Below are 54,631 nucleotides of genomic sequence, written 5' to 3'. Positions count from 1 at the left end.
GGTGCTGGCGCTGGTTCCAGGGGCTGTGTACGCGTGGCGCGGGGCCCGGCGGTAGCAACGCTGGGCAGGCCCCTCGCACGGAAGGCAGTACGCGACCGCAGGAGCCTGCTTCCCGGATGACCAGCGTCCCCAGGACTGCGGCGGCTCAGGGAAGGGTCAGAACGCGTCCGGGGTCCACGTCAGGCGGTGCTCGAATCCCGCGACCGAGACGACCAGCTCCCGGACGGTGGATGGTGGTGCCGGGCGGAAGCGGGCGAGGTACCTCCAGGGCGTGCCCGTCCCGCCTGCCTCTCCACTGTTCAGTTGGTACTGCGTGCCCCGGTCATCGTTGACCGTGAGAGGTACCTGCGCGAGCACCTCCGCCGGCCAGGAAGGCGGCGCCTCGCCCGTCTGCGCGCCGGTCTCCGTCCACGCTCGCCACTCGGCCTCGTACGCGCTGCGACGCTCGGCCGCGAGCGGTCCCACTCCCTCCAGCTCCAGTGTGACGAAGTTGTCGACCGCGACACTGACCAGTCGCAGCTCGAGGCCCTCGAACTCGACGGTCGAACCCTCGACAGGCACGCGAGCTCGTGGCACGGCAACGACGTGAACGAGGAAGACCTGGTCCGGGTCCCCCAGGTCCACGTGCGCCGTGTCCTCACTGAGGAGCGCCCGCCACTGGTCCTCGCCACCGCGGCCGTCAGTTCCGAGCACGATCGCCGACGTGGCGCTCTCGAGGTTCGTCACGACACGCACGCTAGTGAGGCGAAGGTCGAGTTGCCTTCAGCTGGCCTTCAGCCGGGATCGCGAGAACGGCTCGTACGAGCGGACGTACCTCGCCGACGTCCGCGGCCGGCAGCACTCGCACACGCTTGTGGATCTCCAGGCCGAGGGTAGGTGTGGACACCAGAACGTTCTCGCCGAGGAGGTAGCCGTGGGACTCACGGAGCGACTGGGGCGCTGGGACGACAAACGCGTGGTCTACAGGCAGGGCCAGCCCCTGAGGGAAGCGCGGCTGGGGTCCTTGATGATTTGGCGGGCCATCGGAGCGGGCCTCGCTGCCGCCCTGGTGGGACTGCTGACCCTCGTCGTCGGAAGGACAGCCGCGCTCCTGAGCGCCCTCGCCCTCGTGTGCGCCTTCCTCGTGGCGTACGTGGTGTGGCGGCGCCGGCGCAACGGAAGGATGACCGGGTCGTCGACCACCTGGCCCTCCACGTAGCCCAGGCAACAGGGACGTCGGCCTACGGGGCGAAGTGAGGAGCAGCTCAAGCAAGGCGGTGGAGGCCGGCACAGCCTCGGGCCGCGCTTCCCCGAGCCGGAGCGGCCCGTCAGTGGACGTCGGAGAACGCTTCGAGCGCCTCTCCCAGCTGCCGCGGCGTAGGCAGGATCCTGAGCGCTTCGTCGATCTCCTGATCGGCCCAGGCGCGATGCTCGCGGGAAGCATGCGGGTCGAGGGCGATGCGCAACTGCAGCCGGAGGAAGTTGAGCCGAGCCGCAACCAGCATAGAGAAGTCCGAAGCCTCGACGACGCGGCCCGGGCCACCCTCGTCGATGTACGCGGAGTACAGCTCGCGCGCGGCCTGCAGGTCGAAGGCCGGCCCGTCACAGAACCAGTCGAACACCAACTTGGCGAGCTCCCGGCCTGGCTGTGCCGGCCCGACGTCGTCCCAGTCGACCACGACCAGGGCGCCGGATGCCTCCACGAGGACGTTCTCCGGGTGCAGGTCCCGGTGGCAGGACAGGCATCGCTGCGGGTCTGTCGGCGTCACCCGCTCGCACAGGAGGGGAAGCTCGGCGAGGCGGGCGGTGAGGCGGTCGCACCACCACGCGCCCGACGTGCAGAGCGGAGACCATGACGTCAGGTCCGGAGCCCGGTCGTACCACCGGGAGGGAACGCCTCCACCGGGCTCACTCCCGCACGCCGGCGCCGACCGGTGCAGGCGGGCCAGCAGCACGCCGAGGCTCCGCGCCCCGCAGGCCGACGGCTCGATCGGCCGCACGTCGACCCAGTCGTAGAGGCGCAGCCAGCTGCCGTCGTCCCCGGGGATGACGTGACGGCCGGCCCGGTCCGGATGGCTCGCGGCGACGCGTACACCGGCTGCAGCAGCCCGCTGCATCAGATCGACCTGAGCAGCCACGGCCGCCGCGGCGGGAGGAGCTCCTACGACCTCCTTGAGGGCGTACTGGCGACCGCCCGCAGTGACGCGCCAGACACGGCCCTCAGCTCCGCGCCGGCCCGGCTCGACCCGCACGTCGCCGGTCCAGCCGTAGGCGACACGGAGTCGGGCGGCCAGATCGCTGCCGGAGCCCATCGACGGGGTCACGGCACGAGTGTCCGCTTTCGCCGTGCGGGCGTCGATCGCATTTGCCGACGACGGCCGCCCGCCCGCGCATTCACCCCGGAACAGCAAGGCCGGAGTGGTGGCTGGAGGCCGCGCGCCCGACAACCGCCAACGCGCGATCGACGACTACTGCACCCACCCGGCCAACCCGGCAATGGTCAGCCCGAGGCCTACCAGCACGGCGAGCGCGCCGCAGGCAGCCATCACCCCCGGCGTCTGCGGCACCAGGCTCGCCCGCTTCTGCGCCTCGGCGGCCACCTGATGTCGCGTCATGATGAAGAAGACCCCGAACACGACGGCAAGAGGCCCCATCACGACAGCGGCCAACTGCTCTTCTGTCACGTGCTCTCCCGCGGCGGAAGGAAGGGACGCTGCTCGGGACGCGGGTCAGGCGGGCGGTGGCACCCGCTCACGTGCGCGGCTTCTCCTCGTACGTGCCCAGAGCGCCGTTCTTCGCGAAAGCAGACCACAGGTTGAGGCCCACGATTCCTGCGACGACAGCACACCAGAACACGAGGAAGCCGACGGCCGAGCCACCCTCGTCGTGGAAGGTGCTGATACCGAAGACCAGCATCCCGACCCCGACGACAGCGCTGAGGACTGCGGCGGGCTTGCTGGGCCGATAGCGGAACGAGCTCACGCATGCCTCCAAGATCCTTCTCCAGCGGCAGCTACCCACGCCCCGGTTCGGCCTAACACCGCAGAGGCACGCGTCGATGTGCCGATGGCATCGGGGCAGCGCGCGTCGTGCGAGGTCGTTTCCCCGCTTTCTGCTTCGGGGACGAGCCGCAAGCGGAACGACATGCTGCGGTCGCCCGCAGACCCTCAGGGGAGGCTGACGAATGACCGAGGGCCAGGTGGTGTCGCTGCTCTGGGGTCCGTTCGCGGTCCTCTTCGGCATCTACTGGATACGGCATCGGCACAAGATCGCGACGACGATCAGTCCCAGCCTGCTGCCACACGGAAACCCGGCTGTCGCAGGCGCCACCGGCGTCTTCCTGGTGGTCGCGGGCGTGCTGGTCGCGGCACTGGGAGGCACGGGTGTCCTCGACAAGATCTAGTGGGTCACCGGCGCCTCCTGCCAGCAGTCTTGTCGACCGCCAGATCGCACCGACGGCATCGTCGCGAGAACTGCCGGACGTCGCCCGGATTCCCTAGGCATCGTCCGCGCACCGGCCCGGGCGATGCACGCGGACCAGCCACTCACAGCAGCAAGCCGCCCGGGGACACATCTACCGCCACCGCGCAAGCACCCGCGACGCCGCGTGACCCCTCGCTAAGGTCGACGGGTGCCGACGATCAGCGATCGGATAAGAGGCGGCCGCTTCGTCTCGGTGGAGCTGCTGCCACCGCGGACGCCGGCGGGTGAGGAAGCACTGGCCGCCGCGGTGCAGGAGCTCGCCCCGCTGAGCCCGGCGTTCGTGGCGGTGACCTACGGCGCGAACGGCTCCGACCGCGGTCGCACTGAAGCACTCGTCGAGCAGCTCGCCGGGTCCGAGGCCCTTCCGCTGCCACACCTGACCTGCGCAGCTCATCGCCGTGACGAGCTCGTCGCGCTCGTGAAGCGCTACCGCGGCGTCGGCGTGGAGAACCTGCTCGCCCTGCACGGCGATCCCCCGCTGGCCGCCACGGACGAGCTGCCGGAGGGCGAGCTGCGCTACGCGCTCGACCTCGTGCGCCTGGCACGCGAGCACGGCATGTCCTGTGTCGGCGTGGCCGTTCATCCGGAGGGCCACCCCGCGGCCCCATCGCGCGAAGCCGACCTCGCCCATCAGGCCGCCAAGCTGCGCGAGGCCGACTTCGCGCTCACCCAGTTCGTCAACCGTGCCGAGGACTACCACCGCTTTGTCGACGAGATGGCACGACGAGGCGTCACCACCCCCGTCGTGCCCGGCCTGCGCATCATCAGCAACGTGCGCCAGGCCGAGCGGATGGCGGCCATGTCGGGTGCCCCGGTCCCCATCGACCTGCTCGACCGCCTGCAGGCCGTCGATGGCGACACCGAGGCCGGCCGCCGGGTCGGTGTGGAGCACACGGTCGAGGTCTGCCGGGGCCTGCTCGACGGAGGCGCGCCCGGGCTGCACTTCTACACGATGAACCGAGCCAAGAGCACGCTCGAGGTCTGCGCAGCCCTGGGCTGGACGCGCAGGAGCCAACCGGCCTGACTGCTCGCCGTCCGGCGACGCGACGCCAGCAGCTGGCGCACGCGTGACGGCGCGCTTCCCTGCTTGGGCTTAACTCCGCGCCGATGTACAGGCAGACTTGCGGCGTGGAGCGTCAGGAGTTCGGTGCGGCGGTGCGCCAGTTGCGGGAAGCCACAGACCCGGCGACGGTCGGGCTGCCGGTGGGTGGCAGGCGGGTACGCGGGCTGCGGCGCGAGGAGCTCGGAGAGCTCGCCGGGATGTCCGCAGACTACGTCCGCCGACTGGAGCAGGGCCGCAGCCACCCGTCGGCCGGGGTGGTGAACGCCATCGCCCGTGCGTTGCGGGTCGGACGGGCGGACTACGAGCGGCTGTGCGCGTTGGCCGGATACGCCGCCGCGGACGGACAGGTGCCGACCGACCTCGGACCGGGCGCAGAGCGGCTGCTCGAGCGGTTCTCGGACACTCCGATGTTCGTCTCCGACGCGGCGATGAACCTTCTCGCGGTCAACAGCGCCTTCATGGCTCTGGAGCACTGGGACCTCACCGGCGACCGATGGGAGTGGAACATCGCCTGGCGTACGTTCTGTGCGCCTTTCACTGCTTTCAAGCAGTCCGCGGCTGACGCGACCGATCACGAAGCGGTCCTCGTGGCCAGTCTGCGGAGCGCCCTGCTGCGCTACCCGCGGGATGCGTCGCTCGCCGCCCTGGTGGACGAGCTGCGAAGCCGGAGCCGCGTGTTCGACACCTTGTGGCGGGCACCTCGACCAGTGGAGGCCTACGAGAGCAGTGCCACGTTCGTTCGTTCGGACGGTGACTCCGTCACGCTCGTCGGGAACCTGCTCGCCATCCCCGGTGACGACCTGTCGGCCCTGATGCTGACCGCGGCGCCAGGGTCGGCCGACGCGGCTCGGCTGGCGGAAGTGGTCAGCGCAGCCGACGGGCCGGCCGTCATCAAGGTGGGCCAACCCGGCCCAGGTTGATCGCCTCGGAACCTGCGACGTTGGTGACGTCTCCCCCGGGAGCACGACATCGGCACTCACGGAAGCAGGTTCAGCCATGAAGGCAATGCGTTTCTCCGAGTTCGGCGGTCCGGAAGTCCTGCGCTACGAGGACGTCGAGCTGCCCACCCCCGGCCCGGGGCAGGTCCGGATCCGGGTCGCCGCCACCTCGTTCAACGGCGTGGACGCCAACATCCGCGCGGGCTACATGCAGGGCCCGATCCCCGTCCAGCTCCCGCACACCCCCGGCATCGACGTCGCCGGCACGGTCGACGCGCTCGGGGAGGACGTCGAGACCGTCGCGCTCGGCGACCGGGTCGTCGGCTTCCTGCCGATGACCGCGACCGGGGCTGCTGCGGAGTACGTGATCGCACCGGCGGACGTGTTGACGGGAGCTCCGAAGAGCATCCCGTTGGCCGACTCCGCCGCCCTGCCGCTCGTCGGCCTGACGGCCTGGCAGGCGCTGTTCGACCACGGCGGCCTGACCGTCGGCCAGCGGGTCCTCGTCAACGGCGCCGGCGGAGCGGTCGGCGGGTACGCCGTGCAGCTGGCCAAGGAGGCCCGCGCCCACGTGATCGCCACGGCAAGCCCGCGCAGCGCCGTGCGGGTCAAGGCCGCAGGCGCCGACGAGGTGATCGACCACACCGTCACCGACGTGACCACAGCGGTGAGCGAGCCGGTCGACCTCGTCCTCAACCTCGCGCCGGTCGCCCCGGAACAGCTGGCCGCGCTGCTCACGCTGATCCGTGACGGCGGCAAGCTCGTCAACACGACGGTGTGGATGCCCGCGCCCTCCGACGCGGAGCGCGACGTGCAGGGCATCGACCTCTTCGTCCGCAGTGACGCCGACCAGCTCGCCGACCTGGTCGCCCGCGTGAGCACCGGCGAGCTGGTCGTCGACGTCGCCCAGCGGGTGGCGCTGGCCGACCTGCCTGCGCTTCACGCCCAGGCCGGCGCCGGTGAGCTGCCGGGCAAGGTCGTCGTCCTGGCGCCCTCGGCCTGACCCACGACACGGACGCACAAGCCGCGTCCACCAGATCGAGGAAGCCTCGCCCCCGAGGCACTCGTTGAACGAACATCGTTCGGCCTGAATGGAGAAACGCAATGCCGGCAACTCAGCTCATCACTGTCATCGGTGCCACCGGAACCCAGGGCGGCGCGGTCGCGCGCGCCCTGCTGGCCGACGGCACGTTCGCCGTCCGCGCCGTCACCCGCGACGCCACGTCCGCGAAGGCGCAGGCCCTCACCGGCCTCGGCGCCGAGGTCGTCGAAGCGGAGTTGACCGACGAGGACAGCCTGCGCAAGGCCTTCGACGGCGCGTACGGCGCGTACGTGGTCACCCCGTTCTGGGAGCACCGCTCCCCCGAGCGCGAACTGACCGAGGTGCGCACCCTCATCAGCGCTGCACGGGCCACGCAGCTCCAGCACGTGGTCTGGTCCACGCTGGAGGACACCCGGGAGGCAATCCCCGCATCGGACACCCGGATGCCCCTGCTCGGCGACGGCCGGGGCGAGGCGTACCGGGTGCCGCACTTCGACGTCAAGGGCGGTGCAGCCGACGCGCTCTTCGCCGAGTCCGGCCTGCCGGTGACGTACCTGCTGATGTCCTTCTACTGGGACCAGCTGCTCGGCGACCTCAAGCCGCAACGCGATGACGACGGCACGCTGGCCCTGCACCTGCCCGTCGGGACGGCGCCCGTCGCCGGCATCGCCTCCGACGACATCGGCCGGACCGTGCTGGGCATCCTCCAGCAGCCCTCGCAGACGATCGGCGCCAGGATCCCTGCCGTCAGCGACATCCTGACCGGCCAGGAGATGGCCGCGGCCTTCACCACGGTGCTCGGCGAGGACGTCGCCTACCGACCACTGACGGCCGAGCAGTTCCGCGGCTTCGGCTTCCCCGGCGCTGACGAGCTGGGGAACATGTTCCAGTACTACGCGGAGTTCCCCGACTCCTACAACGGCCGCCGCGACCTCGAGACCGCGCACGCCGTCAATCCCCGGTGGCTGCGCCTGACCGACTTCCTGGCCGCCCACCCCGAAGACGTCGCGGCCATCCGCGGCTGAGCTACCGGCTAGCGTCAGCAGCATGCCGCTGCTGGGCCCTGCCGACGCCTTGCCGCCCGGGCCACGGCGAGTGCTCGTCGCCGGGACCTCGGGGGCCGGCAAGACGACGCTGGCCCGTCGGGTCTCGGCTGCGCTGGATGTGCCCCATGTGGAGATCGACGCGTTGTTCCACGGTCCCGACTGGACGCCCCGCGCCACCTTCGAGGAGGACGTGCACCGCTTCAGCGCAGGCCCCGGGTGGGTGACCGAGTGGCAGTACCCGGCGGTGCGCGACCACCTCGCCGGAGCCGCCGACCTCCTCGTCTGGCTGGACCTGCCGAGGAGCCGGGTCATGCGGCAGGTCGTCCGGCGCACCGTCCGACGCCGGCTGCGCCGCGAACGGCTCTGGAACGGCAACGTCGAGCCGCCGCTGCGGACCTTCTTCACCGATCCCGAGCACATCGTGCGCTGGGCGTGGGCCAACCATCCGAGGACGGGGCCACGAGTGCGCGCACTGCTGGAGCAGCGGCCCGATCTCCCCGTGGTCCGGCTGGGCAGCCACGACGAGACGGAGCACTGGCTCCGGCATGTGCTGCCGGACAGCGCGCGGCCTCGTTCCGCGGACTGACGGCTCCCCCGACGGCTGGGCCCTGGAGGCTCAGCCGGTCATCTCCTCCTGCGGGCCGGAAGCACGGCTGTCACACCCGGCGGTACTCCGCCCGCCACCTCGGCCCGTCGGCCTCCTCGATCGCGACGAGCTCCAGCCCGTCCGTCGCGAGGCCGGCCAGGTCTGCCCGGGTCAGCGCGAACGGCGGCCCCTCGTCGGCCGGCTCCCCTGCGCTGCGGCGGAATGCGACCGCCAGCAGCGTGCCGCCGGGCGCGACGAGCCCGGCGACGGCCCGGCCGGCCTGTGCACGCGGCGGGTCCGGCAGCGCCTGGAGCGTGAAGACCTCGACGACGAGGTCGAAGCTGCGCGCCCACTGCGGCGGCAGGTCGAGCAGGTCCGCGACCCGGTAGTCGACGGAGCTGCCGGGGTGGCGCGCGCGAGCCGTCTCGATCGCGGTCGGCGCGAGGTCGAACGCCGTGGTGCGGAAGCCCAGCCGCGCCAGGTGCTCCGCGTCCGCGCCCAGCCCGCAGCCGACGACGACGGCCGAGCGGCCCTCGCCGCGCACACCGTGCTCCAGCGTCCATGCCTGCAGCAGCGGGTGGGGCGCGTCCCGGTCCCATGGCATCGACACGGCGCCGCTCCTGCCTGCGGCGTACAGCTCCTCGAACCACCGGGTCGGCTGGCCGGCGGCGAGCGCACGAGCAGACAGCTCGTCCGCCCACAGGTCCCAGTCGCGCGGCTCGTTCATCCGGGCATCGTGGCACGTGTCGACGTCCGAGGGCTCGCTCTGTCGCGCGCGCACTTCCGTCGGCCAGCTGACCCAGCAACTGTGTCAGGCGTCACGCGACCCGGCGTATCAACGCCGCCCCCCGAGCATCCGGCAGGTGGGCCTGCCCGCCGGCCCTCCCGTCCGTACCCCCGGGGCGGGCGGCGCGACTCGCAACGCCGAGTTGCGAGAGCTCCGAGCACGCGTACCGTGGTCGGGCCGCGTGGGGCGCGGGAGCGGAAGGAGGAGGGCGACTCGCCCTGTCCAGGAGATGAGCACACTCAACCTTTCGCTGGACCTCCCGTTGCGCCACGACGCCTCCGCGCTGGCCCGGCGCTGCCTCGTCGACACCCTGCGGGCGTGGGGCTTCGCCGACGAGGACTGGCTGCACGACGCGGCCCTCCTGGTGACCGAGCTGGTCAGCAACGCCGTACGCCACGGAGGCAGCGAGGTCACTCTCGACGTCCAGGCGAACGGCGGGCACGTCGTCGTCGCCGTCGTGGACGGGTCGGACGTGCTGCCCGTCGCCGGCAGCGGTGACGAGCAGTCCGAGGGCGGGCGAGGCATCCGCATCGTCGAGTCGCTCACCCAGAGCTGGGGGATCGAGCAGAGGCACGGCGGGAAGCGGGTCTGGGCCGTCCTCCAGCCGGCAGCGCCTCTGGCCTGACCGCGCCACCTCGGCTGGCCCGGCCACCGCCGACGCGACGACTGTGCCGGCCGCAAAGCCGCCGCCCTGGGCGGGAATCGGCCGCCCGCACCTCCGGTTCCAGACGACGTGACAGTAGCGACCGAGATCGCCTGCTCCGTCGACATCGAGCACGCCGGCAGCTTCGCGTACGCCCGCTGCGGCTGCGGCTGGCGCGGCCCTGGACGGCGAGCCGTGGACCGTGCCCGGCGCGACGCGGGCGAGCACGGCCAGGCGCTCGCGGCGTAGGCGTACCGGCCCTGCGTCGCCGGCCCGGCCCCGGGCGGCCGCGCCGCCGGGCACCGACTCCAGCAGGGCGCGTCAGTCCGCGATGACCACCTTGCCGACGGTGGTGGAGCTCTCGACCTGGCGGTGGGCCTGCTTCAGGGTCTCCGCTCCGATCGGCGAAAGCCGCGTCGTCATCGTCGTGCGCACGACGCCCTCGTCGACGAGGCGCGCGACCTCGTCCAGCAACTGGTGCTGATATGCGCTGGCCGGCTCGAAGAGCGGACGGGTGAACATCAGCTCCCAGTGCCAGGTCTGGCTCTTGGGCTTCAGCGGCATCAGGTCCAGACCGACCGGGTCGTCGATCGCGACGACCTCGCCGCGCACCTTCAGCACCTCGGCGAACTTCTCGGCGTTGCCCGCGGAGAACGCCGAGAAGACCCAGTCGACACCGCTGGGCGCGAGCGCCTTCACCTCGTCGACGAAGTCGCGGGAGTTGACGACCTCGTCGGCGCCGAGCGCGCGCACCCACTCCACGGACTCCGGACGCGACGCGGCGGCGATCACCCGCACGCCCGGAAGCTCGCGGGCCAGCTGCAGGACCATCGAGCCGACGCCTCCGGCCGCCCCCACGACGAGCAGCGTCCCGGTGCTGCCGCTGTCCAGCCCGAGCCGGTCGAACAGCACCTCCCAGGCCGTGATGCTCGTGAGCGGCAGCGCGGCGGCTTCGGCGAAGTCGAGCGTCCTCGGCTTGTGCCCGACGACCCGCTCGTCCACGAGGTGGAGCCGCGCGTTCGTGCCCGGGCGGGAGATGTCGCCGGCGTAGTAGACCTCGTCTCCGACCGCGTACGCCGACACCTGCGCGCCGACGGCGACGACGACGCCCGCCGCGTCGTACCCGAGCACCTTCGGCGTCCCGGCGGGGTCGGAGGAGGCGCGTACCTTGACGTCGACCGGGTTGACCGAGACGGCGCGCACCTCGACGAGCAGGTCGTGCGGGCCGGGAGGCTGGACCTCGAGCTCGACGTCGATCAGCGCGTCCGGGGCGTCGATAGGGCCGTTGTGCAGGTAGGCGACGGCCTTCGTTGTCGTGGGGGTCTCCATGGCGGCGACGCTATGCGATCGGTACTGGTTACCCGCAAGAGCGCTTGGTTCCCTTCGGGTACTAAGCTCGCCCCATGTCCATGACCACCTCCGCTCATGCACCGACGTGCGGCCCCAAGGACGTGTACGCCGCCAACTGCCCGTGCCGGTCGGTGCTCGACCTGCTCGCCGACAAGTGGAGCGCACTCGCCCTCGGCGCGCTCGAGGACGGCCCGCAGCGCTTCGGCGCCGTGAAGCGGCGCCTCGACGGGGTGAGCCCGAAGGTGCTGACGGCGGTGCTGCGGCGCCTCGAGGACGCGGGACTGGTGGACCGGGTCGTCTATCCCGCCGTGCCGCTGCACGTGGAGTACTCGCTCACGCCCCTCGGAGCCGACGCGTGCAAGCCGCTGGCCGCGCTGCGCTCCTGGGTCGAGGACAACATCGACCGGTTCCCGGAGCGGTAGCGCGCTAGGGCCGCAGCAGCGGCTCAACGATTGTCGTGCTGAACCGTGGCAATTCGGGCGCGCGCCCGACGACGAGTCACCGCGCGTCACGCATTGTTCGCGATTTCGCCGAGTCGTGTCACGCGTCCTCAACGCCGGCGTCGCTCATTCTGATCACGCACTCCTTGTTTCTCACATGCGATTGCGGCCACGTCCGAGCGACTACTTCCTGATGCAGGTGTGCGAGCCGTCGACACCGATTAACCTCCCGAGTGCACGCGGCCCCCGGAGGCCGGGTGTGACAGGAGGAAGCAATGCAGGCACGACGACTGGCAGGGGCCGCTGGTGCGGCCACGCTTGCCGTCGCCATGGCGGCAGGGGCCGGCACCCCGGCCTTCGCCGCCAAGAGCCCGACGACGGACGTGGCCACCAGCTGCGCCGTCGTGGTCAAGGCGAGCGGTGTCACCAAGGACGCCACCAGCGGGACCGTCCGCTTCTACAACACCGGCGACAAGCCGGTGAAGTGGCAGCTCAACTGGGACGTCGCCCAGGGCGAGGCCGTGGGCGACCTGTGGAACGGTCGTGACGAGAAGCAGACGTGGTTCCAGCACGGGAGCACGCTCGTCGTCTTCGGCCAGACCTGGAACCGGACGATCCAGCCGGGCAAGTCCCTGACGCTGGGCTACGTCGTCTCGGGGAAGGCGGCGCCGGCCAACGTGCGGATGAACGGCATCGCCTGCGGGGCACCGTCGGCGGACGTCCTCCGTGCGGCGAAGAAGGCGGACAAGGAGCAGGCTCGCGCCGTCGAGCGTCAGCTCAAGTCCGAGGCGAAGGCCGCGGCCAAGGCCGCCAAGGACGCCGCCAAGGCGGCGGAGAAGGCAGCCAAGGCCGAGAGCAAGGCCTGATCGACGTTCCGCGTCTTGCTCTCGTCAAGGCCCCTGCCGCTCCGGCGACAGGGGCTTTGACGTCTCTGAGGTCGTGCCGGCTCAGGCCGAGCGGCGCTTCGCCACCTCGTACAACGCGATCGAGGCGGCGATGCCGGCGTTGAGCGACTCTGTCGAGGCGGCGATCGGGATGCGTACGACCAGGTCGCACGTCTCGCGGACGAGCCGCGACAGCCCCTTGCCCTCCGAGCCCACGACCAGGCAGATGGGGTCGGTGCCGACCTCGAGCGAGCCGACGTCGACCGGGCCGCTCCCGTCGAGCCCGGCGACGAAGACGCCGTCCTCCTTGAGCGCCACGAGGGCGCGGGTCAGGTTCGTCGCCCGCGCCACCGGGATGCGGGCCGCGGCGCCGGCGGCGGTCTTCCACGCGCTCGCCGTCATGCCGGCGGCCCTGCGCTCAGGGACGATCACGCCGTGCGCGCCGAACGCCCCGGCCGAGCGGATGACCGCGCCGAGGTTGCGCGGGTCGGTGACCCCGTCCAGCGCCAGCAGCAGCGGCACCTCGCCCTTGTTGCGCGCGCGGCGCACGAGGGCGGGCACGTCGGCGTAGTCGTAGGGCGGGACCTGCAGCGCGAGGCCCTGGTGGATCGCCCCGTCGGTCATGCGGTCGAGCTCGGTGCGCGGGGACTCCAGCAGCGGGATGCCGAGCTCGGCGGAGAGCTTGAGCGCCTCCTTGACCCGGTCGTCGGACTCGATGCGCTCGGCGACGTAGAGCGCCGTGGCCGGGATCGACGCCCGCAGCGCCTCGACGACGCTGTTGCGGCCCGCGACGAGCTCCCGCCCTTCCTTGTCCGTGCCCCGCCGAGGAGGAGAAGACCGCTTCGGCGAAACGGTGTTCGCTGAAGCGGCCTTCTTGGCGATGAAGGCGGCCTTGCGGCCCGCCTTGTGCGCCGGGCGGTCGATCGCCTTCGGCGTCGGGCCCTTGCCCTCGAGCGCGCGTCGCCGCTGCCCGCCGGACCCGACGGTGGGGCCCTTCTTCGAGCCCGTCTTGCGGACGGCCCCCTGTCGCCTGCTGTTGCCGGCCACGTCAGCTCCCGTTCTCGCCCGCCGCGGCGAGCGACCAGCGCGCCCCGGTCGGGGTGTCTTCCACCAGGATGCCTGCTGCGGCAAGCCGGTCGCGTACGGCGTCGGCCGAGGCCCAGTCCTTGCGCGCCCGGGCGGCCTGCCGCTGCTCGAGCGCAAGCGCGACGAGCGCGTCGACGGCCGAGACGAGCCGGTCGTCGCTGCCGCCCGACGTCGCCCACTGCGGGTCGAGCGGGTTCAGCCCCAGCACGTCGAGCATCGCCACGACCGCGCCGAGGACGTTGCCCAGCTCGTCGTCGTCGGCGCCGCCCTCGGCCAGCAGCTTGTTGCCCTCGCGGACCGTGTCGTGGAGCACGGCGAGCGCGGCGGGCACGCCGAGGTCGTCGTCCATCGCCGCGGCGAACGCCTCCGGCACCCGGTCGACGAAGGCGTACGAGCCGCCCGGCCGCACACCGAAGCGCTCGCTCGCGCGCAGCACGAACCCCTCGAGCCGCCCGTACGCCGCGGCCGCCTCGCGCAGAGCCTCCTCGGAGTACTCCTGGTGCGAGCGGTAGTGCGCACCGGCGAGGTAGAAGCGCAGCTCGACGGGGCGTACGCGCTTGACGACCTCGGTGACCAGCAGCGAGTTGCCGAGCGACTTGCTCATCTTCTCGCCGGCCGTCGTCACCCAGCCGTTGTGCAGCCAGTAGCGGGCGAACCCGTCGCCGGCGGCCTTGGACTGGGCGATCTCGTTCTCGTGGTGGGGGAAGACGAGGTCCATCCCGCCGCAGTGGATGTCGAACTCGGCCCCGAGGTAGGTGCGGGCCATGGCTGAGCACTCCAGGTGCCAGCCGGGGCGGCCGCGGCCCCACGGTGTCGGCCACGAGGGCTCGCCGGGCTTGGCCGACTTCCACAGCGTGAAGTCGCGCGGGTCGTGCTTGCAGGTCTCGACGTCGGTGTCCGCCGCCGGCTGCACGTCGTCGAGCCGCTGCCCGGACAACGCGCCGTAGTCCGCGTAGGAGCGGACGTCGAAGTAGACGTCCCCACCTGCGGCGTAGGCGGAGCCCCGGTCGATCAGCCGGTCCATGAGCTCGACCATCTCGGTCACGTGCCCGGTGGCGCGCGGCGTGACCGTCGGCGGCAGGCAGCCGAGCAGCTCGTAGGCGTGCTCGAACGCGCGCTCGTTGCGCGCCGCGACGGCCCAGTAGGGCACGCCCTCCTCGGCGCCGCGGCGCAGGATCTTGTCGTCGATGTCCGTCACGTTGCGCACGAACGTGACGTCGTAGCCGGAGCGCGCGAGCCAGCGCCGCAGCACGTCGAACGCGACCTGGCTACGGACGTGCCCGACGTGCGGCGGCGCCTGCACCGTCGCGCCACAGAGGTAGATGCCGGCCCGTCCCGGGACGAGCGGCTCGAAGCTGCGCAGGCTCCGGGTCGCGGTGTCGTGAAGACGTAGGCCGACCATCCCCCCAGCCTAGCGAGGCGTGCCCCCGCATCGACCTGCTGCGGCTCAGACCTCGAGCGGGGAGTCGTCGATCCGCTGGTACGTCGTGTCCTGCGGCCCGAGGCCCTGCACCGTGCCGTCGAAGATGCCGTACGCCGGCGCGACGATGATCGCGTCGTGGATCGGGAAGGCCACCTTCGGCTTCACCGCGCGCACGAAGTCGACGGTCTGGCCGATGTTCGACCACGGGGCGACGATCGGGACCGCGAGCACCTCGACGTCGAAGCCCGGGACGGTGAGCGCGTCGCCGGGGTGGAACAGCCGGCCGCCGATGAGGTAGCCGGTGTTGACGATGTTCGGCGCGTCCGGGTGGAACGGCGCGTGGTCCCGGCCGAAGCCGCGCACCTCGACCCCGGCGATGTCGACGGTCTCGCCGTCCGACAGGGTCCGCGCTGGGGAGATACCCGCGTCGGCGAGCTGCTCGGCCGTGCCGGGGTCGACGACGAGCGTCGCCTCCGGGTTCGCCTGGAGCAGCGGGCGCAGCTTGTCCACGTGGACGTGGTCGAAGTGCTGGTGGGTGACGAGGATGCCGGACAGGCCGGTCAGCCCGTCGAACGCGGAGAACGCGCCGGGGTCGACGAGCATGCGGGCGTCGGACTCTTCGACGAGCAGGCACGAGTGGCCGAGCTTGGTGATCTTCACGTCTGCCCAACGTACCCGTGGGCAGGGCCGGCCACGCCTCCTACGACGCCCTGGCGACCACGAGCGCCACCGCGACCGCGGCCAGCCCCTCCCCGCGACCGGTCAGCCCGAGCCCGTCGGTCGTCGTCCCGGACACCGTGACGGGAGCGCCGGCGGCCGCCGAGAGCACCGCCTCGGCCTCGGCGCGGCGCGTGCCGATCTTCGGCCGGTTGCCGACCACCTGGACCGACACGTTCCCGATCTCGAACCCGGCTCCGCGTACGCGGCGGGCGGTCTCGCCGAGCAGCCGCACCCCCGGCGCCCCCGCCCATTCCGGCTCGGACGTGCCGAACTGCGCGCCGAGGTCCCCCAGGCCGGCGGCCGAGAGCAGCGCGTCGCAGGCCGCGTGCGCGGCCACGTCCGCGTCGGAGTGGCCGGCCAGGCCGCGCTCGCCCGGCCAGTGCAGGCCGGCGACGTGCAGCTCGCGCCCGTCCTCGAAGGGGTGGACGTCGACGCCGGTCCCGACCCTAGGGAGCGGCGTCACGCGGTCACCGCCTCGTCGTCGCCGGCTCGGCCGGAGCTGGCGGGTCGCGCAGCGCGCGCAGCATGGACCGCCTCGGCGAGCACGAGGTCGAGCGGGCGGGTCACCTTGAACGCCTCCTCCGAGCCGGGCACCACCTGGACGGGCAGGCCGAGCCGCTCGACCAGGCCGGCGTCGTCCGTGGCCTCCAGCGCGTCGGCCCCCGGCGCCGCGTGGGCCTGCTCGAGCACGACGCGGCGGAACCCCTGCGGCGTCTGCACCGCGCGCAGAACCGAGCGGTCGACGGTCTCCACGACGACCTCGTCGGCGTCGACCCGCTTGACCGTGTCCGTCACCGGAAGCGCGGGGATCACGGCATGCGCCCCGGCCTCCAGCGCCGCGAGGACCGAGCGAGCCAGCGCTGCGGGCGCCAGCGGGCGGGCGGCGTCGTGCACCAGCACCGACGCGACGTCGGCGGGGAGGGCGGCCAGCGCACGGCGTACCGACTCCTGCCGCGTCGCGCCCCCCGCGACCACGACGAGCTGCGCCGTCCCGACCTCCGGGGCGAGCAACGCCGTCACGTCGTCGACCGCACCCGGGTCCGGCGGAGCCGCCACCACGACGACGTCGACGACCTGGCCGAGGGTCTGCACGGCGTGGACGAGCAGCGGGCGGCCGGCGAGCAGGCGCAGCGCCTTGGGGCCTCCCGGCCCGAGGCGCTCCCCGCGGCCGGCGGCCGGGACGACGGCGGCGGTACGCACGGGCGAAGGCTAGCGGGCGGGCCCGGGCCGAGGTGGTGGGCGTCGGGGGGCGCGGGCGCGGAGGCCTTTTCTGGGCGGCGACGCGGCGGCCGCTGGGCTGCCGGTCGGTGGTGTGGCCGGGGTTGCCCGCTGAGCCGTCGTTGCCGCGGCGGGTCATCGTTGCCGCGGCGGGTCATCGTTGCCGCGGCGTGCCGCGGCGAGTCGTCCTTGCTGCGCCGAGTCGTCGGGCAGTGGCAAGTTCGCGTGCCGGCACGTCGTCGGAGCGCGTCAGGTCGTCAGCGTGGCGGACCGTCATCGTAGACGTCGTCAACCCGCGGGGTCGGAGAAGCTCACCCACTCGCACTTAGGGGGTCGTATGGGCGCCACCGACGGCGCACAACACCTCCGAAGTGCCTATACGACCCCCTAAGTGGAGCCGGAACCTTGATCATCCGGGTCCTAGGTATCCGCGGACGACCCTGGGACCCGGATGCGCTCGATCACCGCGGCAGGTGGGACGCGTACGAACACCACGAACCATGCGCCGCTGAGGCCGACCGACACGCGAGGATGCACGCACCGCCAGTGCGGCGCGACGACACACGCACCGCCGGTGCGGCGCGACGATGCACGCATCGCCAGTTCGGCGCGACGACGCACCGTGCCGACGACCCCACTGCCCCAGACAACGCCGAAGGCCCGGTCCCCATGGGGGAACCGGGCCTTCGGGTCAGTGCGTACGGCAGCTCAGGAAGCGAGCACCTCGTCGAGGACGGCCTCGGCCTTGTCCTCGTTGGTCCGCTCCGCGAGCGCGAGCTCAGAGACCAGGATCTGACGCGCCTTCGCCAGCATGCGCTTCTCGCCCGCGGACAGCCCGCGGTCCTTCTCCCGCCGCCACAGGTCGCGCACGACCTCGGCGACCTTGATCACGTCGCCGCTGGCGAGCTTCTCGAGGTTGGCCTTGTAGCGCCGCGACCAGTTCGTGGGCTCCTCGGTGTGCGGAGCCCGCAGCACCTCGAAGACTCGGTCCAGCCCGTCCTGCCCCACGACGTCGCGCACACCCACGAGGTCGACGTTGTCCGCCGGCACCCGAACGGTGAGGTCGCCCTGGGCGACCTTCAGGACGAGGTAGGTCTTGTCCACGCCCTTGATGCACCGGGTCTCGATGGCTTCAATCAGCGCCGCCCCGTGGTGGGGGTAGACGACAGTCTCGCCGACCTTGAACGTCATTCAGATCCCCTTTCCGCCATCGAGGTTAACACGCGGACGAGCTCAGCGACAGGCCAAGTTTGCGCATCGTCGCAGGTCAGGGGCTTGACAAAGCCATGACAATCGTGCTGTGAGGACGCTGTGAGCGCCCGGGCGGAGCCCCTCGACGGCGCGAAACGGCCACGTCGTGTGACGGGGATGTGACCCTGGCAACAGGGGCCGGAAGGCCTGTGCTCACCCGGCCGGTCAGCCTGGCACGGAGGGGGCAGGAGGGCCGTCCCGCCGCCGGGCCCCGCGCCCCTGGGACCTCAGCCGACCGCCCTGGCTGAGCCCGGACCTGCGCCCGGACCTGCGCCCGGACCTGCGCCCGGACCTGCTCAAGCGCCAGCATCGACGCGGCGAGCCCGATTCCGCGAGAGCGGCCCCACTGGCCAGCACCGAGCACGGCGAGCGCGGGTCCCCGGAACGACTCCACCCCCCAGCATCAACGCGGAGAGCGCGGGTCCCGCAACGGCTCCACCCGCCCGCATCGAAGGCAGCGCTCTAGGCGCCCTCGGCGCTCCCACCCACGACGATGGCGACGAGCCGAACGCCCTCGGACCGCTCCCCACCCGCGCCGCTCGAGAGGCAGGGAGCCAGGCGGCCCTCCGAGCTCCTCCCCGCGCCCGGTTCCGGAGCGGCGCGCCGGGCTCCGCGGTGGCAGACTGGCTCAGGTGGCAGGCGGGCCGGCAGACACCGACGGGACGTGGCCCGAGGGCCCGGGCGGCCGCCGCGACGAGGCCGCGGGGACGACGGGGGCGGGTGGCCCGGCCAACCACGGTGGCGCAGGCGCTACCGGAGGCGCGGCCGACCACGTACCCCCTGATTCTGACGGCTCCGACGGCGGGTGGCCGGGCTGGGACGTCGAGCTGCCGGCCGGGTTCGCGGTCCCGGACGACGCGCGCGAGCTCGACGCGGACCGCCAGGCCTGGCTCCGCGATCAGCGCCGTGCCCGTGCCCGCCGCCGCCTGCTGAGCGGGCCGCCCGGCTCCGCTCGCCCGACGCTCCTGCTCCTCCTGCTCGTGGCTGCGCTCGTCAGCGGTGTGAGCGCCGTGTCGGTCATGCTGGTCCCGCGCCCGCCGCAGCGGCAGCTCCCGCTGGCCGCGACCTACGCCCGCGACGGCGACGTGGGCGGGCTGCTGCCGGACGTACGCCTGCAGACCCCGACCCGGACGGTGCCCGTGCGCGCCATCCGCCCGGCGGTCCTCGTCGTCCTGCCGACGACCGACTGTGCCTGCGCCGAGCTCGTCCGCGAGACGGTCCAGCGGGCCGGCGTCGCGGGGGTCGGGACCTGGCTGGTGCTGCCGGAGCGGGACGCCGCCGGCGAGGAGCTCGCGGCGACCGCCCGCCAGTCCCGCGGGATGGCGGCCGTCGACCCCTCGGGGGCAATCGGGCGCGCGGTGGGTGCGACAGGCCCCGTGCTGGTGCTGGTCGCCGCCGACGGCGTGATCACCGAGGCCGAGCCGGTGGCCTCCGCCGATGAGGAGGCGGTCGGCCGTTGGCTCGACCAGCACGTGGCGCAGCTGCATCGGCCCGGCGCCGTGTCCGGCTCCGCGGCCTCTGCGACCGGGTGACCGACTGTCCAAGTGGCGGGCGACCGACTGACCGGGCGACCGACTGACCGCCGGACCGGGCGACCGACAGACCAGGCGACCGACGCACCAGGCGACCAGGCAACCCCGCTGTGACCGAGTGACCGGGCCACCCGCTGACCACACGCGACGTGTAGCCGGAGGTGCCACGGGCACCTACAGCGAGCGCGTCGGCACCCCAGGGCTAGGCTCTGTCCGACGAACCCCGCACCGCTAGATCCGCACTGCCGAGGAGCGCATCGTCGTGACCCGCCCGCTGTCGCGCGCCGATCGGCGCACGCCCCGTGAGCACGCCGCTGCTGACGGTGCTCCCCGCACCCGCCGTACCCGGAACGCCCGGCTCGCCCTGGCCGCCGCCCTGCTCGCTCCTGCGCTCGCGGCCTGCGGCGCGGGGTTCGACGCGCAGACCAACAACGTGCGGCTGCCGGCCGACGGGCTGCGTGCAGACGTCGGCGACATCCGGGTCCTCAACGCGGTGCTGGTGCAGGAGGGCGACGCCGCCAACGTCACGCTGACGATCGCGAACCGCGGCACCGAGCCGCTGACGCTGATCGGCGTCGCCAGCGGCTCCACCGTCGCCGAGCTGAGCGCTCAGCCCGAGATCGCGCCCGGCGCCACCCTGCAGGTCGGCACGGACGTCACCGCGGTGCTCCGCGGCCTCGACCCGGCGGTCCAGCCCGGCACGTACGCCCCGCTGACCCTCGGCTTCGACCCGCAGCGCGAGGTGCAGATGAACGCGACGGTCTACCCGGCCGACGGCTACTACGCCACCCTCGCGCCGACCGAGCCGGTCGTCCCGACCGTGCAGCCCAGCCCGGCCACGCCGACCGAGCCGGTCGCCCCGCCGGCCACCCCGGCGACCGGCGTCGCTGAGGGCGGGCCGACGCCCGAGCCGACGGGCTGACGCTGCCCGTACCAGAAGCACGAGAAGGCCCGCCGCGACGCTCGCGGCGGGCCTTCTTCCGTCTGCGGTCGCACCGCTCGCCCCGGGCGGCGCGAGCGGCAGGCCGTCCCGGCGCGGGCGCTCGGGTCAGGAGCGCCCGGCCGCCGACATCGAAGTCACGGCTCGAGCTCGTAGCCCGGCCCGGCTGACGACGAGGTCACGGCTCGAGCTCGTAGCCCGGCCCGGCTGACGACGCGGTCACGGCTCGAACTTGTAGCCCAGCCCCCGCACGGTGACGAGGTGGCGCGGCGCGGCGGGGTCCGGCTCGATCTTCGAGCGCAGCCGCTTCACGTGCACGTCGAGCGTCTTCGTGTCGCCGACGTAGTCCGACCCCCACACCCGGTCGATGAGCTGCATGCGGGTGAGCACGCGGCCGGGGTTGCGCAGCAGCAGCTCCAGCAGCTCGAACTCCTTGAGCGGCAGCTGCACACCGGCGCCGTCGACGGTCACCACGTGGCGCTCGACGTCCATGCGCACCGGGCCGGCCTCCAGGGCCGCGGGCAGCAGGTCCTCCGGCTCCCCGCCACGGCGGAGCACCGCGCGGATCCGGGCGACGAGCTCGCGGGAGGAGAACGGCTTGGTGACGTAGTCGTCGGCGCCCAGCTCCAGGCCCACGACCTTGTCGACCTCGCTGTCCTTGGCGGTCAGCATGATCACGGGTACGCCGCTGCGCTGGCGCAGCTGCCGGCAGACCTCGGTCCCCGGGATGCCCGGCAGCATGAGGTCGAGCAGGACCAGGTCGGCGCCGTTGCGGTCGAACGTGTCCAGCGCCTCCGGCCCGGTGGTGGCCACCTCCACCTCGAAGCCCTCGCGGCGCAGCATGTACGACAGGGCTTCGCTGAAGGACTCCTCGTCTTCGACGACAAGGACGCGGGTCACGGGGCCTCCCGAGGAGCAGGTGCGGTGGAAGCGGATGCAGCGGCGGAGGAAGGACCGGGCGCGGCGGAGCCCGCCCGGGCGTCACCGGACGTGCCGATGACGTCACCAGTCTCGTCCATGCCGCACGGCAGCCGGATGGTGAAGGTCGAGCCGGAGCCCTCCTCGCTCCAGACCCTGACGTCGCCGCCGTGGTTGTTGGCGACGTGCTTGACGATGCTCAGCCCCAGGCCGGTCCCGCCGGTGGAGCGCGAGCGTGCCTGGTCGACGCGGTAGAACCGCTCGAAGATGCGCTCGAGGTCGCGCTCGGGGATCCCGATCCCCTGGTCGGTCACGGTCAGCTCGACGAGGGAGTCGCAACGACGCGTGGTCACCGCGACGCGCGTGCCCTCGGGGCTGTAGCTCACGGCGTTGTCGACGAGGTTGCGCACGGCCATAACGAGCTGCGGGGCGTCGCCGAGCACGTGCAGGCCGGCCTCCCCTCCGGTGACCAGCTGGATCTTCTTGGCGTCCGCGGCCGTGTGGCAGAGGTCGACGGCCTCGATCACGACGTCGTCGAGGTCGACGCGGCGGGCCTGGGCCAGCGGGTCGTGGCTCTGCAGCCGGGACAGGTCGAGCAGCTCCTGGACCAGCTGGGAGAGGCGAGTGGCCTCCACCTGCATCCGCGCGGAGAAGCGGCGTACGGCCTCCGGGTCGTCGCTGGCGCCCTGCACCGCCTCGGCGAGCAGGATCAGCGCGCCGACCGGGGTCTTGAGCTCGTGGCTGACGTTCGCGACGAAGTCGCGGCGCACGGCGTCCACCCGGCGAGCCTCGGTGCGGTCCTCGACGAGCAGCAGCACCACCCCGTCCTCGAGCCGGGCGACGCGAGCGGTCACCGCGAGGCGCTCGCGCCCCAGCGGCCCGCGCGGCAGCTCGAGGTCGACCTGGCGGGTCTCCCCGTCGCGGCGTACGTCCCGGGCGAGCTTGAGCAGCTCCGGCGAGGAGAGCGACTCCCCGCGCACCAGGCCGAAGGCGTACGCCGCCGGGCTGGCCCGGACGACGTCGTCGCGCCGGTCGAGCAGGATCGTGGAGGAGCGCAGGACGTCGAGCACCGCGGCGAGGCTGGGCGAGACCAACGGCCGGTCGGCCTGGCCCGGCGGTTGGACGGCTCCGTCCCCGGCGCGGCGGCCGGCGAGCGCAGCTCCCACCAGCGCCGCGACGACGACCGCGACGGCGAGCAGCACTGCGATCGTCGCGTCCACGGCAGGGATGGTAGGCCGCGACAGCGGGTATCCCGGGGTCCGCACGCGGCGCCCGCCGCAGCACAGAGCGGATGTTCACCGTACTGTCGGGGGCCGTTCACCCGGGCAGGCCAGACTGGCCGCCGGCCCCCTGCCTACCGACGAAGAGGAGGCCCGATGCGCGACGCCTTCCACGAGGAGCTCGACGCCCTCAGCGACCAGATGGTCGAGATGACCCGGCTGGTCCACTCCGCCGTCGCCCGGGCGACGACCGCGCTGCTCGACGCCGACCTCGGCCTCGCCGAGAGCGTCATCAGCGCCGACGACCAGATCGACTCGCTCCAGCACGACCTGGAGGAGCGCGCCTACCAGCTGCTGGCCCGTCAGCAGCCGGTGGCGACGGACCTGCGCATCATCGTGGCCGGCCTGCGGATGAGCGCGGACCTCGAGCGCATGGGCGACCTGGCTCGGCACCTGGCCCTGGTGGCCCGGATGCGCTACCCCACCTCGGCGATCCCGGCCGACATCCGCGCCTCGATCGCGCAGATGGGCCAGGTCGCGGGGCGCATCGTGCTCAAGGCCGGCAGCGTGATCGCCAACAAGGACGTCCAGGTCGCCCTCGAGCTCGAGAAGGACGACGACGAGATGGACGCCCTGCACCGCCAGCTGTTCCGGCTGCTGCTGGACGACCACTGGCAGCACGGCATCGAGTCGGCCATCGACATCACCCTCATCGGCCGCTACTACGAGCGCTTCGCCGACCACGCGGTCTCGGTCGCCCGCCGCGTCGTCTACCTCGTCACCGGCGAGCACAACCACAGCCCGAACGGCGCCGAGCAGGCCGTCGTCGGCTAGACCGTCGTACGCAGCGCCAGGGCGTCGCGCGGGCTCCGGCCCGCCGGCGCCCTGCGCTTTCCCCGGTGACCGCCGCGCCGCCGACCGCTCTCCGGCCACCCGGCGCCCGGCCGCCCCGCGCCCGGCCACCCGTTTCCCCGCCGCATGCCAGGCCCGAAGCCGATCAGCGAGAGCGCGCCAAGGCCGGCGAGCACGCCCGCGGCCTTCGCGTGCTCCCCGGTGCCGAGCCAGACCCGCGGCACACCGACGTACGGGATGGCCAGCCGGGCCACCCCGACGACGTCCGCGCGCGGCACCGCCGGCCCGTCGCCGACCGCGTTGGCGTCGCCCTTGGTCTGCACGGACCCGTCGGGAAGGACGGCGACGACCCGGTGGGTGACGGTCTCGTCGGGGCTGCCTGGGCGGCGGAAGACGACGACCTGGCCGGGTGCGAGGGGCCGGTCCGGGGCGGTGGTGACGACGACCGTGCCGGGGGTGACGGCCGGGGCCATCGACCCGGTGACAACCACCCGGACGTCGGCGCCGAGGGCGACGGCGAGCAGGCCCCAGCCGCCCAGGGCGAGGACGAGCAGCACCACGGCCCGGCAGACCGCGGGGAGCACGCGGGCCGCGACCGCCGCGGGAGGCATCGCTGGAAGCGTCGCGCTCACAGCGTCGTCGTCCGCCAGACCAGCCCGGCGCCCGCGACCCCGCCCTGCGTGCTGTCGGGCGCGGTCGAGGAGTAGCGCCAGGACAAGCGGTACTGGCGGGCGCCGTCGGTCGCCCCCGGCTGCCACTCGGCGACGCCGTCGGCGTACGACCCGTGGGTGGACAGGTCGCGCAGCGTGCCGGACCAGACCGGCGTGCCCCCGGCGAACGACGTGCAGTCGGCCGGCGCCCCCGCCGCGCGCTCGGGTGCCGTCTCGACCGTGACGGTGAGGTGGTCGGCGACGCCCTGGGTGTCGGCGAAGGTGTCGGAGTAGAGCCGCACCGGCCCGACGGGCGCCCCGCTGCCGGTGAAACGGACCTGGAAGCAGCGCTCGCCGGACGCGCCGGGCACGACCTGGTCGGGGCTGAAGACGGCGGTGCCGGTGAGGTCGCCGCCGAGGTCGATCTCCGCGGCGGTCCACGAGTTGCCCGGCGCGCTCGTCGTCGCCGTGAACGCGGCCTGGGACGTGTGCGCGATGAGCACCCCGCTGCCCACCACCGCCAGCGTCACGGGGACGACCGCGGGCGCCCACCGGCGTACCCGGCCCTGCTCTCCCCAGGCATGGCGCCGACCCTGCTCGGCCTCGTCCACCGGCCGACGGACCCGACCCTGCTCGACCCTTGCCATAGCCAACCCCCGCAGCCGTGCGACGTCCCTTCCTGGCGAACAGGGTCCGTGGGGGTAGCCGCTTAGTGCGGGGAACAGCCCCAGAACGAGCACAAGGGCTCAACCCGTCCGGATGCCTCCGGGGGTCGAGCCCTTGTGCCGAGCGGGACTAACGGCCCTGGTTCTTGACCGCCTCGATGGCCGACTTCGCGGCCTCCGGGTCGAGGTACTCCCCACCCGGCGTCACCGGCAGCAGGTCCTCATCGAGCCGGTAGACCAGCGGGATGCCGGTCGGGATGTTGAGCCCGGCGATCGTCTCGTCGTCGATCTTGTCCAGGTGCTTGACGAGCGCGCGCAGCGAGTTGCCGTGCGCCGTGACCATGACGGTCTTGTTCGAGCGCAGGTCGGGGACGATCGCGTCGTACCAGTAGGGCAGCATCCGCCCGACGACGTCCTTGAGGCACTCGGTGCGCGGCAGCAGCTCCGGCGGGAGGTCGGCATAGCGCAGGTCGCCGAACTGGGAGAACTCGTCCTCGTCGGCGATCGGCGGCGGCGGCACGTCGTAGGAACGGCGCCACAGCATGAACTGCTCGTCACCGAACTCGCCCCGGATCTGCGCCTTGTCCTTGCCCTGCAGCGCGCCGTAGTGCCGCTCGTTGAGCCGCCACGACCGCTTCACGGGCAGCCAGTGCAGGTCCGCGCGGTGCAGCGCGATCTCCGCGGTCCGGATCGCCCGGCGCAGGACGCTGGTGTGCAGGACGTCGGGCAGCAGTCCCGACTCGGCCAGCATCTGGCCACCGCGCTCGGCCTCCGCGCGGCCCTTCTCCGACAGGTCGACGTCGACCCAGCCGGTGAAGAGGTTCTTCGCGTTCCACTCGCTCTCACCGTGCCGGAGCAGGATCAGCGTGTACGCCGCACCCTCGTTCGCGTCCTCGTTCGCCATGCGCCCGAGCCTAAGGGGGCGGCGCTCCGGCGCGTACGCCGACCTCCAGCCGCGCCCCGCCGCGCCCGCGGTCCCCCGCCCCCGCGCGCCGGCCCGCGTTCTGGCGCAATGCCGCATTCATGCGTACGTCGCCTGGCACGATGCCGCATTCATGCGATAGGTCCGTTGCAATGGCGCATCGTGGCGACCGGACGTGGCGAGAATGCGGCATTGCGACAACCCGCGAGCGGGCGCCTCGATGACGGGCACGCCGCCACGGCAGCGCTGCCTCAGCGCCGCGCAGACCAGCCCCCCGCGCCACCCAGGCCCGCACTCCGGCGCGTACGCCGACCTCCGCCAGCGCCAGCGCGTCAGCTACCGGCGGCGAGCCGCTGCGGCGTCCGCGCGGCCTCGACGGCCTCGGCGTAGACGTCCGCGACGGCGCCGGCGGTGGCGTTCCACCCGAAGCGCAGGGCGTGCGCCCGCGCGGCGACGGCGTACGCGGCGAGCCGCCCCGGCGCCGCGGCGAGCTCGCGCAGCTCCCGCGCCCAGCGCTCGGGGTCGTGGCCCTCGACCAGCACGCCGGAGACGCCGTCCGCGACGGCCGTGGTCAGCCCGCCGACGGCGGCCGCGACGACCGGAGTGCCGCAGGCCTGGGACTCGACGGCGACGAGCCCGAAGGACTCGCTGTGCGAGGGGACGACGGTGAGGTCGGCCGCGGCGTACCACCGGGCCAGCTCCTCGCGGCCGACCGGTGGCTGGAAGCGGACGAGGTCGCCGATGCCGAGCGAGCGGGCCAGCGCGGCGAGCGCCTCGGGCCGCTCGAGCCCGGTGCCGCTGGGGCCGCCGACGACGACCACCTGCAGCCGCGAGCGGAGCGCGGGGTCCTGCGCGACCATGCGGGCGGCGGCCCGGACGAGCACGTCGGGGGCCTTGAGCGGCTGGACGCGGCCGACGAACAGGAGCACGAGGGCGTCGCCGCGCAGCCCGACCGCGCGTCGGGCGGCCCGCCGGTCCATCGGGGCGAACACGTCGAGGTCGACGCCGGGGGCGACGACGGAGACGGCGGCGGGGTCGGCGGCGTAGAGGTCGACGAGCTGGCGGGCCTCGTCGTCGGTGTTCGCCAGCAGCCGGTCCGCGGCCTCGACGACCTGCTGCTCGCCGATCTCGCGGGTGAGTGGCTCGGGGCGGTCGCCGTCGGCCAGCGTGAGGTTCTTGACGCGAGCCATCGTGTGCATCGAGTGCACGAGCGGGACGCCCCAGCGCTCGGCGGCGAGCCAGCCGACCTGGCCGGAGAGCCAGTAGTGGGAGTGGACCAGGTCGTACCACCCGGGCTCGTGCTGGGCCTCGGCCCGCAGCACGCCGGCCGCGACGGCGCAGAGCTGGCCGGGGAGGTCCTCCTTGGAGAGCCCCTCGAGCGGCCCGGCCGCGATGTGGCGCACGAGCACGCCGTCGTCGAGCTCGGTCACCGGCGGGAGGCCGCTGCGCGTCGCGCGGGTGAAGATCTCCACCTCGGTGCCGAGCCGAGCCAGCCGGCGCGACAGCTCGACGACGTAGACGTTGAGGCCGCCTGCGTCACCGGTGCCGGGCTGGTCCAGCGGCGAGGTGTGGATGCTGAGCATCGCCACCCGGCGCAGCCGACGTCCCCGACGGCCGGCGCGCAGGGGACGAGCGATCTCGCTTCGCACCGGCACGACCCCCATCCTCCCCGATCGATCGCGCGGTCACGCATGCCACCCTCGCTGCCGTGCCCGCTCCTCGTTCAACCGGCGACCGGCCGCTGGGCATCCCGACCCGCGGCACGACGGCCCCGAACCGGCTGCGCCGCATAGACCGGTGGGTCACCGGGACGTACGCGCGGCTGCTGCGCGCCGCGGACGACCCGCTCGTGGTGGACCTGGGCTACGGCGCCTCCCCCGTCACCACCGTGGAGCTGGCCGACCGGCTGCGCGCCGTCCGGCCGGACGTCGAGGTGGTGGGGATCGAGATCGACCCGGTACGCGTCGCGGCCGCCCAGCCGCTCGCGCGGGAGGGGCTGTCGTTCCGCCGCGGCGGGTTCGAGCTGGCCCTCGGCGGCCGGCGCCCGGTGCTGGTGCGCGCACTGAACGTGCTGCGGCAGTACGACGAGGCGGCCGCGTGGGGGGCGTGGGCGACGCTGCAGGCCCGGCTCGCGCCCGGCGGGCTGCTCGTCGACGGCACCTGCGACGAGCTCGGCCGCCGCGCGACCTGGGTCGCGGTCACGCCGGAGGGCCCCCGCACGCTGACCCTGGCCGCCCGGCTGGCCGGCCTCGGCCGCCCGTCGGACCTCGCCGAGCGGCTGCCCAAGGCGCTCATCCACCGCAACGTCGAGGGCGAAGCGGTCTTCGCCTTCCTGCGGGCCTTCGACTCCGCCTGGGACTCGGCCGCGCCCTACGCGTCCTTCGGGGCGCGCCAACGCTGGATGGCGGCCTGCCGAACGTTGCGCGACACGGGCTGGCCCGTGGCGGACGGGCCGGCGCGGTGGCGGCTCGGCGAGGTCACCCTCGCCTGGAGTGCTGTAGCGCCGCGCTGAACGCGTCGTACGTCGCCGCGCCGAAGAGCACGAACCGCACTTCCTGAACTTCGGTTGGGGTATCCAGCACGGTCGTGATTGCGACGCGGGCGGCGTCGTCCGTCGGCCAGCCGTACGCCCCCGCGCTGATCGCGGGGAAGGCGACGGTGCGCGCCCCGAGCTCGTCGGCGACGCGGAGCGACTCGCGGTAGGCGCTGCGCAGGACGGGCGTGCGGTCCTCGCGCGTGGAGAAGACGGGACCGACGGTGTGCACCACCCAGCGCGCGGGGAGCCGCCCGGCAGTCGTCGCGACGGCCTTGCCCGCAGGCAGGCCGTCGGGCAGCGCCGTAACGCGCAGCGCCCGGCACTCGGCGAGGATCTCGGGGCCGCCGCGGGCGTGGATCGCCCCGTCGACGCCCCCGCCGCCGAGCAGCGAGGAGTTCGCGGCGTTGACGACGACGTCGACGTCCTGCTCGGTGATGTCGCCCTGGACGAGCACGATCTCCAGTGCGCTCACGTCCGCGGTCCCCCGGCAGCGGCGGTCACCACGGGCCGTACGGGCCCATCCGCCCGCCGCCGCCCCGCCGGCCGCGCATCTGCGAGACCGCGGGCCGGACGTCGGCGAGGTAGACCGCCGACGCGACGACGGCGATGATCACGAGGAAGTTCAGCGGGTCGAGCCGGCCGGCGCCCTGGAACGGGTAGGCGAGCAGGATCAGCAGCAGGGCCACGCCGGTGATGCCGAACCAGAGGCCCTTGGTGCGCTTGCCGGCCGCGACGAAGGCGTCGTTCTTGTGCCGCAGGCAGTCGACGAAGGCGAACACCCCGATCCCCAGCTCGATGAACCAGATCAGGTCGAGGATCCAGCCGGTGACGTCGAGCGGGCTCATACCCGGCAATGCTAGTGGTCGCGCACGTCCGGCGCGTTGCGCGCGTTCTCCTCGAGGAACGAGCCGTAGATGTCGAGGAGGACGGCGCGCTGCGCATCGGTCAGCGCGGGGTCATCCCGGACGGCGTCGCGCACTCCCGTGGGCTCCGGGCGCGGCGCGCCCGCCTCCGCGCTGTCGGCGAGCAGCCCGGCCTGCGCCCCGAGCGCGTCGACACCGTGCCGGAGGCCGCGCGCGACCTGCGAGACGACGTCCGCGGCGGGCCCGCGGGCGGAGCGCTCGACCTGCTCGAGGTACGGCCCGGCCGAGGTCGCGGCCTCGGCGACCTTGCGCAGCGACTGGCCGGCCAGCGCCCGCGGGTCGCGCAGCGACTCCCCCAGCGCCCCCACGTCGAGCTTGCCCATGCCTCCTACGGTGCCACGTCGCGGGCGCCTCGGTGCAGCCGCGGACACCAGCCGGGCCCGAGGCAACCTCCGCGACGGGCCAGCGCCTCCTGTCTGCTGCGACCCACTGGAGGAACCGTGCCCCGCCTACGTCCCGCCGCAGCGCTGCGTCGAGCCGCTCTCCGCGTCACCGTGCCGGCAGCCCTGCGTCGAGCCGCTCTGCCCGTCACCGTGCCGGCGGCCCCGCGCCGAGCCGCGCTGCCCGCCGTCCCCGCGCTCGCGGCGCTCGCCGCCGCGGCCCTCGTGCCCGCCGCTCCCGCGGCCGCGCTCGAGCCCCCGCCCGGCACCGAGACGCGGCTGGAGTCGCTGACCCTGGCCCCGGCGGACACGTCGCTGACGCGCGGGGAGCTGTCGACCGTGAGGGTGCGCGCCCACCTCGTCGACCCCGACCCCGGCGGGGTGCAGGTGAAGGGCGCCGCGGTAGGCCCGGACCAGTGGCTGCCCAGCTGCCCGTGCGTGTCCGTCACGTTCTCCGGCCGCAGCCGCTCCCAGGCCTGGAACGGGCGCGACGTGCCGTTGAAGCTCGCGTCGGGCTCCGCCCAGGACGGCGTCTGGGAGGGCTCCTTCGTGGTCGGCGCCGCCAGCGCGGGACGGTGGACGGCGACCCGGATCGTGGCCGGCGACCTGTGGCGGCCGGAGGACGGGCCGTACGACAACAATCTCGTGAGCCTCGAGCCGCTCGTCCCCGAGCTGCCGTCGTTCCTCGTCACGGGCACCGACTGGCCGCTGCTCACCTTGCAGCTCCCGAAGGCCCCGGTGCGCGCCGGCAGCAGGTTCGTGGTCCGCGGCACGGCGCGCTACGCGACCAGCAGGAAGCCCGCGGCCGGCGTGCGCGTCACCGTCCGCCGCGAGATGTGCTACTCCGTCGACGGCGCCGGCGGGGTCGTGGTGGGGTCGGCCCGGACGAACGCGCAGGGCGAGTGGGCGCTCGCCACCCGGGAGGCCTCCGGCTCCTGGTGCGCCCGCGTCGGCGACGTGGCCGGCGTGCTCGAGCCGGTCAGCCAGGTCGCGGAGACCCGGGCGTTCGTGCGCGCGGTGGTGACGGCGCGGGCGGCGGCCGCGAGCGTGCGGCTCGGGCGGACGGTGAACGTGACCGGCAAGGTCACCCCGGCGCTCGGGCTCCAGCTCGAGCGGCTGTCCGGCCGCACGTGGCGGCGCGTGGCCGCGGCGTACGCGCAGAACGACGGGACCTACAAGGTCGCGCTGAAGCCGACCGCGCGCGGCACGGGGACCTACCGGGTCCGGGCGCTGACCGACCCCTACCGCGCGCTCGGGTCGGCCAGCCCGACGTTCCGCGTGCGCGCGTCCTGAGCGCCAGAGCTTCGAACGAGGATCTATTCATGAAGCGCACTACAGCTCTCGTGCTCGGCCTGTCCGTCGTGGCGGGCGGGGCCGTCGCGGGCCCGTCCGCACGCGCCGCCGGGACGCCCACCGAGGAAGCCGTCTTCTCCCGTGGTGGGCCGGCCGGAAGCACCTCCCAGGTGCTGGGACGGGACTTCTACGCGTCGGCGCCGGACGGCTCGCGGCGTGAGCTGATGGGGGCGGGCATCGGCGCCAACGCCACGGTCTCCCCCGACGGCACGCGCGTCGCGTACGCCCTGACGACGTCGGAGGACCAGCGGCAGCAGACGGTCTACGTCGCCGACCTGTCCGGCCGCAACCGGCGCGTCCTGGCCCGCACTGGCGCCGGGGAGACCGGCGTCAACGCGATCGACTGGTCCCCTGACGGGCAGCGGCTGCTCGTCTCGGTCGACGCCCCGGTCACCTCGGGCTCGCCCGCCCGGCCGGGCGTCTTCGTCGCGTACGCCGACGGCTCGGCCCCCACGCCGGTGCCGCACTCGGAGGGGTTGAGCCAGGCGGCCTTCGTCCCCACGGACCCGGCGCGGATCGTGGCTGGCGGGCTGGGCGGGGTCGTGACCGCGCGCATCGGCGAGGCGCCGGTACTCGTGCCCGGCAGCGTGCTCCCGGTCTACGGAGCCGGCCTCGACGTCTCGCCGGACGGCGCCTGGGTGGCCTACAACAGGACCCGTCAGGTCGGCGCCGCATACGTCGCGGACGTGATCGTGCAGCGCCTCGACGGCGCCGAGCCGCGGAGCCTGCCCGTGGACAACGCCATGATGCCCGCCTGGTCCCTCGACGGGCGCTCGGTCTACGTCCTGCGCAACCCGCGCGGAGACGCCTCCGGCAGCGACGTCTACCGCGTGCCCGTCGACGGCGGCGCGCCGGTCCAGGTCACGGACACGCCCGGCTCCTGGGAGACCGGGCCGCTGTCGGTGGCACAGCGCCCGACCGCCGGCCTCGCCCCCGCCGCTGTCACCGCCACCGTCAACGGCACCAGGCCCACCCTGGCCTGGTCCAACGCCACGAGCCCCGAGTGGGCGCGTACCGAGGTCTACCGCGCGCTCGGCCGCATCCCGACCGCATGGGGCCAGCGGGTCTACTCCGGCACGGGCACGTCGGTCACGGACACCGTCGAGCTCGGGCAGGCCTACACCTACTCGCTCGTCGGGTTCGACGCCTCCGGCGCCCAGCGCGGGGTCGTCCGCGTACGCCTCGACGCCGTGCTGCCGCCCGCGCTGAAGGTCCCGGTGGTGTCCTCCTCGGCGAGCGCGACCCGCGGCGTCCCGATCGAGCTGGCCGCCGGCCAGGACGTCGTCGGCAACTTCGACTACGAAGTGCAATACACGTTCGCGGCTTCGCGCGAGATGCGCGGCGAGTGGCAGCCGTGGCTGTCGTCCTACGGCGGCCTGAGCGCGGTCTTCGGCCCGAAGCAGCCGATCGTCCCCCGGCTCGGCACGTCGTACGTCTTCCGTGCCCGCACCGTGGACCAGTTCGGCAACGTGTCCGCGTGGGTCGAAGGCGGCCCGCTGGCGATGACGTTCGACGAGGCCAGTGCCGACTTCTCCCGCGGCTGGCGCAAGGTGGCCGCGAAGAACCGCTGGCTCGCCACGGCGCACACGACCTCGACGGCGGGCCGCAGCGTGTCCTTCAAGGGCACCGGGGCGGTGCTGCGGGTCGTCGGCGACCGCTGCGCGAAGTGCGGGCGGCTCGCGGTCTACCTCGACGGCCGCCGTGTCGCCACGGTCGACACCCACTCCGCCACGCTGAAGACGCGCCAGGTGCTCTGGAGCTCCCCGCGGCTGGCCTTCAAGGGGCACGACGTCCGCCTGGTCGCGCTCGCGACGCCCGGCCGCCCGCAGACGTGGATCGACGGCTTCGTCGCGGGGATCTGACGCCCCGGGGCGGGGTCAGCCCAGCGGCACGAAGTCGAGTTCCTGGAAGTCCACGACCTCCGACTGCCACCGGTCACGGACGAAGGCCACGTGCACCGGGTGCTCGTTGTAGCCCTGGTAGGCCTGCTCGTCCGCGAACTCCATCGAGAAGGAGAAGGCGAACTCGCTTTTCGGGCTCACCTGCCGGAGCTGCTCGAAGCGCTCGACGCCGGGGATGTCGGCGAGCGCCCGCGCCGTCGCGAGGAACTCCGCCTCCTCGGCCGAGCCGGCTGCGTGCTTCAGCGTGAACACCACGGTGTGTCGGATCACGGCGTCACTCTGGCCGAGCCGCCGCCCGCGCCGCAAGCTCTGCGGCCCGCCGAGCGAGGAACCGCTGCTCCGGCACACTCGCCGCGCGGGCCGCGGCCGCCCGGTACGCCGCGGCGGCCCCGGCCACGTCGCCCTTCCGCTCGAGCAGGTGGCCGCGGACGGCGTCGACCCGGATGCGGGCGGCGGATCCGTCACCCTCCTGCGCCTGCAGCTCGGCCAGCCCGGCCGCCGGGCCGTCGGCCATGCCCACCGCGACCGCGCGGTTGAGGGAGACCGCCGGCCCGGGCGCCAGCTGCTGCAGCACGTCGTAGAGCGCGACGACCTGCTTCCAGTCGGTCTCCTCGGCCGACGGCGCTTCGGCGTGCACGGCGGCGATGGCGGCCTGCACCTGGTACGCCCCCGGCCGGCCCTGCGCGAGCGCCGCGGTGACGAGCGCGAGTCCCTCGGCCACGAGCTCGCGGTCCCACAGCGACCGGTCCTGCTCGGGGAGCGGCACGAGGAACCCGTCGGCGGACGTGCGCGCCGCCCGCCGCGACTCGGTCAGCAACATCAGCGCGAGCAGGCCCTGCAGCTCCGGCCAGCTGGGGAGCTGCGCGTGCAGCCGCCGGGCCAGCCGGATCGCCTCGCCCGTGAGCTCGGCGCGGTGCAGGTCCGGGCCGGAGCTGGCGGCGTACCCCTCGTTGAAGACCAGGTAGAGCACCTGGAGCACGACGGGCATGCGCGCGTCGAGGTCGGCCCGCGACCGCAGCGCGAAGCGGCCGCCCGCCTCCCGCATTCGCGCCTTCGCGCGCGAGATCCGCTGCCCGATCGTCGACTCGGGCACGAGGAAGGCGCGCGCGATCTCGGCTGTCGTCAGGCCGCCCACCGCACGCAGCGTGAGTGCGAGCTGCGAGGGCGGCGGCAGGTCGGGGTGGCAGCAGAGCAGCAGCAGCGTGAGCGTGTCGTCGCGCGCCGCCTCGCGCTCGGCCGCGACGTCGGCCGGCGGGCCGAGCAGGGCGTCCCGCGGGGTCGCCTCCAGGTCCGCGGCCTCCCGGCGCGAGCGGGCGGCGTCGGCGCGTACCTCGTCGACGTAGCGGCGGGCCGCGACCGTCACCAGCCAGCCGCGCGGCCGCTCGGGCACGCCGGACCGCGGCCACTCCTGCGCCGCCGCGAGCAGCGCCTCCTGCACCGCGTCCTCGCAGCGCGCGAAGTCGCCGTAGCGCCGCACGAGCGCGCCGAGGGCCTGCGGCGCGAGCTCGCGCAGCAGCCCCTCGACGCCCCCGTCGGACGCCGGCTCAGTCGGCGGCACCGTGCTCCATGAGCGGCCAGACCTCCACGCCGCCGCCGAGCCCGTTGCCGTAGCGCAGCGCCGGGTAGGACCGCGCGATGTCCAGCGCCCGCTCCTCCGTAGCCACGTCGACCACGAAGTAGGAGCCGACGTACTCCTTGGCCTCGAGGTACGGCCCGTCGGTCACGACCGGCACGCTTCCGTCGGACACCGCGCGGATCGACCGCGGCTGCGGCAGCAGGCCGTCGACCGCCACCATCTCCCCGGAGGCCCGCAGCTCGGAGTTGAACGCGTCCACCTCGGCGACCAGCCGGCTGAACTCCTCCGGCCCGGTGCCGCGCCAGATCTCCTCGTTGCCGTAGATCAGCACCATGTACTTCATCTCGCCATCCCCTCGCCCGGGCGCCGCCCTCCGGCGCCGACACCTCCCGATCGGAGCGGGCCGGGCGGTTTCGACATCCTGCCCCGGTCAGCTCCGCCGGCGGGCGCGGACGACGGTGTCGTGCATCGTCATCGGCTTCCCGTCGCGGTGCCCCTCGCGGGCGCGGTCCTCGGCGACGACCACCTCCCACTGCTCCGGGTCGAGCGTGCGCACGACGTCGTCCGCGGTGAAGAACATCTCCGCCGGGTGGTGGCCGTCCTCCTCGAACATCGAGCGCGCGTGCCCGACGACCAGCAGCGACCCGCCGGGGGCGACGGCGCGGGCGAACCGGGCCTGCGCCGCCTGCAGCTGCTGCGGCGGCAGGTGCATGAACTGCGCCGAGACGAGGTCGTACGCCCCCGCGTCCGGGACCCACTCGGCGAGGTCGGCGTGGAGCCAGCGGCACCGGTCCCCGACGCCCTCGTCGTCGGCGTGCGAGGCAGCCTTCTTCAACGCGCTCGGCGAGATGTCCGCCCCGTCGACCTGCCAGCCCCGCGCCGCGAGCCACACGGCGTCCGCGCCCTCGCCGCACCCGACGTCGAGCGCCCGGCCCGGCGCGAGGCCCTCGGCCTCAGCGACCAGCTGGGGGTTGGGCCGGCCGCTCCAGACCTTCTCCGGCCCGGCGTAGCGCTCCTCCCAGAACCCCTCGTCGAAGAACGCCGCGCCCTGCTCGCTGCGCAGCTGCTCGGCGACGCGCCGCCGCTGGGCCACCGCGTCCGCGGTGTCGGCCATCACGAGGTCGCCGTTGATGGCCGCGCCGGCCCGCATCCCGGCGGCCGCCGCCACGATCACCTGCGCGGTCATGTCGGCCACGTTGCCCGCGACCCAGACCCCGGGCACGGACGTCGCGCCCATCGGGTCGGCGGGCACCGCCGTGCCGATGACGACGCCGTGCATCTCGCGCTCCTCGGCGGCCAGCCCGAGCTGCTCGAGCAGCTCGCCGCGGGCCCGCAGCACGGTGCCGACGGCGAGCGCGTCCCGAGCGACCGTGCGGCCGTCGGCGAGGCGGACGCCCGTGAGCCGGTCGTCGGCCGTCTCCACGGCGGCGACCTCGCCGTCGACGACCGCGATGCCGCGCGCGAGGAGCTTCTCGCGGTCCTCGTCGCTGAACGACAGCGTGTGCGAGAAGAACACGACGTCGGCCGAGAGCTGGCGCCACATCAGCGCCTGGTGGATCGAGAGCGGCCCGGTGGCCAGCACGCCGAGCGCCCGGTCGCGTACCTCGTAGCCGTGGCAGTAGGGGCAGTGCAGCACGTCGCGCCCCCACCGCTCGCGCAGCCCCGTCACGTCCGGCAGCCCGTCGGCCAGGCCCGTCGCGACCAGCAGCCGCCGCGCCTCCACCGCGCGCCCGTCGGCCAGAGAGAGCCGGAACCGCGGGCCGTCCAGCCGCTCCACCGCGGTCACGCGGCCCTCGACGATCTCCGCGCCGTACGCGGCGGCCTCCGCGCGCCCGATCGCCAGCAGCTCGCGCGGCGGCGTCCCTTCCCGGCCGAGGTAGTTGTGCATGTGGCCCGCCGGTGCGTTGCGCGGCTCGCCGGCGTCGACCACGAGCACGGACCGGCGAGACCGGGCGAGGGCCACCGCGCCGCTCAGGCCCGCGGCGCCGCCACCGATCACGACTGCGTCGTACGTCTGCTCCACGTCGTCCTCCTTCGTCGTTGTCCCGACTATCGGCCCGTCCTGCTGGGTTGACAAGTTCTATTGCTGGAATGGCAAAGTGGGGGCATGGACGAGACGCCGCCGGACGACTTCACCGCGGTGCTGGACGGGGTGGGCCCTCGGCTGCGCGACCTGCGCCAGCAGCGCGGCACCACGCTCGCCCAGCTGTCCGAGGACACGGGCATCTCCGTCAGCACGTTGTCGCGGCTGGAGTCGGGGCAGCGCAAGCCCACCCTGGAGCTGCTGCTCCCGCTGGCGCGCGCCCACCAGGTGCCGCTCGACGAGCTGGTGGACGCCCCGGCGACGGGCGACCCGCGCGTACGCCTCCGGCCGATCACGCGCGGCGGGCGGACCTTCCTGCCGCTCACCCGCCGCCCCGGCGGGCTGCAGGCCTACAAGGTCGTCTTCCCGGCCGAGCCGCAGGCGCGCACGCCCGAGCTCAAGACGCACGAGGGCTACGAGTGGGTCTACGTGCTGTCCGGGCGGCTGCGGCTCGTGCTCGGGGACCGGGACTTCACGCTGGAGGCCGGGGAGGTGGCCGAGTTCGACACCCGGCTGCCGCACTGGCTGGGCAGCCCCGGGCCAGGGCCGGCCGAGGTGCTGTCGCTGTTCGGCCCGCAGGGCGAGCGGCTGCACGTGCGTGCCCGGCCGCGGGGGCGGGACGAGGACTGACGGCCCCGCCCGGCTCTCGGCGACGAGAGCGGACGATGGGCGGGGACGTGCGGCGACGAGGACTGACGGCCCCGCCCGGCCGCTCGCGGCGAGGGCAACGACGGGCTCGGAAGTGCGGCGGCGAGGAGCAGCCACGGCTCGATCGCGGCCCGGGCACGGTTGTGCATCGAGTCGCGAAAGGGGGACGCGGCGTCGCCGCCGGCGTCGCGGTCGGCCCCTACACTCGTGGCTCCGGACGGAAGGAGCCCGCCCATGACCGCGTCGAGTTCGGGGCCCGCCACTCCGGGCAACCGCGCGGGGGGCGGCGGCCCGCGCCCGCACCGGCCGACCCTGCAGGAGGTCGCCGACCGTGCCGGCGTGAGCCTCAAGACCGCGTCCCGGGCGCTCAACCGCGAGCCGCACGTGGCCGAGGCCACCGGTGAGCGCGTCCGCCGGGCCGCCGACGAGCTGGGCTTCCGGCTCAACGCGCTCGCCCGCGAGCTGCGCTCCGGCGCCACCTCGACCACCGCCGGCCTCGTGATCGGCGACGTCGGCAACCCGTACTACTCGCGCATAGCCCGCGGGGTCGAGCGTGAGATGGACGCCCGCGGCCTGCAGCTCATCACCTCGAGCACCGACGACGACCCCGAGCGCGAGCGCGTCGCCGTCGCCGGCCTGCTCGAGCGCCGCGTCGCCGCACTGCTCGTCGTCCCGTCGTCCGAGGACCACCGCTACCTGGAGTCCGAGCGCGCGCACGGGCTGCCCGTCGTCTTCCTCGACCGGCCCGCCGGCCACATCGACGCCGACACGTTCGTCCTCGACGACCGGGCCGGCGCGCGGGCCGCGGTCGAGCACCTGCTCAAGGCCGGCCACGAGCGCATCGGGCTGGTCGGGGACTTCTCCCGGCTCTCGACCCATCGCGCCCGGGTCGCCGGCCACGCCGACGCGATGCAGGCCGCCGGGGTGCAGGGCTGGGAGACGTACGTCCGCGCCGACTGCCACGACCTCGACGCCGCCGCGCAGGGAGCGCGCGACCTGCTCGCCCTCCCCGAGCCGCCGACCGCGCTGTTCACCACGAACAACCGCTGCACGACCGGCGCGCTGCGCGCCGTCGCCGGGCTGCCGGCGCGCCCGGAGATCGTCGGCTTCGACGACTTCGACCTCGCCGACGTCCTCGGAGTCACCGTCGTCGCCCACGACCCGGAGGAGATGGGGCGGCTCGCCGCCCGCGCGGCCCTCGCACGGCTCGACGGCGACGACAGCCCGCCGCGGACGGTGGTCCTCCCGACCCGGCTGGTCGTACGCACCGCGCCCGGCACCGAGCCGCCCCCCGTGCGGGACCGTCCGGCCGACCTGCGCAGCAGCGGGCCGCGGTCGTTAGCGGTGGCGCGCCCGCGTGAGGCGACGCTGCTGGACGCCGAGGTGCGCTGAGCTCGGGAGCCGGCCCTCGCCCGCCGCTGGTGCTCGGCCTGCGGGGTCAGTCGTCGCCCCGCCGCATCCGCTTCACGTCCGAGCGCGCCTTCTTCGCCCGCAGCCGGCGCTCCACCGACCCCCGGGTCGGCTTGGTCGCCCGGCGCGTACGCGGCGGCGGGGCGATCGCCTCGAGCAGCAGCACGCGCAGCCGCTCGCGAGCGGCCTCCCGGTTGCGCAGCTGCGAACGCTGCTCGCTCGCCGTGACGACGAGCGAGCCGTTGACCAGGCGGCCCTGGAGGCGCTGCAGAGCGCGCTCCTTCAGCGGCGGTGGCAGCGCGGCACTCGCGGCCAGGTCGTAGGCGAGCTCGACCCGGCTGTCGGTCGTGTTGACCGACTGCCCGCCCGGCCCGGAGGAGCGGGAGAAGCGCCAGCTGAGCTCGGCGGCGGGCACGACGAGGCCCGGCCGCAGGGCCAGGGCGTCGCCCGCCGGCTCGTCGCGCGGCGGCACGAGCGGTCCGTTCGCGCCCGGCTCAGCGCCCGGTCAGCAGGTCCTCGACGGAGGCGGCGCCCTCCTTGTAGCGGCGGCCCACCTCGGCTGTGCAGGCGTCGACGACCTCCTGCACCTGACGCCGGGAGTGAGAGACCTCCTCCTCGAAGCCGGCCAGCCGGCTGATCGCACCGGAGAGCTCGTCGTCGGACAGGCCGCCGAGGTCGGAGAAGCCCACGTCGGCCACGATCTGCTCCACGCGGCGGCGGTGCTCGCCGACCCGCGACGGGTCGACGTGCGGCACGCGGGCGTGGCTCTGGTCGCTGCGCGGGCCGGAGTCCGTCAGCGTGCGCGCGAGCCGTTTGACGAAGTCCTCCTCGGTCTCCTCCTGCCCGCCGCCCGCGCGGCGCGAGACCTCGGCGCGCAGGATGTCCAGCCGGCCCTGCAGCAGGCGGCGGACGTACGACAGGTCCGACTCCTCCTGCTCGGCGTCGCGACGCAGCTCGCGCACCTCGTCGAGCGGCCGCTCGGACAGGCGGTCGAGGTACCCGGGCGCGAGGACCCGGTCGATCCGGCGCCGGCCACCCTCCATCGGCTGCGTCATGGCCACTCCCGTTTGTAGTGCTCGACTACCTGCGCGTGTCACTGCACATCGTGCCACCTCGCGGCGACGGACCGTGGGCAAGGATGTGCCCGTGCGAGCCCTCCTCCAGCGTGCCCTGTCCGGCAGCGTCACCGTCGACGGGGACGTCGTCGGCCAACTGCCCGCCCCGGGGCTCGTCGTCCTGCTCGGGGTCGCGGTCGGCGACGACGAGGCGACCGCGCGCGCCCTGGCGGCCAAGACGTACGAGCTGCGCATCCTGCGCGAGGAGCGCAGCGCCGCCGACCTCGCCGCGCCGCTGCTCGTGATCAGCCAGTTCACGTTGTACGCCGACACCCGCAAGGGGCGCCGGCCGAGCTGGTCGCCGGCCGCCCCCGGCCCGGTGGCCGAGCCGCTGGTGGAGGCGTACGTGGAGGAGCTGCGCGCCCGCGGTGCGCACGTGGAGACGGGGGTCTTCGGCGCCGACATGCAGGTCGCGCTGGTCAACGACGGCCCGGTCACCGTGCTCCTGGAGTTGCCGCCGCCCGGCTGACGCGCCGCCGTTCGTCGCGATGCCGCATCGTCGCCGTCTCGAGTTGGCACGATGCCGCACTGTCACGGTCCCGACTTGGCACGATGCCGCATTCACGCGAACCTATCGGCACGGTGGCGCATCGTGGCCGTCCCGAGCTGGCACGATGCCGCATTCTCGCGACCCTGCCGTTGGAGCGCGCCCGACGCGGGCGGACCGCGTGGCGGCGCGGGCGGACGGCGCGGCGGCGGACGGCCGGCGGCTAGTACGCCCCGGACCCCCTGACGACCGCCGCGAGCGTCTTCCACAGGATGAGCAGGTCGGCGGTCATCGACCAGTTCTCCACGTAGTACAGGTCGAGCCGGACGGTGTCCTCCCAGGACAGGTCCGACCGGCCGCTGACCTGCCACAACCCGGTCATGCCGGGCTTGACGAGAAGCCGGCGGCGTACGTCGAACGCGTAGCGCTCCACCTCCGACGGCAGCGGCGGGCGGGGCCCGACCAGGCTCATCTCGCCACGTAGGACGTTGAACAGCTGCGGCAGCTCGTCGAGGGAGTAGCGCCGGATGAACCGGCCGACCTTGGTGACCCGCGGGTCCTCGCGCATCTTGAACAGGACGCCGTCGTGCTCGTTCTTGGCCGCCAGCGTCGCGAGCATCTGCTCGGCGTCGACGACCATCGAGCGGAACTTGAAGACGGTGAACGTCTTGCCGTCGCGCCCGACGCGCTGCTGGCGGAAGAAGACCGGCCCCTTGCTGGTGAGCTTGACGGCCAGCGCGATCGAGACGAGGACCGGCGAGAGGGCGAGCACGAGGACGCTGCCGACGACCCGGTCGAACACGCCCTTGGCTACGCGCATCGGGCCTTCGTACTGCGGCGGCTCGACGTGCAGGAGCGGCAGCCCGGCCACCGGGCGCACGTGCACGCGCGGGCCGGCGACGTCGGTGAGCGCGGGAGCGACGACGAGGTCGGTCCCCGTGCCCTCGAGCGTCCAGCCGAGCCGGCGCAGCGCGGTCGGGGTGAGCCCGACGGAGGGGACGACCGCGACCGTGTCGGCGCCGGTCGCCCGCACGGCGTCGACGACGGTGTTGAGCGAGCCGACGACCGGCAGCCCGGCCGCCTCGGCGGTGGTCACCGCGACCGGCTCGTCGGCACCACCAGGCAGGCAGACGCCGACGACCTCGAACCCGGCGTACTTCTCCCGGGTCAGCTCCGCGGCGAGGTGCCGCACGTTGTCCGGGCTGCCCACGACGAGCACGCGGTGCGCCCAGCCGCCGCGGCGGCGCCGCGAGTGCAGCCACTTGCGGGCCACCCACCGCTCGACGAGCAGCCCGACCGTCCCCAGCGGGAAGGCGATCGCGACGAGCGCGCGGGCGTACGGGGCGGAGCCGAGGTAGGCGATGATCGCCACGAGCCCGAAGAGGCGGACGCTGGCGGTGACGACGCGCTTGTACTCGTCCGGCCCGGTGCCCACCACGCGCCGGTCGCGCGACAGGTGCAGCGACAGGCTCGACATCCAGGCGATCGCGAGCAGCGCGGCGAGCCAGCGCTGGGAGAGGACGTCCTCCCCGCTCAGCGGCTCGGCGCTGCGGCCCCCGTCGAACCCGACGACGACGGCGACCGTCATCGCGACCACCACGACGACGAGGTCGGCGACGACGAGGGTCAGCCCGAAGGTACGCAGCCAGGCAGGCCGGCGCGAGGCGACGGACGAGGCCTCGTCGGCGGCGGGACCGGTGCCGCTCCGAGGGGCCACGAACGTCTCGGCCTCGAGCAAGTCCTCGAACCTCCGTCAGGGCGGTCGTCGGCGCAGCCGCGCCGGGGCCACGGGCCGGTCAGTCGTGCAGGCTACCGCCCGTGGCGGCCGGACGGGGAATCCCGCCAGGTCAAGCACCCGAACGGAGGGCGGCACGGGCGGCGCGGCCCGCCCCCGGAGGCGCCGGCGCGGCGGCGAGCAGGGCCGGCTCCTCCTGCGCGGCCGCGACGCCGCCGGCGAGCAGCTGCGCGTCCGCCGGGACCGACCGCTTCACCAGCGCGAGCGCGATGGGGCCGAGCTCGTAGTGCTGGACGACCGTCCCGACGACCCCGACGGCCCGACCCTCGGCCTCGACCGTCGCACCCGGGGCAGGCAGCGTCTCCGCGGACCCGTCGAGGTGCAGCAGGACGAGGCGACGGGGAGGCCGCCCGAGGTTGTGCACGCGGGCGACGGTCTCCTGCCCGCGGTAGCAGCCCTTGTCCAGGTGGACGGCGCTCGTGAGCCAGCCGACCTCGTGCGGGATCGTGCGCTCGTCCGTGTCGACCCCGAGCCGGGGCAGGCCAGCGGCGACGCGGAGGGCGTCGTACGCCCAGCGCCCGGCGGGGAAGCCGTCGGCGGCGACGTACGCGGCCAGCTCCGCCCGGGGCACGAGCACCTCACGCCCGGCGAGGCCGAGGCCCTCGGGGGGCAGCCACGTCGTCAGCAGCCGCTGGTGCGGGGCGGCGGCCGGCTCCCAGACGCAGGCCCAGTCGGCGGTCACGTCCTCGACCTCGACCTCGGTCCAGAAGCGCATCTTCACCAGGTAGTCGACCAGGCCGCCGGCGCGCCCCGGCTCGACGGTGAGCCAAGTGCTCGTGCCGTCGTCGCCGACGTTCGCGTGGTGCTCGACGCGACCGTTCGGGTCCAGCACGAGCAGCTCGGTCGGGCGGCCGGGCTCGAGGCCGCGCAGGTGCTGGCTGGTCAGGTCGTGCAGCCACCCGAGCCGGGCGGGGCCGGTGACGCGGACCACGCCGCGGTTCGACAGGTCGACTACGCCGACGCCGGTGTCCAGCCGGCGCTGCTCGCCCAGCGGGTCGCCGTAGTGCCACGCGACGCCCGCGTCGGGGGGCTCGGCAGGGACCGCGCCGGGGGTGCTCAGCACGACGGACATGACAGGGGCAACCTCGCGGGGCGCGCCGCTCATTCCGACCGGGCGCAGTCCCGGCAGCGCCCGAAGATCGCGAAGTGGCTGACGTCGGTCTCGAAGCCCTGCTCCTGGGCGACGCGCCGGACCAGCTCGTCGGCCACGGACGTGTCGGCCTCGGTGACGCGCCCGCAGTCGCGGCAGACCAGGTGCAGGTGGTCGGCCTCGCTGGCCGGGTGGTAGGTCGGGGCGCCGTGGCCGAGGTGCGTGTGGGTCACCAGGCCGAGCTCTTCGAGGAGCTCGAGCGTGCGGTAGACGGTGGAGACGTTGACTCCGCTGGCGGTGCGCTGGACCTCGGTCAGCACGTCCTCGGGTGTCGCGTGCCCGAGCGTGGCGACCGCCTCGAGGACGAGCTGGCGCTGCGGCGTGAGCCGGTAGCCCCGCTCACGAAGCGTCGCCTGCCAGTCGGTCATCCCCCGGCCCTCGGGGCGGGTGCGTGCGCCGACAGGGCGATCGCGTCGGCGGCCGGCACCTTCTTCAGCCGGGCCGACGCGTGCGGGGAGAGCGGCTGGCCCAGCGCCGCCTTGTCGTACGCCCACAGCAGGTCCCCCTCGACCAGCCCGTAGAGCCGGTGGCCGGCGGTGTGCTCCTCGGCCGACACGGTGCGCGCGACGACGTCGGTGCGCATCTCGATGCGAGCCGGGTGGATCTCGCCGACGTAGACCTCGACGACGCCGGTCGGCTGCACGATGAGCGCCTCGATCGTGCTCTCCGGCTGCGGCCGCCAGTAGCCGGTCTCGACCGTGATGACGTCGCCGCGCTCGCCGTCCTCGCGCAGAGTCCAGAGCCGGCTCTCGTAGGTCAGGTAGGCGCCGCCGGCGTGGTCGAAGACGACCTGCTGGCCGAAGCGCGACTCCTGCATCGTGGGGTAGCCGATGACGCCGGCGCCCTGCCACACGCCGAGCAGCCAGGCCACGGGCACCAGCTCCGGGGGCAGGTCAGGGGTCAGCTCCATGCTGCGTCCACAGCCGCGCGAGCCCCGGCTAGGCCTGGGACTTGAACAGCTTGTAGACCGCGTAGAACGCGAACCACGTGATCAGCAGCGCGGCGAAGGCCAGCAGGCCTGTATAGAAAACCTCCAGCACAGCCCGGAGTCTACTGTGCGGGGCATGCCCGAGACGTCCCGCACTCTCGTCGTGAAGGTCACCGCCGGGGCCGACGCCCCCGAGCGCTGCTCTCAGGCGTTCACGGTGGCCGCGACCGCCGCCGCCGCAGGCGTCCCGGTCTCGCTCTGGCTCACCGGCGAGTCGGCGTGGTTCGCGCTGCCGGGGCGTGCCGCAGAGTTCGAGCTCCCTCACGCCGCGGCGCTGCCGGACCTGCTCGAGGCGGTGCTCGCGGCCGGGACCGTCACGCTGTGCACCCAGTGCGCCGCGCGCCGGGAGATCACCGGCGCCGACGTGCTGCCGGGCGTACGCATCGCGGGGGCGGCGGTGTTCGTGGAGGAAGCGCTCGCCGCAGGCGCGCAGGCGGTCGTCTATTGACCACGTCCCTCACCCGCTGGTCATGCAGACGTGGCGAGTTGCCCACAGCCCAGAGGCTGTGGACAACTCGCCAACATCGCATGATCAGCGCGGGGTGGTGCGCCCGCGAACGCGGGGTGGTGCGCCCGCGGACGCGCAAGGCGGTACGCGGCTGCGGATCGCGGGGTGGGGCGCCCGCGGACGCGCGCCGGTTGTGGGCGTCAGCCGACGGTGACGTCGACCCGCGCGATCTCGCCGGTCGTCGCGCGCACCTTCCGGTCGGTCGGCTGCGCGCCGGGGGCGAGGACGCGGACGGTCCACTCCCCCGAGGCGGCGAAGAAGCGGTACTGCCCGGTGGCCGACGTCGGCACCTCGGCGACGAACTCGCCGGAGGAGTCGAGCAGCCGGACGTACGCCCCGGCGAGCGGCGCCTCCTCGCGGGAGATGATCCCGGCGACGATGGCCTGGTTGGAGAGGTCGACCCCGGTGAGGTCGAGGTCCTGAGGGGGTGCTCCGCACATGCCGGTCAGCTACCCGAGCCGGTCTCGACCGGAACGCCCACGAGCGAGCCGTACTCGGTCCACGAGCCGTCGTAGTTCTTCACGTTCGGCTGCCCGAGCAGCTCGTGCAGCACGAACCACGTGTGCGCCGAGCGCTCGCCGATGCGGCAGTACGCGATGGTGTCGCTGGTCGCGAGGTCGACGCCGGCCTGTACGTAGAGCTCCGCGAGCTCGGCCTCGTCCTTGAACGTGCCGTCGTCGTTCGCGGTCTTGGACCACGGGATGTTCTTCGCCGTCGGGACGTGGCCGGCGACCATCGCCGACTCCTGCGGCAGGTGGGCCGGGGCGAAGAGCTTGCCGCTGAACTCGTCAGGGCTGCGCACGTCGACCAGGTTGAGCTTGCCGATCGCGGCCACGACCTCGTCGCGGAAGGCGCGGATCGAGTTGTCGGGCTCCTGCGCCGTGTAGGTCGTGGCGGGGCGCTCGACCGCGTCGGTCGACAGCTCGCGGGCGTCGAGCTCCCACTTCTTGCGCCCACCGTCCATCAGGCGGACGTCGCCGTGGCCGTAGAGCTTGAAGTACCAGTACGCGTAGGCCGCGAACCAGTTGTTGTTGCCGCCGTAGAGGATGACCGTGTCGTCGTTGGAGATGCCCTTCGACGACAGCAGCGCCTCGAAGCCCTCCTTGTTGACGAAGTCGCGGCGGACCGGGTCCTGCAGGTCCTTGCGCCAGTCGAGCTTGATGGCGCCCTTGATGTGGTTCCGGTCGTACGCGGTGGTGTCCTCGTCGACCTCGACCAGCACGACCTTGGGGTCGTCCAGATGGGCCTCGACCCAGTCGGCGTCGACGAGCGCGGTCTCGCGGCTCATGGAGTCCCTCTTCCTGTCCAGTTCTACGGGGATCAGCGTGGCAGACGTACGGCAGCCCGGCCCGGGTCCGAGCCGCGGGCGACGAGCGGGGAGGAGGTGCCGGCGCGCGTGCAGGACGCGGGCGCGGCGGCGGCGCGCGGGCCTCAGCCGACGCGACAGAGGCTCGCCGCGACCCGACAGAGGTCGACGGCGCGCCGGCGGATCAGCAGTCCTGCCATGGTCCGCATCGTAGGGGGCCGTCAAGCCCCGGGTGGCGGCCGTCCGCGCTTCGAGACCTCTGACCTGCGTCTCATGACCCGAACGGGGGGTCATCCACCCGCGAACGGCGGGAGGACCTCGACCACGGCGCCGTCGGCGAGCACCCGCCCGGGCGCCGCCTCCCGCGAGACGCGTACGCCGTCGACCAGGAAGCTCGCCGCCCCCAGCACGGCGCGCAGCCGCTCCCCGTGCGCACGCCCGGCCTGCTCGAGCGCGTCAGCGACGGTGCCGGCGTCGACGACGTCCTCGACACGCCCGGCAGCGGCCTTGGCCGCGGCCCAGTAGCGGACCGTCACCTGTGCCACGGGCCCTCCTCCGGTGCTGGTGTTGCGGACGGTAGCCGGCTGAACCCGGTCAAACCCCGACTGAGCCGATCGAAAGTAAAGGGGCGATGACACGCGGATGACACAAGCACCCCACTATCCTTCCGCTCAGCAACCGGGAGCTCATGCTCCCAGCCCACAGTGCCGTGGGGCCCGGACCGGACACGAGGGGCTCGGGGTGCCACGGCATCCCGCCCGGTGGAGGTGGGACATGGCGAGCGTCCTCCTGCTGACCAACGCACTGCAGCCGTCGGCCGAGGTGCTTCCTGCCCTCGGGCTGCTCCTGCACTCGGTACGCGTGGGCCCGGCCGAGGCGTCTGCCCTGCTCGACGCTCCCCCGTGCGACGTCCTCCTCCTCGACGGCCGCCGCGACCTCCCGCACGCGCGGGCGACCTGCCGGCTGCTGCGTACGACCGGGCTCAACTGCCCGCTCATCCTGGTCGTCACCGAGGGCGGGCTCGCCGCGGTCACCGCCGAGTGGGGCGTCGACGACGTCGTGCTCGACACCGCCGGCCCGGCCGAGGTCGAGGCACGGCTCCGGCTCGCCACCGGCCGGCTGGCGATGGCGGCGGCCAGCGACCCCGACTCCCCGAGCGAGATCCGCAACGGCGACCTCTCGATCGACGAGGCGACCTACGTCGCCAAGGTCCGCGGCCGGGTGCTCGACCTGACGTTCAAGGAGTTCGAGCTGCTCAAGTTCCTCGCCCAGCACCCGGGCCGGGTCTTCACCCGCGCCCAGCTGCTGCAGGAGGTCTGGGGCTACGACTACTTCGGCGGCACCCGCACCGTCGACGTGCACGTGCGGCGCCTGCGCGCCAAGCTCGGTGCCGACCACGAGGCGCTCATCGGCACGGTGCGCAACGTCGGCTACCGGTTCGTCGCTCCGGAGAAGGGCGCCGACGAGCGCATCGCCGCGCCCACCGCCTAGCCGCGCCGACGGCCCAGCCGCGCCGACGGCCTAGCCGCGCCGGAGGTCAGGGCCGGGCGGTGTACGTCAGCAGCCGCGCCGTCGCGCCGTCGTCGGGCACGACGGCCAGCTGCAGGGCCCCGCCGGGCAGCAGCTGCAGGTCGCTGGGGTTGCGCAGGACGCTGCTGCCCGTCGCCGACCAACGGAAGACCGGCACCTCGTGGCCGACCGTCAGCTTCTTGGTGTCGACGACCGCGATGCCCCCGAGCCGGATCGCCCCGGACGGGCCGGCCGTCTCCGCGAGGCCTGTGCAGACGACCGAGCGCCCACTGACGTAGTTGCAGTCCTGGTAGTCCACGAAGTGGCTCTCGTTGGGCTGGGTGCCGGCGACCCGCCCGTTGCGCTTGAGGTCGTAGAACGTCCGCGAGCCCCAGCTGACGCCCACGAACCGGTCTCGCTCGGTGTCGTGGACGATGCCGCCGAGGTGGTCCGCGACCCGGAACTCCTCGTGCACCTCGTGCGTCGCCGGGTCGACCCGGTAGACGATCGACCTGCTGTTCGGGCGGTACTCCGCGACCGGCACCCACAGGCTCTCGCCGTCGTAGTCGATGCCTCCCGGGTGGTAGACGGTGCCCTCGCCGAGCAGGATGTCGGCCTTGAGAACGCCGTCGTCGTCGAACGCGAAGAGGTGGCCCTGGCCCTTGCCGGGCGTGCGGTCGTAGCCGTCGACCGGCGTCGGGTAGCGGACGGTGGGCTCGAGGATCTCGACGCTGCTCATCCACCACAGGCCGCCGATGCGGAGCATGCCCTGCGGGTGGTGGGCGTCGAAGCGGAGCGGGACGTCCCCGGTCTGGGACCACGCGGTGGAGCGGGTGAGCTTCTGGACGGTCTGCACGAGCGCGGGGGTGTCGGCGGAGGCGTGCACGGTCGCGGTGCCCACGGCCGCTACCGCCAGGCCCAGAACGGCGGCGGCGAGCGCGCGGCGCGGCGGGCGTACGCGCAGAATTTCGGTCACGACGGCTCCTCAGGTCTTGGGGATGACCGGGGCAGGCAACTACTCGCGGCTTGAATCCCCGTGAAGCCCCGACGAACGCAGCAAGTCCGTCGGTCGACGCCCGCTCCCCCGGGCCGGGAGACGGCACCGCCCCCTGCCCGGTGCGGGCAGGGGGCGGAGGAGTCCCGGCGGGAGTTACGGGAGTCGCGTGATCCGGTCGAGCGGCGGCACCACGTACGGAGCCGACGCGGACGAGTTGGCCGCAAGGAAGCTGGCGAAGCCGTCGATGTCGACGCCGCCGTAGAGCGGGTCGGTCCCCTCGGCGAAGGTCGTGTAGCCGTCGCCGCCCTCGATGAGGAAGTTGTTGGCGCCGACGCGGTACTTCTTCGCGAGGTCGAGCGGCTGGCCGCCGACGAGCACGTTCGACACCCGGTTCCCGGCCGGGGCCGAGGCGGTGACGGTGTAGGTCAGCCCCGAGACGGGCAACCGGCCCGCCTCGAGGATCCGCTTCACCTGCTCGCCGGTGAAGGTCTTCGAGACGTTGTAGTTGCTGAACGGCTGGACAGCGAACGCCTCTTCGTAAGTCACTGCGCCGTCGCCCCTGGGCAGGTCGGCCCGGATGCCGCCCGGGTTCATGAACGCGATGTCGATTGGCCCGCGCCCGGCGATGGACTGGTCGGCGCGCACCGAGTCGGCGAGCAGGTCTCCGAGGGCCGACTCGCCCGCGGCGTTCGTGCTGCGCGTGATGTCGGAGCCGATGTAGCCGATCGTCTTGTTCGCGATGGGGCCGAGGTACGTCCGATAGCGGTCCATCAGATCGGTGATCTTCGCATCAGGAGTCACAGTGCGGGTGACGATGACGTTGTTCGCCGCCGTAGCCTGCCGGTCGACGTCGCCGGTGCGACGGTCGATCACCAGGTCGATGTCGGTCACGAGGCGCCCGTAGTTGCCGGCCTGCGTCACGAGGCGCGGGTTGCCGGCCGGGTCGGCCGCCTTGCAGTTGAAGGCCGAGTGGCTGTGGCCCGTGACGATGACGTCGACGGCGGGTGTCACGTTCGCGTTGATGCCGCGGGCGGCACCGCCCAGGGTGGAGCAGCCGTTGTAGGCGCTACCGGCGCTGCCGCCCTCGTGCATGAGGACGACGATCGCCTCGATCCCCTTCGCCTGCAGCTGCGCGGCGTACTTGTTGACGACCTCGGCCTCGTCCTTGAACGACAGCCCCTTGATTCCCGACGCGGTGACGATGCTCGGCGTGGACGAGGTCACGATGCCGATGAAGCCGACCTTGGCCCCGTTGTGGAACTTCTCGACGTGCGTGGCGGCCATGAGCGGGGTGCCGTCGGCGGTGAACTCGACGTTCCCGGCGAGGTAGTCGAACTTCGCACCCCGGAAGCGCTTGCCGCCGAGGTCCTTCGCGGCGCAGCTGTTCTGGTTCTGCGCGCCGTCCTTGTCGCGGATGCAGCCGCCCTTCTGCATGCGCAGCAGCTCGGCGTAGCCCTCGTCGAACTCGTGGTTGCCGACGGCGCTGAGGTCCAGCCCCAAGAGGTTCAGGGCCTCGATCGTGGGCTCGTCGTGGAACGCGGCCGAGAGCAGCGGCGAAGCGCCGATCATGTCGCCGGTGCCGATGGTGAAGCTGTCCTTCTTGCCGCTGCGCAGCTGCTTCAAGTGCGTCGAGAGGTACGCCGCCCCGCCCGCGGGCACGGCCGGCCGGCCGCCGCCGGGGCTCACGGTCCCGCCGGAGCCGGTCGGGGGCTCGAGGTTGCCGTGGAAGTCGTTCACCGCGAGCAGCTGGATGTGTCGCAGAGGCTGGGACTTGATCGAGACGGCGTCGGCGGGGACGGCGGTCATGGCCGTCGCGGCGAGGACGGTGCCGGCGGCCGCCGCGAGCAGGGCCGCGCGCGGGCGCAGGCGGCCGAGGATGGGCGTCATTCAGGGTTCTCCTGGGAGCGGACGAGCACGGGCGGGGCAAGCGGCCCCGCCGGAGGCTAGGGCAGCCGTCGCCCCCCGCTGTGAGGCCCAGGCGAACTCCAGGTGAACTCGTCGGCCGGAGCTCTCAGACCCTCCTGCCGCGGGCGTCGTACGCGACGACGCTCGTGCCGCGGGACTGGCGCAGGGCCTCCTCGGCCTGCTGCACCGCCGACCGGGACGACGACGGGTCACCCTGCACCTCGGGCACGGGCACCGCGAGGGCCCACACCCGCCACGACGTCAGCCCGTCGACCCGGAAGATCGCCGCGTCCCGCTTCCTGCCATCGGCCGTGGACACCACGACGCGTGCCGCGCGCGCCGGCACCTGCCCGACGATCACGCGTGGGCCGCCGTCCCTGGTGTAGCCGGAGGGTGGCCGGTGCCCGGGAGCGCCGCACCCGAAGCTCGTGGCCTCGAACTGGATGCAGAGCAGCCCGGCCGTGCTCATGTACGCCACCGTCCCGCCCGCGAGCTGGGTGATCCGTCCGGCGGGGACCCGCATGTCCGCCGGGTCGTAGTTCAGGGGGTCCGGGGTCGTCGGGATGCCGAGCAGGCTCGTCATCGGCGTGGCCACGGAGGACGCGCCCGTCCCCGGCGTCGCCGCCTCCTCGCGGCCGGCGCCCGCCACCGCCACCACGGTCGCCATGCCCAGGACGGCGGCGCTCGCCGTGGCCACCGAGCCGAGGGACCGGCGCCGGGCGCGGGCCCGGATCTGCCCGGCTGCGGCGGCGGGGCGTACGACGCGGGCGGCCTCCGCCTCGAAGGCTCGCTCCAGCAGGTCGTCGAGGTGCTCAGGCCCGGGCATCGGGTGCCTCCTGGTACGAGATGGACAGGGCGGCGCGGACGCGGGCAGCGCCCTTGCTGGCGTAGCCGCGCACGGCGGCCTCGGTGCAGCCGAGCGTGCGCGCGATGTCGGCGTCGTCGTAGCCGGCGTAGTGGCGCAGCACGAGCACGGTGCGCTGGCGCGGCGGCAGGTCGGTGAGGGCGCGGTGCAGGACGTCCCGCTCGCCCACCAGGTCGGCCGGGTCGTCGAGCAGCCCGCCGGTCGGTGTGTCCGGCGGTGCCGCGACCGGCCATTCGGGCAGCCGGAGCCGGCGCCGCCAGGACAGGTGGGTGTTGACGACGATGCGGCGCACGTAGGCGTCCGGGCTGTCGGCGCGGGCCACCTTGCCCCAGTGTCGGAACGCCTTGAGCAGCGCGCTCTGCACCAGGTCCTCGGCCAGGTGCGCGTCGCCGGTCAGGACGTAGGCGAACCGGGTCAGCGCGAGCGAGCGGGCCGCGACGTACTCGTCGAACGTCACGATGCAGCCCTCCAGGTCTTCACTCCCCCAACGACTCCGGCCGTCCCGCCCTTGTTGCCAGCCGCAGCGGGCTCGTTGTCCGGAGGACGCGAAAAGGGGTGGCCCGCCGGTCGGCGGGCCACCCCTGTCGGTTCGCGTCAGGCGACGCGGTGCGTCACGGCAGGCGCGTGATGCGGTTCAGCGCCGGCGGCGCGAGCGGGGCGTTCGCCTCGAGGTACGACGCGAACGCCTCGATGTCGAGGCCGCCGTAGAGCGTGGCGGTGCCCTGCGCGAACGTGGTGAAGTTGTCGCCGCCCTCGAGCAGGAAGTTGTTGCCGGCGACCCGGTAGCCGCGGTTCAGGTCGAGCGGCTGGCCGTTCACCAGCACGTTCGAGACCTTCGACCCCTTGGGGGCCGAGGCGCTCCAGCTGTAGGTGATGCCGGAGACCCCGAGGATGCGGGTCTGCCCGACGCCGGGGTTGTCGAACTGCTGCTCGAGAACGGCCTTGAGGTCCGAGCCCTTGAGCGTCTTCGAGACGACGTAGTTGCTGAACGGCTGAACGGTGAAGGCCTCTTCGTAGGTCACGACGCCGTCGCCGTAGGGGAGGTCGGACCGGATGCCGCCCGGGTTGATGAAGCCCACCTCGATCGGGCCGTTGCCCGTGACGGACGCGTCGGCCTTGGCCGCGTCGGCGAGGATGTCCCCGAGCTGGGACTCGCCGTTCGCGTTCTGGGCCGCGGTCAGGCCGCTCGCGATGGTGCCGAGCTGACGGCCGGCGATCGGGCCGAGGTAGCCCTTGTAGCGGTCGATGAGGCTGGTGATGGCGGGGTCCGCTGCCACGGTGCGCGTCACGATGTGGTTGGTGGCGGTGGTCTGCGCCCGGTTGACGTCCCCGGTGCGGCGGTCGAACGCGAGGTCGACCTCGGAGATGAGGCGGCCGGCCGACGCTCCCTGGATCACGACGCGCGGGTTGCCCGCGGGGTCGTTCAGCTTGCAGTTGTAGCCGGCGTGGGTGTGGGCGTTGAGCAGCACGTCCACGGAGGAGGAGATGCGGTTGTTGAGGCCGAGGACGCTGCCGGCGAGGTTGTTGCAGGCGTTGTAGAGCCCGCTCTGGCTGCCACCCTCGTGGATCACTGCGACGATCGCCTGCACGCCCTGTGCCTGCAGCTGGGCCGCGTATCGGTTGATCGTGTCGGCCTCGTCGGTGAACGTCAGGCCGGCGACACCGCTGGCGGTCACGATCGACGGGGTGGTCTTGGTGACGACGCCGATGAACCCGACCTTGGCGCCCTGGTGGAACTTCTCCACGTGGGTCGCCGAGAAGATCGTCTTGCCGGTCGCGGTGTATTCGACGTTGGCCGCGAGGTAGGGGAAGTCCGCCCCACGGAAGCGCTTGCCGCCGAGGTCCTTCGCCGGGCAGCTGTTCTGGTTGTTCGCGCCCTCGTCGTCCCGGATGCAGCCGCCCTTCTGGATCCGCTGCAGCTCGGCGACGCCCTCGTCGAACTCGTGGTTGCCGACGACGCCGAGGTCGACGTCCATGAGGTTGTGGGCCTCGATGGTCGGCTCGTCGTGGAACGCGGCCGACAGCAGCGGCGAGGCACCGATCAGGTCGCCCGACGAGACCGTGAAGGAGTCGCGCTCCCCCGCGCGCAGCGTCTTGAGGTGCGTGGACAGGTAGGCCGCGCCCCCCGCGTCCACGTTGATCGCGGCGCCGGTCGACGAGGTGCCCGTCTGGATGCGCCCGCCCGAGCCCGACGGCGGCTCGAGGTTGCCGTGGAAGTCGTTGAAGGCCAGCAGCTGGATGCGCTGGATGGGCGCGGACGCGGCGGACGCCGGGGTCGCCGCGGTCGCGGCTGCGGCGAGCGCGCCACCGGCGGCGACGACGGCCAGCAGCCGCATGCGCCGCTCACTGGGCTTGGGGGTCATACGGTTTGTCTCCCGAGAGTCGACGGCTCGGACGGAAGCGTCCGTCGGCAGGCAGGCTAGGCACAAGGGCCGACAGTTGGGGTGAACTTCCGATGACGAAGCGGGCGTCGGGACCTGCCGAGGCTCGCGGCTAGCCTGCAGGGGTGTCGGACCCGCTACGCATCGAGACCGTCGGCCAGCTGAGCAAGCCCGAGGTGGACGCGGTCACCTGGCTCGTCGAGGCCGCGACGGAGGCCGACGGCGTACGCCCGCTGTCCGAGCACGTGGAGCTGCACCTGCGCTACGGCGGGGACCGGCCCGCCCGCAGCCTGCTCGCCTGGGACGGCGAGGAGCTGGCCGCGTACGCGCACCTGGACGTGACCGACGCCGTGGCCGGCCCGAGCGCCGAGCTCGTGGTGCACCCGGCCCGGCGGCGGCGCGGGATCGGGCGCGCGCTGCTCGACGCGGTGGTGGCCAAGGCGCCGGAGGGGCACGTCCGTGTCTGGGCGCACGGCGGCGTACCGGGCTCGGCGGCGCTGGCGGCGGCGGCCGGCCTCACGCAGGCGCGCGAGCTGCTGCAGATGCGGCGGCCGCTCGGCGCTCCCGTGCCGACCCCGACGGTCGCCGAGGGCGTGCGGGTCCGGACGTTCCGCCCCGGCTCGGACGACGCTGCGTGGGTCGCGCTCAACGCGGCGGCGTTCGCGCAGCACCCCGAGCAGGGGGCGTGGACGCTGGACGACCTGCACGTGCGGCTGCACGAGCCGTGGTTCGACGCCGCGGGCTTCTTCCTCGCCGAGCGGGCGGCAGGCCCTGGCGCCGGGGAGCTGCTCGGCTTCGGCTGGTCCAAGGTCCACGGCGGCACCGAGAAGCCGCGGCTGTCCGTCGTGCGCGACGCGGGCGAGCCGGCCCCGCCGCCCAAGCAGCACGGCCACGACCCGATCGGCGAGCTCTACGTGCTCGGGGTGTCCCCGGCGGCGCGCGGCGCCGGGCTGGCGCGCACGCTCGCGCTCTCCGTCCTCGGACACCTGCGCGACCGTGGCCTGAGCGAGGCGATGCTCTACGTCGACGCGGACAACACCGCGGCGCTGCGGCTCTACGAGTCGCTGGGGTTCGCGCGCTTCGACGTGGACGTGATGTACGTCCGCTGACGCCGGGCTTGTGCCGGTGCTCGCCGTTCTCCGCCTCCTCGAGCGCGAGGCCGGGCCGGCGCACCGAG

64 protein-coding genes (1 of these 64 cut by a window edge) are annotated in these 54,631 nt (G+C 73.7%); 24 read left to right on the top strand and 40 right to left on the bottom strand.

Going from position 1 to position 54,631, the window contains the following annotated elements; all coding sequences use genetic code 11:
• Positions 1-55, top strand: partial view of a hypothetical protein gene (locus G9H71_RS14695; protein ID WP_166283121.1) — the final stretch only. 539 nt of this gene lie to the left of the window's left edge; 55 of the gene's 594 nt are visible here — the last part of the coding sequence; its start codon lies off the left edge, out of view; it ends in the stop codon at positions 53-55.
• A gap of 101 nt (positions 56-156) precedes the next feature.
• Here the strand turns inward: G9H71_RS14695 and G9H71_RS14690 are convergent, their stop codons facing one another.
• The gene (locus tag G9H71_RS14690; protein ID WP_166283119.1) at positions 157-726 is read right to left on the bottom strand and encodes a hypothetical protein; all 570 of its coding nucleotides are present in this window, start codon (positions 724-726) and stop codon (positions 157-159) included.
• 187 nt (positions 727-913) lie between these two features.
• On the opposite strand from G9H71_RS14690, the gene G9H71_RS14685 reads away from it, so the two are divergent.
• A complete protein-coding gene (locus G9H71_RS14685; protein WP_166283117.1) occupies positions 914-1,198 on the top strand; it encodes a hypothetical protein in 285 nt (94 codons plus the stop codon).
• Between the two features lie 109 nt (positions 1,199-1,307).
• On the opposite strand, the gene G9H71_RS14680 is transcribed toward G9H71_RS14685, so the two are convergent.
• The 3 genes from G9H71_RS14680 to G9H71_RS14670 form a co-directional block, all read right to left on the bottom strand.
• Entirely contained in the window at positions 1,308-2,303 is a 996-nt protein-coding gene (locus G9H71_RS14680) for a phosphotransferase enzyme family protein (RefSeq protein ID WP_166283113.1), read from the bottom strand.
• Positions 2,304-2,447: 144 nt separating this feature from the next.
• Positions 2,448-2,663: a hypothetical protein gene (locus G9H71_RS14675; protein WP_166283111.1), complete on the bottom strand. Its 216-nt coding sequence runs from the start codon at positions 2,661-2,663 to the stop codon at positions 2,448-2,450.
• A gap of 67 nt (positions 2,664-2,730) precedes the next feature.
• Positions 2,731-2,961: a hypothetical protein gene (locus tag G9H71_RS14670; RefSeq protein ID WP_166283109.1), complete on the bottom strand. Its 231-nt coding sequence runs from the start codon at positions 2,959-2,961 to the stop codon at positions 2,731-2,733.
• Between the two features lie 202 nt (positions 2,962-3,163).
• Here G9H71_RS14670 and G9H71_RS14665 point away from each other — a divergent pair, with 202 nt between their 5' ends.
• The 6 genes from G9H71_RS14665 (at position 3,164) to G9H71_RS14640 (ending at position 8,137) form a co-directional block, all read left to right on the top strand.
• Positions 3,164-3,382 (top strand): hypothetical protein, encoded by a 219-nt coding sequence (locus G9H71_RS14665; RefSeq protein WP_166283107.1) that lies wholly within the window; start codon positions 3,164-3,166, stop codon positions 3,380-3,382.
• 228 nt (positions 3,383-3,610) lie between these two features.
• Positions 3,611-4,486 (top strand): methylenetetrahydrofolate reductase, encoded by an 876-nt coding sequence (locus G9H71_RS14660; protein ID WP_166283105.1) that lies wholly within the window; start codon positions 3,611-3,613, stop codon positions 4,484-4,486.
• Positions 4,487-4,590: 104 nt separating this feature from the next.
• A complete protein-coding gene (locus G9H71_RS14655) occupies positions 4,591-5,445 on the top strand; it encodes a helix-turn-helix domain-containing protein (RefSeq protein WP_166283103.1) in 855 nt (284 codons plus the stop codon).
• Positions 5,446-5,521: 76 nt separating this feature from the next.
• Complete coding sequence (locus tag G9H71_RS14650) at positions 5,522-6,466, top strand: NADP-dependent oxidoreductase (RefSeq protein ID WP_166283101.1); 945 nt, start codon at positions 5,522-5,524, stop codon at positions 6,464-6,466.
• A 101-nt stretch (positions 6,467-6,567) separates the two neighbouring features.
• The gene (locus G9H71_RS14645; protein ID WP_166283099.1) at positions 6,568-7,530 is read left to right on the top strand and encodes an NmrA/HSCARG family protein; all 963 of its coding nucleotides are present in this window, start codon (positions 6,568-6,570) and stop codon (positions 7,528-7,530) included.
• A 22-nt stretch (positions 7,531-7,552) separates the two neighbouring features.
• Positions 7,553-8,137: a P-loop NTPase family protein gene (locus tag G9H71_RS14640; RefSeq protein ID WP_166283097.1), complete on the top strand. Its 585-nt coding sequence runs from the start codon at positions 7,553-7,555 to the stop codon at positions 8,135-8,137.
• A 70-nt stretch (positions 8,138-8,207) separates the two neighbouring features.
• On the opposite strand, the gene G9H71_RS14635 is transcribed toward G9H71_RS14640, so the two are convergent.
• Complete coding sequence (locus G9H71_RS14635) at positions 8,208-8,864, bottom strand: class I SAM-dependent methyltransferase (protein WP_166283095.1); 657 nt, start codon at positions 8,862-8,864, stop codon at positions 8,208-8,210.
• Positions 8,865-9,153: 289 nt separating this feature from the next.
• On the opposite strand from G9H71_RS14635, the gene G9H71_RS14630 reads away from it, so the two are divergent.
• Both G9H71_RS14630 and G9H71_RS14625 read left to right on the top strand, forming a co-directional pair.
• Positions 9,154-9,549: an ATP-binding protein gene (locus G9H71_RS14630; protein WP_166283093.1), complete on the top strand. Its 396-nt coding sequence runs from the start codon at positions 9,154-9,156 to the stop codon at positions 9,547-9,549.
• 108 nt (positions 9,550-9,657) lie between these two features.
• Positions 9,658-9,816: a hypothetical protein gene (locus tag G9H71_RS14625; RefSeq protein ID WP_166283091.1), complete on the top strand. Its 159-nt coding sequence runs from the start codon at positions 9,658-9,660 to the stop codon at positions 9,814-9,816.
• Between the two features lie 72 nt (positions 9,817-9,888).
• On the opposite strand, the gene G9H71_RS14620 is transcribed toward G9H71_RS14625, so the two are convergent.
• On the bottom strand, positions 9,889-10,896 hold the full coding sequence (locus tag G9H71_RS14620) for a zinc-binding alcohol dehydrogenase family protein (protein WP_166283089.1): 1,008 nt from the start codon (positions 10,894-10,896) through the stop codon (positions 9,889-9,891).
• An 80-nt stretch (positions 10,897-10,976) separates the two neighbouring features.
• Between G9H71_RS14620 and G9H71_RS14615 the strand changes: the two genes are divergently transcribed.
• Positions 10,977-11,339, top strand: a complete 363-nt coding sequence (locus G9H71_RS14615) for a winged helix-turn-helix transcriptional regulator (protein WP_166283141.1) — start codon at positions 10,977-10,979, stop codon at positions 11,337-11,339.
• Positions 11,340-11,632: 293 nt separating this feature from the next.
• Positions 11,633-12,223, top strand: coding sequence for a cellulose binding domain-containing protein (locus G9H71_RS14610; protein WP_166283087.1), 591 nt, complete (start codon positions 11,633-11,635; stop codon positions 12,221-12,223).
• Between the two features lie 81 nt (positions 12,224-12,304).
• Here the strand turns inward: G9H71_RS14610 and rlmB are convergent, their stop codons facing one another.
• The 6 genes from rlmB to G9H71_RS14580 all read right to left on the bottom strand — a co-directional run bounded on the left by rlmB (position 12,305) and on the right by G9H71_RS14580 (position 17,879).
• On the bottom strand, positions 12,305-13,288 hold the full coding sequence (gene rlmB / locus G9H71_RS14605; RefSeq protein ID WP_166283085.1) for a 23S rRNA (guanosine(2251)-2'-O)-methyltransferase RlmB: 984 nt from the start codon (positions 13,286-13,288) through the stop codon (positions 12,305-12,307).
• Position 13,289: 1 nt separating this feature from the next.
• Complete coding sequence (cysS, locus tag G9H71_RS14600) at positions 13,290-14,729, bottom strand: cysteine--tRNA ligase (protein ID WP_166283083.1); 1,440 nt, start codon at positions 14,727-14,729, stop codon at positions 13,290-13,292.
• A 45-nt stretch (positions 14,730-14,774) separates the two neighbouring features.
• Positions 14,775-15,410: an MBL fold metallo-hydrolase gene (locus tag G9H71_RS14595; protein ID WP_166283081.1), complete on the bottom strand. Its 636-nt coding sequence runs from the start codon at positions 15,408-15,410 to the stop codon at positions 14,775-14,777.
• Positions 15,411-15,450: 40 nt separating this feature from the next.
• Entirely contained in the window at positions 15,451-15,933 is a 483-nt protein-coding gene (ispF, locus tag G9H71_RS14590) for a 2-C-methyl-D-erythritol 2,4-cyclodiphosphate synthase (protein WP_166283079.1), read from the bottom strand.
• Complete coding sequence (ispD, locus tag G9H71_RS14585; RefSeq protein ID WP_166283077.1) at positions 15,930-16,670, bottom strand: 2-C-methyl-D-erythritol 4-phosphate cytidylyltransferase; 741 nt, start codon at positions 16,668-16,670, stop codon at positions 15,930-15,932. The genes ispF and ispD overlap by 4 nt, the downstream gene beginning before the upstream one ends.
• 726 nt (positions 16,671-17,396) lie before the next feature.
• Positions 17,397-17,879, bottom strand: coding sequence for a CarD family transcriptional regulator (locus G9H71_RS14580; RefSeq protein WP_166173020.1), 483 nt, complete (start codon positions 17,877-17,879; stop codon positions 17,397-17,399).
• A 692-nt stretch (positions 17,880-18,571) separates the two neighbouring features.
• Here G9H71_RS14580 and G9H71_RS14575 point away from each other — a divergent pair.
• Positions 18,572-19,471: a hypothetical protein gene (locus G9H71_RS14575; RefSeq protein ID WP_166283075.1), complete on the top strand. Its 900-nt coding sequence runs from the start codon at positions 18,572-18,574 to the stop codon at positions 19,469-19,471.
• A gap of 262 nt (positions 19,472-19,733) precedes the next feature.
• Positions 19,734-20,393: a hypothetical protein gene (locus tag G9H71_RS14570; RefSeq protein ID WP_166283073.1), complete on the top strand. Its 660-nt coding sequence runs from the start codon at positions 19,734-19,736 to the stop codon at positions 20,391-20,393.
• A 237-nt stretch (positions 20,394-20,630) separates the two neighbouring features.
• Here G9H71_RS14570 and G9H71_RS25160 read toward each other — a convergent pair whose 3' ends face one another.
• Together G9H71_RS25160 and G9H71_RS14560 are read right to left on the bottom strand one after the other, a co-directional pair.
• The gene (locus G9H71_RS25160; protein WP_166283071.1) at positions 20,631-21,311 is read right to left on the bottom strand and encodes a response regulator; all 681 of its coding nucleotides are present in this window, start codon (positions 21,309-21,311) and stop codon (positions 20,631-20,633) included.
• Positions 21,308-22,549, bottom strand: coding sequence for a sensor histidine kinase (locus G9H71_RS14560; RefSeq protein WP_166283069.1), 1,242 nt, complete (start codon positions 22,547-22,549; stop codon positions 21,308-21,310). The genes G9H71_RS25160 and G9H71_RS14560 overlap by 4 nt, the downstream gene beginning before the upstream one ends.
• Before the next feature lie 156 nt (positions 22,550-22,705).
• Between G9H71_RS14560 and phoU the strand changes: the two genes are divergently transcribed.
• Positions 22,706-23,383: a phosphate signaling complex protein PhoU gene (phoU, locus tag G9H71_RS14555; RefSeq protein WP_166283067.1), complete on the top strand. Its 678-nt coding sequence runs from the start codon at positions 22,706-22,708 to the stop codon at positions 23,381-23,383.
• Here the strand turns inward: phoU and G9H71_RS14550 are convergent.
• The 4 genes from G9H71_RS14550 to mshA all read right to left on the bottom strand — a co-directional run bounded on the left by G9H71_RS14550 (position 23,380) and on the right by mshA (position 27,302).
• Positions 23,380-24,012, bottom strand: coding sequence for a signal peptidase I (locus G9H71_RS14550; protein ID WP_166283065.1), 633 nt, complete (start codon positions 24,010-24,012; stop codon positions 23,380-23,382). The two genes, phoU and G9H71_RS14550, sit on opposite strands and share 4 nt — an antisense overlap.
• Before the next feature lie 17 nt (positions 24,013-24,029).
• Positions 24,030-24,662: a hypothetical protein gene (locus tag G9H71_RS14545; RefSeq protein WP_166283063.1), complete on the bottom strand. Its 633-nt coding sequence runs from the start codon at positions 24,660-24,662 to the stop codon at positions 24,030-24,032.
• A 184-nt stretch (positions 24,663-24,846) separates the two neighbouring features.
• Complete coding sequence (locus tag G9H71_RS14540) at positions 24,847-25,620, bottom strand: phosphoglyceromutase (RefSeq protein WP_166283061.1); 774 nt, start codon at positions 25,618-25,620, stop codon at positions 24,847-24,849.
• A gap of 350 nt (positions 25,621-25,970) precedes the next feature.
• Complete coding sequence (gene mshA, locus G9H71_RS14535; protein WP_166283059.1) at positions 25,971-27,302, bottom strand: D-inositol-3-phosphate glycosyltransferase; 1,332 nt, start codon at positions 27,300-27,302, stop codon at positions 25,971-25,973.
• Between the two features lie 44 nt (positions 27,303-27,346).
• Here mshA and G9H71_RS14530 point away from each other — a divergent pair, with 44 nt between their 5' ends.
• Positions 27,347-28,150, top strand: coding sequence for a methyltransferase domain-containing protein (locus tag G9H71_RS14530; protein ID WP_166283057.1), 804 nt, complete (start codon positions 27,347-27,349; stop codon positions 28,148-28,150).
• Here the strand turns inward: G9H71_RS14530 and G9H71_RS14525 are convergent.
• Genes G9H71_RS14525 through G9H71_RS14515 form a run of 3 tightly spaced genes read right to left on the bottom strand, consistent with a single transcriptional unit; the run spans position 28,116 to position 29,420 of the window.
• Positions 28,116-28,637, bottom strand: coding sequence for an O-acetyl-ADP-ribose deacetylase (locus G9H71_RS14525; protein WP_166283139.1), 522 nt, complete (start codon positions 28,635-28,637; stop codon positions 28,116-28,118). The two genes, G9H71_RS14530 and G9H71_RS14525, sit on opposite strands and share 35 nt — an antisense overlap.
• A 34-nt stretch (positions 28,638-28,671) precedes the next feature.
• Positions 28,672-29,019, bottom strand: coding sequence for a DUF2516 family protein (locus G9H71_RS14520; protein WP_166283055.1), 348 nt, complete (start codon positions 29,017-29,019; stop codon positions 28,672-28,674).
• Positions 29,020-29,030: 11 nt separating this feature from the next.
• On the bottom strand, positions 29,031-29,420 hold the full coding sequence (locus G9H71_RS14515; RefSeq protein ID WP_166283053.1) for a transcriptional regulator: 390 nt from the start codon (positions 29,418-29,420) through the stop codon (positions 29,031-29,033).
• Positions 29,421-29,537: 117 nt separating this feature from the next.
• Here G9H71_RS14515 and G9H71_RS14510 point away from each other — a divergent pair, with 117 nt between their 5' ends.
• Both G9H71_RS14510 and G9H71_RS14505 read left to right on the top strand, forming a co-directional pair.
• Complete coding sequence (locus G9H71_RS14510; RefSeq protein WP_166283051.1) at positions 29,538-30,770, top strand: peptidase associated/transthyretin-like domain-containing protein; 1,233 nt, start codon at positions 29,538-29,540, stop codon at positions 30,768-30,770.
• 29 nt (positions 30,771-30,799) lie between these two features.
• Complete coding sequence (locus G9H71_RS14505; RefSeq protein ID WP_166283049.1) at positions 30,800-32,692, top strand: TolB-like translocation protein; 1,893 nt, start codon at positions 30,800-30,802, stop codon at positions 32,690-32,692.
• A gap of 15 nt (positions 32,693-32,707) precedes the next feature.
• Here the strand turns inward: G9H71_RS14505 and G9H71_RS14500 are convergent, their stop codons facing one another.
• The 4 genes from G9H71_RS14500 to G9H71_RS14485 form a co-directional block, all read right to left on the bottom strand.
• On the bottom strand, positions 32,708-33,001 hold the full coding sequence (locus tag G9H71_RS14500; protein ID WP_166283047.1) for a Dabb family protein: 294 nt from the start codon (positions 32,999-33,001) through the stop codon (positions 32,708-32,710).
• Between the two features lie 4 nt (positions 33,002-33,005).
• Positions 33,006-34,289: an RNA polymerase sigma factor gene (locus G9H71_RS14495; RefSeq protein ID WP_166283045.1), complete on the bottom strand. Its 1,284-nt coding sequence runs from the start codon at positions 34,287-34,289 to the stop codon at positions 33,006-33,008.
• A complete protein-coding gene (locus G9H71_RS14490; RefSeq protein ID WP_166283044.1) occupies positions 34,276-34,650 on the bottom strand; it encodes a YciI family protein in 375 nt (124 codons plus the stop codon). Before G9H71_RS14490 ends, G9H71_RS14495 begins: the two co-directional genes overlap by 14 nt.
• 87 nt (positions 34,651-34,737) lie before the next feature.
• The gene (locus G9H71_RS14485) at positions 34,738-36,330 is read right to left on the bottom strand and encodes a methyltransferase domain-containing protein (protein ID WP_166283043.1); all 1,593 of its coding nucleotides are present in this window, start codon (positions 36,328-36,330) and stop codon (positions 34,738-34,740) included.
• Positions 36,331-36,414: 84 nt separating this feature from the next.
• Between G9H71_RS14485 and G9H71_RS14480 the strand changes: the two genes are divergently transcribed.
• Positions 36,415-37,020, top strand: a complete 606-nt coding sequence (locus G9H71_RS14480) for a helix-turn-helix domain-containing protein (RefSeq protein WP_166283042.1) — start codon at positions 36,415-36,417, stop codon at positions 37,018-37,020.
• Between the two features lie 252 nt (positions 37,021-37,272).
• Positions 37,273-38,430, top strand: a complete 1,158-nt coding sequence (locus tag G9H71_RS14475) for a LacI family DNA-binding transcriptional regulator (protein ID WP_166283041.1) — start codon at positions 37,273-37,275, stop codon at positions 38,428-38,430.
• Positions 38,431-38,476: 46 nt separating this feature from the next.
• On the opposite strand, the gene arfB is transcribed toward G9H71_RS14475, so the two are convergent.
• Together arfB and G9H71_RS14465 are read right to left on the bottom strand one after the other, a co-directional pair.
• Positions 38,477-38,920: an alternative ribosome rescue aminoacyl-tRNA hydrolase ArfB gene (gene arfB / locus G9H71_RS14470; RefSeq protein ID WP_166283040.1), complete on the bottom strand. Its 444-nt coding sequence runs from the start codon at positions 38,918-38,920 to the stop codon at positions 38,477-38,479.
• A 22-nt stretch (positions 38,921-38,942) separates the two neighbouring features.
• Positions 38,943-39,503 (bottom strand): RsiG family protein, encoded by a 561-nt coding sequence (locus G9H71_RS14465; protein ID WP_166283039.1) that lies wholly within the window; start codon positions 39,501-39,503, stop codon positions 38,943-38,945.
• Positions 39,504-39,594: 91 nt separating this feature from the next.
• On the opposite strand from G9H71_RS14465, the gene dtd reads away from it, so the two are divergent.
• Positions 39,595-40,032, top strand: a complete 438-nt coding sequence (gene dtd, locus G9H71_RS14460; RefSeq protein WP_166283038.1) for a D-aminoacyl-tRNA deacylase — start codon at positions 39,595-39,597, stop codon at positions 40,030-40,032.
• Between the two features lie 241 nt (positions 40,033-40,273).
• Here the strand turns inward: dtd and G9H71_RS14455 are convergent, their stop codons facing one another.
• The 4 genes from G9H71_RS14455 to G9H71_RS14440 form a co-directional block, all read right to left on the bottom strand.
• The gene (locus G9H71_RS14455; protein WP_166283037.1) at positions 40,274-41,788 is read right to left on the bottom strand and encodes a sugar transferase; all 1,515 of its coding nucleotides are present in this window, start codon (positions 41,786-41,788) and stop codon (positions 40,274-40,276) included.
• Between the two features lie 109 nt (positions 41,789-41,897).
• Positions 41,898-42,917 (bottom strand): CAF17-like 4Fe-4S cluster assembly/insertion protein YgfZ, encoded by a 1,020-nt coding sequence (gene ygfZ / locus G9H71_RS14450; RefSeq protein WP_231134850.1) that lies wholly within the window; start codon positions 42,915-42,917, stop codon positions 41,898-41,900.
• A gap of 29 nt (positions 42,918-42,946) precedes the next feature.
• Positions 42,947-43,363 (bottom strand): Fur family transcriptional regulator, encoded by a 417-nt coding sequence (locus G9H71_RS14445; protein ID WP_166283035.1) that lies wholly within the window; start codon positions 43,361-43,363, stop codon positions 42,947-42,949.
• Entirely contained in the window at positions 43,360-43,905 is a 546-nt protein-coding gene (locus tag G9H71_RS14440) for an FABP family protein (protein WP_166283034.1), read from the bottom strand. Before G9H71_RS14440 ends, G9H71_RS14445 begins: the two co-directional genes overlap by 4 nt.
• 154 nt (positions 43,906-44,059) lie before the next feature.
• Between G9H71_RS14440 and G9H71_RS14435 the strand changes: the two genes are divergently transcribed.
• Complete coding sequence (locus G9H71_RS14435; protein WP_166283033.1) at positions 44,060-44,431, top strand: DsrE family protein; 372 nt, start codon at positions 44,060-44,062, stop codon at positions 44,429-44,431.
• 200 nt (positions 44,432-44,631) lie between these two features.
• Here G9H71_RS14435 and G9H71_RS14430 read toward each other — a convergent pair whose 3' ends face one another.
• The 4 genes from G9H71_RS14430 to G9H71_RS14420 form a co-directional block, all read right to left on the bottom strand.
• The gene (locus tag G9H71_RS14430) at positions 44,632-44,931 is read right to left on the bottom strand and encodes a DUF1416 domain-containing protein (RefSeq protein WP_166283032.1); all 300 of its coding nucleotides are present in this window, start codon (positions 44,929-44,931) and stop codon (positions 44,632-44,634) included.
• A gap of 5 nt (positions 44,932-44,936) precedes the next feature.
• A complete protein-coding gene (locus G9H71_RS14425) occupies positions 44,937-45,779 on the bottom strand; it encodes a sulfurtransferase (RefSeq protein WP_166283031.1) in 843 nt (280 codons plus the stop codon).
• 143 nt (positions 45,780-45,922) lie between these two features.
• Complete coding sequence (locus G9H71_RS25545; RefSeq protein WP_407939763.1) at positions 45,923-45,997, bottom strand: putative leader peptide; 75 nt, start codon at positions 45,995-45,997, stop codon at positions 45,923-45,925.
• A gap of 90 nt (positions 45,998-46,087) precedes the next feature.
• On the bottom strand, positions 46,088-46,342 hold the full coding sequence (locus G9H71_RS14420; RefSeq protein ID WP_166283030.1) for a MoaD/ThiS family protein: 255 nt from the start codon (positions 46,340-46,342) through the stop codon (positions 46,088-46,090).
• A 229-nt stretch (positions 46,343-46,571) separates the two neighbouring features.
• Between G9H71_RS14420 and G9H71_RS25155 the strand changes: the two genes are divergently transcribed.
• The gene (locus G9H71_RS25155) at positions 46,572-47,288 is read left to right on the top strand and encodes a winged helix-turn-helix transcriptional regulator (RefSeq protein WP_166283029.1); all 717 of its coding nucleotides are present in this window, start codon (positions 46,572-46,574) and stop codon (positions 47,286-47,288) included.
• A 46-nt stretch (positions 47,289-47,334) separates the two neighbouring features.
• On the opposite strand, the gene G9H71_RS14410 is transcribed toward G9H71_RS25155, so the two are convergent.
• The 5 genes from G9H71_RS14410 to G9H71_RS14390 all read right to left on the bottom strand — a co-directional run bounded on the left by G9H71_RS14410 (position 47,335) and on the right by G9H71_RS14390 (position 53,436).
• A complete protein-coding gene (locus G9H71_RS14410) occupies positions 47,335-48,282 on the bottom strand; it encodes a DUF6454 family protein (protein WP_331273011.1) in 948 nt (315 codons plus the stop codon).
• Positions 48,283-48,456: 174 nt separating this feature from the next.
• Positions 48,457-50,190, bottom strand: a complete 1,734-nt coding sequence (locus tag G9H71_RS14405) for a bifunctional metallophosphatase/5'-nucleotidase (RefSeq protein ID WP_166283028.1) — start codon at positions 50,188-50,190, stop codon at positions 48,457-48,459.
• Positions 50,191-50,314: 124 nt separating this feature from the next.
• Positions 50,315-51,034 (bottom strand): hypothetical protein, encoded by a 720-nt coding sequence (locus tag G9H71_RS14400; protein WP_166283027.1) that lies wholly within the window; start codon positions 51,032-51,034, stop codon positions 50,315-50,317.
• Complete coding sequence (locus G9H71_RS14395) at positions 51,021-51,530, bottom strand: SigE family RNA polymerase sigma factor (protein WP_331273010.1); 510 nt, start codon at positions 51,528-51,530, stop codon at positions 51,021-51,023. The genes G9H71_RS14400 and G9H71_RS14395 overlap by 14 nt, the downstream gene beginning before the upstream one ends.
• Positions 51,531-51,684: 154 nt before the next feature.
• Entirely contained in the window at positions 51,685-53,436 is a 1,752-nt protein-coding gene (locus G9H71_RS14390; RefSeq protein WP_231134849.1) for a bifunctional metallophosphatase/5'-nucleotidase, read from the bottom strand.
• Between the two features lie 143 nt (positions 53,437-53,579).
• On the opposite strand from G9H71_RS14390, the gene mshD reads away from it, so the two are divergent.
• Positions 53,580-54,563, top strand: a complete 984-nt coding sequence (gene mshD, locus G9H71_RS14385) for a mycothiol synthase (protein ID WP_166283025.1) — start codon at positions 53,580-53,582, stop codon at positions 54,561-54,563.
• The last annotated feature ends 68 nt before the right edge of the window (positions 54,564-54,631 follow it).

It is taken from the genome of Motilibacter deserti (genome assembly GCF_011250635.1).
In the GTDB taxonomy this organism is placed as follows: Bacteria; Actinomycetota; Actinomycetes; order Motilibacterales; family Motilibacteraceae; genus Motilibacter_A; species Motilibacter_A deserti.
Note: the sequence above shows the minus strand (reverse complement) of the source record. Positions and strands in the feature narration are given on the sequence as shown.

Coding starts and splice junctions, on each gene's coding strand:
- G9H71_RS14665 (WP_166283107.1), top strand. CDS start 3,164: ATGACCGAGGGCCAGGTGGTGTCGCTGCTCTGGGGTCCGTTCGCGGTC.
- G9H71_RS14650 (WP_166283101.1), top strand. CDS start 5,522: ATGAAGGCAATGCGTTTCTCCGAGTTCGGCGGTCCGGAAGTCCTGCGC.
- G9H71_RS14645 (WP_166283099.1), top strand. CDS start 6,568: ATGCCGGCAACTCAGCTCATCACTGTCATCGGTGCCACCGGAACCCAG.
- G9H71_RS14640 (WP_166283097.1), top strand. CDS start 7,553: ATGCCGCTGCTGGGCCCTGCCGACGCCTTGCCGCCCGGGCCACGGCGA.
- G9H71_RS14635 (WP_166283095.1), bottom strand. CDS start 8,864: ATGAACGAGCCGCGCGACTGGGACCTGTGGGCGGACGAGCTGTCTGCT.
- G9H71_RS14630 (WP_166283093.1), top strand. CDS start 9,154: ATGAGCACACTCAACCTTTCGCTGGACCTCCCGTTGCGCCACGACGCC.
- G9H71_RS14620 (WP_166283089.1), bottom strand. CDS start 10,896: ATGGAGACCCCCACGACAACGAAGGCCGTCGCCTACCTGCACAACGGC.
- G9H71_RS14615 (WP_166283141.1), top strand. CDS start 10,977: ATGACCACCTCCGCTCATGCACCGACGTGCGGCCCCAAGGACGTGTAC.
- G9H71_RS14610 (WP_166283087.1), top strand. CDS start 11,633: ATGCAGGCACGACGACTGGCAGGGGCCGCTGGTGCGGCCACGCTTGCC.
- cysS (WP_166283083.1), bottom strand. CDS start 14,729: ATGGTCGGCCTACGTCTTCACGACACCGCGACCCGGAGCCTGCGCAGC.
- G9H71_RS14580 (WP_166173020.1), bottom strand. CDS start 17,879: ATGACGTTCAAGGTCGGCGAGACTGTCGTCTACCCCCACCACGGGGCG.
- phoU (WP_166283067.1), top strand. CDS start 22,706: ATGCGCGACGCCTTCCACGAGGAGCTCGACGCCCTCAGCGACCAGATG.
- G9H71_RS14550 (WP_166283065.1), bottom strand. CDS start 24,012: ATGCCTCCCGCGGCGGTCGCGGCCCGCGTGCTCCCCGCGGTCTGCCGG.
- G9H71_RS14540 (WP_166283061.1), bottom strand. CDS start 25,620: ATGGCGAACGAGGACGCGAACGAGGGTGCGGCGTACACGCTGATCCTG.
- mshA (WP_166283059.1), bottom strand. CDS start 27,302: ATGGGGGTCGTGCCGGTGCGAAGCGAGATCGCTCGTCCCCTGCGCGCC.
- G9H71_RS14520 (WP_166283055.1), bottom strand. CDS start 29,019: ATGAGCCCGCTCGACGTCACCGGCTGGATCCTCGACCTGATCTGGTTC.
- G9H71_RS14515 (WP_166283053.1), bottom strand. CDS start 29,420: ATGGGCAAGCTCGACGTGGGGGCGCTGGGGGAGTCGCTGCGCGACCCG.
- G9H71_RS14505 (WP_166283049.1), top strand. CDS start 30,800: ATGAAGCGCACTACAGCTCTCGTGCTCGGCCTGTCCGTCGTGGCGGGC.
- G9H71_RS14490 (WP_166283044.1), bottom strand. CDS start 34,650: ATGAAGTACATGGTGCTGATCTACGGCAACGAGGAGATCTGGCGCGGC.
- G9H71_RS14480 (WP_166283042.1), top strand. CDS start 36,415: ATGGACGAGACGCCGCCGGACGACTTCACCGCGGTGCTGGACGGGGTG.
- G9H71_RS14475 (WP_166283041.1), top strand. CDS start 37,273: ATGACCGCGTCGAGTTCGGGGCCCGCCACTCCGGGCAACCGCGCGGGG.
- G9H71_RS14465 (WP_166283039.1), bottom strand. CDS start 39,503: ATGACGCAGCCGATGGAGGGTGGCCGGCGCCGGATCGACCGGGTCCTC.
- ygfZ (WP_231134850.1), bottom strand. CDS start 42,917: ATGTCCGTCGTGCTGAGCACCCCCGGCGCGGTCCCTGCCGAGCCCCCC.
- G9H71_RS14445 (WP_166283035.1), bottom strand. CDS start 43,363: ATGACCGACTGGCAGGCGACGCTTCGTGAGCGGGGCTACCGGCTCACG.
- G9H71_RS14440 (WP_166283034.1), bottom strand. CDS start 43,905: ATGGAGCTGACCCCTGACCTGCCCCCGGAGCTGGTGCCCGTGGCCTGG.
- G9H71_RS14435 (WP_166283033.1), top strand. CDS start 44,060: ATGCCCGAGACGTCCCGCACTCTCGTCGTGAAGGTCACCGCCGGGGCC.
- G9H71_RS14430 (WP_166283032.1), bottom strand. CDS start 44,931: ATGTGCGGAGCACCCCCTCAGGACCTCGACCTCACCGGGGTCGACCTC.
- G9H71_RS14425 (WP_166283031.1), bottom strand. CDS start 45,779: ATGAGCCGCGAGACCGCGCTCGTCGACGCCGACTGGGTCGAGGCCCAT.
- G9H71_RS25155 (WP_166283029.1), top strand. CDS start 46,572: ATGGCGAGCGTCCTCCTGCTGACCAACGCACTGCAGCCGTCGGCCGAG.
- G9H71_RS14405 (WP_166283028.1), bottom strand. CDS start 50,190: ATGACGCCCATCCTCGGCCGCCTGCGCCCGCGCGCGGCCCTGCTCGCG.
- G9H71_RS14400 (WP_166283027.1), bottom strand. CDS start 51,034: ATGCCCGGGCCTGAGCACCTCGACGACCTGCTGGAGCGAGCCTTCGAG.
- G9H71_RS14390 (WP_231134849.1), bottom strand. CDS start 53,436: ATGACCCCCAAGCCCAGTGAGCGGCGCATGCGGCTGCTGGCCGTCGTC.